General features: G+C 72.0%; 48 protein-coding genes (1 of these 48 cut by a window edge). 18 read left to right on the top strand and 30 right to left on the bottom strand.

All coding sequences use genetic code 11. From position 1 onward, the window contains the following. On the bottom strand, nt 1–752 hold the 5' portion of the coding sequence (locus tag OM076_RS36885; protein ID WP_270045186.1) for an MFS transporter. The gene continues 673 nt to the left of window position 1, outside the view; the window shows 752 of its 1,425 coding nt (coding positions 1–752); it begins with the start codon at nt 750–752; its stop codon lies beyond the left edge, outside the window. 88 nt (nt 753–840) lie between these two features. Here OM076_RS36885 and OM076_RS36880 point away from each other — a divergent pair, with 88 nt between their 5' ends. Further along, on the top strand, nt 841–1,263 hold the full coding sequence (locus tag OM076_RS36880; RefSeq protein ID WP_270045185.1) for a MarR family winged helix-turn-helix transcriptional regulator: 423 nt from the start codon (nt 841–843) through the stop codon (nt 1,261–1,263). Nucleotides 1,264–1,283: 20 nt separating this feature from the next. After that, the gene (locus OM076_RS36875) at nt 1,284–1,748 is read left to right on the top strand and encodes a VOC family protein (protein ID WP_270045184.1); all 465 of its coding nucleotides are present in this window, start codon (nt 1,284–1,286) and stop codon (nt 1,746–1,748) included. Here OM076_RS36875 and OM076_RS36870 read toward each other — a convergent pair. The 5 genes from OM076_RS36870 to OM076_RS36850 are packed head-to-tail and all read right to left on the bottom strand — an operon-like array spanning nt 1,745 to nt 6,219. Next, on the bottom strand, nt 1,745–2,962 hold the full coding sequence (locus OM076_RS36870) for a kynureninase (protein ID WP_270045183.1): 1,218 nt from the start codon (nt 2,960–2,962) through the stop codon (nt 1,745–1,747). The two genes, OM076_RS36875 and OM076_RS36870, sit on opposite strands and share 4 nt — an antisense overlap. Further along, nucleotides 2,953–3,618, bottom strand: a complete 666-nt coding sequence (locus OM076_RS36865) for an alpha/beta hydrolase family protein (RefSeq protein WP_270045182.1) — start codon at nt 3,616–3,618, stop codon at nt 2,953–2,955. Before OM076_RS36865 ends, OM076_RS36870 begins: the two co-directional genes overlap by 10 nt. Further along, nucleotides 3,602–4,690 carry an aminotransferase-like domain-containing protein gene (locus OM076_RS36860; RefSeq protein ID WP_270045181.1) on the bottom strand — a complete coding sequence of 363 codons (1,089 nt, stop codon included), beginning with the start codon at nt 4,688–4,690 and terminating at the stop codon, nt 3,602–3,604. Before OM076_RS36860 ends, OM076_RS36865 begins: the two co-directional genes overlap by 17 nt. A gap of 11 nt (nt 4,691–4,701) precedes the next feature. Next, nucleotides 4,702–5,934, bottom strand: coding sequence for an RNA polymerase sigma factor (locus OM076_RS36855; protein ID WP_270045180.1), 1,233 nt, complete (start codon nt 5,932–5,934; stop codon nt 4,702–4,704). Between the two features lie 9 nt (nt 5,935–5,943). Next, the gene (locus OM076_RS36850) at nt 5,944–6,219 is read right to left on the bottom strand and encodes a hypothetical protein (protein ID WP_270045179.1); all 276 of its coding nucleotides are present in this window, start codon (nt 6,217–6,219) and stop codon (nt 5,944–5,946) included. Nucleotides 6,220–6,279: 60 nt separating this feature from the next. Here OM076_RS36850 and OM076_RS36845 point away from each other — a divergent pair, with 60 nt between their 5' ends. Then, the gene (locus OM076_RS36845) at nt 6,280–7,569 is read left to right on the top strand and encodes a pyridoxal phosphate-dependent decarboxylase family protein (protein ID WP_270045178.1); all 1,290 of its coding nucleotides are present in this window, start codon (nt 6,280–6,282) and stop codon (nt 7,567–7,569) included. Here the strand turns inward: OM076_RS36845 and OM076_RS36840 are convergent. The 5 genes from OM076_RS36840 to OM076_RS36820 form a co-directional block, all read right to left on the bottom strand. After that, on the bottom strand, nt 7,547–8,860 hold the full coding sequence (locus OM076_RS36840; protein WP_270045177.1) for a hypothetical protein: 1,314 nt from the start codon (nt 8,858–8,860) through the stop codon (nt 7,547–7,549). The genes OM076_RS36845 and OM076_RS36840 overlap by 23 nt on opposite strands. Before the next feature lie 96 nt (nt 8,861–8,956). After that, nucleotides 8,957–9,847: a succinate--CoA ligase subunit alpha gene (sucD, locus tag OM076_RS36835; protein WP_270045176.1), complete on the bottom strand. Its 891-nt coding sequence runs from the start codon at nt 9,845–9,847 to the stop codon at nt 8,957–8,959. Continuing rightward, the gene (gene sucC, locus OM076_RS36830; RefSeq protein ID WP_270045175.1) at nt 9,847–10,986 is read right to left on the bottom strand and encodes an ADP-forming succinate--CoA ligase subunit beta; all 1,140 of its coding nucleotides are present in this window, start codon (nt 10,984–10,986) and stop codon (nt 9,847–9,849) included. Before sucC ends, sucD begins: the two co-directional genes overlap by 1 nt. A gap of 74 nt (nt 10,987–11,060) precedes the next feature. Next, a complete protein-coding gene (locus OM076_RS36825) occupies nt 11,061–11,897 on the bottom strand; it encodes a slipin family protein (protein ID WP_270045174.1) in 837 nt (278 codons plus the stop codon). Continuing rightward, nucleotides 11,894–12,343 carry an NfeD family protein gene (locus OM076_RS36820; RefSeq protein WP_270045173.1) on the bottom strand — a complete coding sequence of 150 codons (450 nt, stop codon included), beginning with the start codon at nt 12,341–12,343 and terminating at the stop codon, nt 11,894–11,896. The genes OM076_RS36825 and OM076_RS36820 overlap by 4 nt, the downstream gene beginning before the upstream one ends. A 67-nt stretch (nt 12,344–12,410) precedes the next feature. On the opposite strand from OM076_RS36820, the gene OM076_RS36815 reads away from it, so the two are divergent. After that, entirely contained in the window at nt 12,411–13,091 is a 681-nt protein-coding gene (locus OM076_RS36815; RefSeq protein WP_270045172.1) for an HAD family hydrolase, read from the top strand. 5 nt (nt 13,092–13,096) lie between these two features. Next, on the top strand, nt 13,097–13,867 hold the full coding sequence (locus OM076_RS36810) for an MBL fold metallo-hydrolase (protein WP_270045171.1): 771 nt from the start codon (nt 13,097–13,099) through the stop codon (nt 13,865–13,867). Here the strand turns inward: OM076_RS36810 and OM076_RS36805 are convergent. The 3 genes from OM076_RS36805 to OM076_RS36795 all read right to left on the bottom strand — a co-directional run bounded on the left by OM076_RS36805 (nt 13,854) and on the right by OM076_RS36795 (nt 16,223). Then, entirely contained in the window at nt 13,854–14,222 is a 369-nt protein-coding gene (locus OM076_RS36805) for an FHA domain-containing protein (RefSeq protein WP_270045170.1), read from the bottom strand. The two genes, OM076_RS36810 and OM076_RS36805, sit on opposite strands and share 14 nt — an antisense overlap. Before the next feature lie 229 nt (nt 14,223–14,451). Continuing rightward, nucleotides 14,452–15,261 (bottom strand): DMT family transporter, encoded by an 810-nt coding sequence (locus tag OM076_RS36800; protein WP_270045169.1) that lies wholly within the window; start codon nt 15,259–15,261, stop codon nt 14,452–14,454. Then, nucleotides 15,258–16,223 (bottom strand): phosphoheptose isomerase family protein, encoded by a 966-nt coding sequence (locus OM076_RS36795; protein ID WP_270045168.1) that lies wholly within the window; start codon nt 16,221–16,223, stop codon nt 15,258–15,260. The genes OM076_RS36800 and OM076_RS36795 overlap by 4 nt, the downstream gene beginning before the upstream one ends. 54 nt (nt 16,224–16,277) lie before the next feature. Between OM076_RS36795 and pdxR the strand changes: the two genes are divergently transcribed. Continuing rightward, complete coding sequence (pdxR, locus tag OM076_RS36790; protein WP_270045167.1) at nt 16,278–17,741, top strand: MocR-like pyridoxine biosynthesis transcription factor PdxR; 1,464 nt, start codon at nt 16,278–16,280, stop codon at nt 17,739–17,741. A gap of 18 nt (nt 17,742–17,759) precedes the next feature. Next, nucleotides 17,760–20,582, top strand: coding sequence for an ATP-binding protein (locus tag OM076_RS36785; RefSeq protein WP_270045166.1), 2,823 nt, complete (start codon nt 17,760–17,762; stop codon nt 20,580–20,582). 6 nt (nt 20,583–20,588) lie between these two features. On the opposite strand, the gene OM076_RS36780 is transcribed toward OM076_RS36785, so the two are convergent. Then, on the bottom strand, nt 20,589–21,248 hold the full coding sequence (locus OM076_RS36780) for a hypothetical protein (RefSeq protein ID WP_270045165.1): 660 nt from the start codon (nt 21,246–21,248) through the stop codon (nt 20,589–20,591). A gap of 162 nt (nt 21,249–21,410) precedes the next feature. On the opposite strand from OM076_RS36780, the gene OM076_RS36775 reads away from it, so the two are divergent. From OM076_RS36775 to OM076_RS36765, 3 genes are read left to right on the top strand one after another with little or no spacing between them, the layout of a single operon-like run. Continuing rightward, nucleotides 21,411–22,421, top strand: a complete 1,011-nt coding sequence (locus tag OM076_RS36775) for a substrate-binding domain-containing protein (protein ID WP_270045164.1) — start codon at nt 21,411–21,413, stop codon at nt 22,419–22,421. A gap of 49 nt (nt 22,422–22,470) precedes the next feature. Continuing rightward, nucleotides 22,471–22,650, top strand: a complete 180-nt coding sequence (locus OM076_RS36770) for a hypothetical protein (protein WP_270045163.1) — start codon at nt 22,471–22,473, stop codon at nt 22,648–22,650. 37 nt (nt 22,651–22,687) lie between these two features. Next, nucleotides 22,688–23,845 (top strand): MFS transporter, encoded by a 1,158-nt coding sequence (locus OM076_RS36765; protein WP_270045162.1) that lies wholly within the window; start codon nt 22,688–22,690, stop codon nt 23,843–23,845. On the opposite strand, the gene OM076_RS36760 is transcribed toward OM076_RS36765, so the two are convergent. From OM076_RS36760 to OM076_RS36745, 4 genes are all read right to left on the bottom strand, one after another. Next, on the bottom strand, nt 23,815–24,330 hold the full coding sequence (locus OM076_RS36760; RefSeq protein ID WP_270045161.1) for an RNA polymerase sigma factor: 516 nt from the start codon (nt 24,328–24,330) through the stop codon (nt 23,815–23,817). The two genes, OM076_RS36765 and OM076_RS36760, sit on opposite strands and share 31 nt — an antisense overlap. A gap of 235 nt (nt 24,331–24,565) precedes the next feature. Beyond that, nucleotides 24,566–27,583 carry an AAA family ATPase gene (locus tag OM076_RS36755; protein WP_270045160.1) on the bottom strand — a complete coding sequence of 1,006 codons (3,018 nt, stop codon included), beginning with the start codon at nt 27,581–27,583 and terminating at the stop codon, nt 24,566–24,568. A gap of 73 nt (nt 27,584–27,656) precedes the next feature. Further along, entirely contained in the window at nt 27,657–28,970 is a 1,314-nt protein-coding gene (locus OM076_RS36750) for a M20/M25/M40 family metallo-hydrolase (protein ID WP_270045159.1), read from the bottom strand. Next, the gene (locus OM076_RS36745) at nt 28,967–30,733 is read right to left on the bottom strand and encodes an acetyl-CoA carboxylase biotin carboxylase subunit (protein ID WP_270045158.1); all 1,767 of its coding nucleotides are present in this window, start codon (nt 30,731–30,733) and stop codon (nt 28,967–28,969) included. The genes OM076_RS36750 and OM076_RS36745 overlap by 4 nt, the downstream gene beginning before the upstream one ends. An 11-nt stretch (nt 30,734–30,744) precedes the next feature. Here OM076_RS36745 and OM076_RS36740 point away from each other — a divergent pair, with 11 nt between their 5' ends. Then, entirely contained in the window at nt 30,745–31,323 is a 579-nt protein-coding gene (locus tag OM076_RS36740) for a histidine phosphatase family protein (RefSeq protein ID WP_270045157.1), read from the top strand. A 143-nt stretch (nt 31,324–31,466) separates the two neighbouring features. Here the strand turns inward: OM076_RS36740 and OM076_RS36735 are convergent, their stop codons facing one another. Next, nucleotides 31,467–31,670 carry a hypothetical protein gene (locus OM076_RS36735; RefSeq protein WP_270045156.1) on the bottom strand — a complete coding sequence of 68 codons (204 nt, stop codon included), beginning with the start codon at nt 31,668–31,670 and terminating at the stop codon, nt 31,467–31,469. A gap of 38 nt (nt 31,671–31,708) precedes the next feature. On the opposite strand from OM076_RS36735, the gene OM076_RS36730 reads away from it, so the two are divergent. Then, entirely contained in the window at nt 31,709–33,364 is a 1,656-nt protein-coding gene (locus OM076_RS36730; RefSeq protein WP_270045155.1) for a virginiamycin B lyase family protein, read from the top strand. Here the strand turns inward: OM076_RS36730 and OM076_RS36725 are convergent, their stop codons facing one another. The 5 genes from OM076_RS36725 to OM076_RS36705 form a co-directional block, all read right to left on the bottom strand. After that, on the bottom strand, nt 33,365–34,960 hold the full coding sequence (locus tag OM076_RS36725; protein ID WP_270045154.1) for an alkaline phosphatase D family protein: 1,596 nt from the start codon (nt 34,958–34,960) through the stop codon (nt 33,365–33,367). 10 nt (nt 34,961–34,970) lie between these two features. Beyond that, complete coding sequence (locus OM076_RS36720; protein ID WP_270045153.1) at nt 34,971–36,299, bottom strand: pentapeptide repeat-containing protein; 1,329 nt, start codon at nt 36,297–36,299, stop codon at nt 34,971–34,973. An 8-nt stretch (nt 36,300–36,307) separates the two neighbouring features. Next, complete coding sequence (locus OM076_RS36715; RefSeq protein ID WP_270045152.1) at nt 36,308–37,615, bottom strand: hypothetical protein; 1,308 nt, start codon at nt 37,613–37,615, stop codon at nt 36,308–36,310. 5 nt (nt 37,616–37,620) lie between these two features. Further along, nucleotides 37,621–38,085 (bottom strand): hypothetical protein, encoded by a 465-nt coding sequence (locus OM076_RS36710; RefSeq protein ID WP_270045151.1) that lies wholly within the window; start codon nt 38,083–38,085, stop codon nt 37,621–37,623. An 84-nt stretch (nt 38,086–38,169) separates the two neighbouring features. Continuing rightward, a complete protein-coding gene (locus tag OM076_RS36705; RefSeq protein ID WP_272598877.1) occupies nt 38,170–39,174 on the bottom strand; it encodes a LacI family DNA-binding transcriptional regulator in 1,005 nt (334 codons plus the stop codon). A 121-nt stretch (nt 39,175–39,295) separates the two neighbouring features. On the opposite strand from OM076_RS36705, the gene OM076_RS36700 reads away from it, so the two are divergent. Next, a complete protein-coding gene (locus tag OM076_RS36700) occupies nt 39,296–40,639 on the top strand; it encodes a hypothetical protein (protein WP_270045149.1) in 1,344 nt (447 codons plus the stop codon). Here the strand turns inward: OM076_RS36700 and OM076_RS36695 are convergent. Beyond that, entirely contained in the window at nt 40,636–42,204 is a 1,569-nt protein-coding gene (locus OM076_RS36695; RefSeq protein ID WP_270045148.1) for an acyl-CoA carboxylase subunit beta, read from the bottom strand. The genes OM076_RS36700 and OM076_RS36695 overlap by 4 nt on opposite strands. Nucleotides 42,205–42,353: 149 nt before the next feature. Between OM076_RS36695 and OM076_RS46510 the strand changes: the two genes are divergently transcribed. After that, nucleotides 42,354–46,889, top strand: a complete 4,536-nt coding sequence (locus OM076_RS46510; protein ID WP_270045147.1) for a calcium-binding protein — start codon at nt 42,354–42,356, stop codon at nt 46,887–46,889. Here OM076_RS46510 and OM076_RS36685 read toward each other — a convergent pair. Together OM076_RS36685 and OM076_RS36680 are read right to left on the bottom strand one after the other, a co-directional pair. Beyond that, nucleotides 46,886–47,590 (bottom strand): GntR family transcriptional regulator, encoded by a 705-nt coding sequence (locus OM076_RS36685; protein ID WP_270045146.1) that lies wholly within the window; start codon nt 47,588–47,590, stop codon nt 46,886–46,888. The two genes, OM076_RS46510 and OM076_RS36685, sit on opposite strands and share 4 nt — an antisense overlap. Next, complete coding sequence (locus OM076_RS36680) at nt 47,591–48,754, bottom strand: NAD(P)/FAD-dependent oxidoreductase (protein ID WP_270045145.1); 1,164 nt, start codon at nt 48,752–48,754, stop codon at nt 47,591–47,593. It abuts the gene before it with no gap. 47 nt (nt 48,755–48,801) lie between these two features. On the opposite strand from OM076_RS36680, the gene OM076_RS36675 reads away from it, so the two are divergent. Next, a complete protein-coding gene (locus OM076_RS36675) occupies nt 48,802–49,836 on the top strand; it encodes a trans-sulfuration enzyme family protein (protein ID WP_270045144.1) in 1,035 nt (344 codons plus the stop codon). On the opposite strand, the gene OM076_RS36670 is transcribed toward OM076_RS36675, so the two are convergent. After that, the gene (locus OM076_RS36670; RefSeq protein ID WP_270045143.1) at nt 49,821–51,446 is read right to left on the bottom strand and encodes an acyl-CoA mutase large subunit family protein; all 1,626 of its coding nucleotides are present in this window, start codon (nt 51,444–51,446) and stop codon (nt 49,821–49,823) included. The two genes, OM076_RS36675 and OM076_RS36670, sit on opposite strands and share 16 nt — an antisense overlap. A gap of 32 nt (nt 51,447–51,478) precedes the next feature. Here OM076_RS36670 and OM076_RS36665 point away from each other — a divergent pair, with 32 nt between their 5' ends. Both OM076_RS36665 and selA read left to right on the top strand, forming a co-directional pair. Beyond that, entirely contained in the window at nt 51,479–53,050 is a 1,572-nt protein-coding gene (locus tag OM076_RS36665; protein WP_270045142.1) for a hypothetical protein, read from the top strand. After that, on the top strand, nt 53,047–54,342 hold the full coding sequence (gene selA / locus OM076_RS36660; RefSeq protein ID WP_270045141.1) for an L-seryl-tRNA(Sec) selenium transferase: 1,296 nt from the start codon (nt 53,047–53,049) through the stop codon (nt 54,340–54,342). Before OM076_RS36665 ends, selA begins: the two co-directional genes overlap by 4 nt. Before the next feature lie 94 nt (nt 54,343–54,436). Here the strand turns inward: selA and ilvB are convergent, their stop codons facing one another. Further along, nucleotides 54,437–56,110 (bottom strand): biosynthetic-type acetolactate synthase large subunit, encoded by a 1,674-nt coding sequence (gene ilvB / locus OM076_RS36655; protein ID WP_270045140.1) that lies wholly within the window; start codon nt 56,108–56,110, stop codon nt 54,437–54,439. Between the two features lie 148 nt (nt 56,111–56,258). Between ilvB and selB the strand changes: the two genes are divergently transcribed. After that, nucleotides 56,259–57,109, top strand: an 851-nt coding sequence (selB, locus tag OM076_RS36650; protein WP_270045139.1) for a selenocysteine-specific translation elongation factor, incomplete at its 3' end; no start/stop codon positions are given.

The following is a 57,109-nucleotide window of genomic DNA, read 5'->3' as shown; positions in this document are numbered from 1 at the left end:
GGGTCGGTCGCGCGCGACTCGACGTAGACGAACGCGGAGAGCAGGATCGCGGCGGCGCCGAACAGCCCGAGAACCTCGGCCGAGCCCCAGCCCACGGCGTCGGTGCGGATGACGCCGTAGACGAGCGCGAGCAGGCCGCCGGTGGCGAGCACGGCGCCGGTGAAGTCGAATGAGCGCGCGGTACCGCGGCTCTCGGACAGGAACATCGGCGCGGCGATGATGCCGCCGATCGCCACCGGGACGTTGACGAAGAAGATCCACTCCCAGCCGGCCGAGTCGACCAGCACGCCGCCGGCGACGACGCCCAGCGTTCCGCCGATGCCCGCCAGTGCGCCCCAGACGCCGAGCGCGATGTTGCGCTCACGACCGGCGGGGAAGGTGACCGTCAGCAGCGCGAGCGCGGCGGGCGAGAGCAGCGCCGCGCCGACGCCCTGGATGGCGCGGACGGCGATCAGCATCTCCGACGAGCCGGCGAAGCCGCCGGCGAGCGAAGCGGCGCCGAAGAGCCCGAGGCCGACGACGAAGAGCCGCCGTCTCCCGAGCAGGTCGCCGGCTCGGCCGCCGAGCAGCAGCAGGCCGCCGAAGGCGAGCGTGTACGCGTTGACGACCCATTGCAGGCTGTCGGCGGAGAACCCGAGGTCCGTCTGGATCGCCGGGAGGGCGACGTTCACGATCGTCACGTCCAGGACGACCATGAACTGCGCGACGGCGAGCACCGCAAGGGCAAGCCATCGTGATCGTGAATCATTCACCTCTTGAACGGTCATGGGGTGGCACCATACGCCTCGATGGTGAATGATTCAAGGCATGAATGATTTTTCGTGTCTATCCTCGGACGTCGTGATCGAGTTTCCGCAAGGCATCACCGACCGCCCCGCGCTGCTGCTGGTCAAGGTCGGCAACGCGATCGTGACCCAGTCCGAGGACCCGCTCGTCGCCATGGGGCTGAGCGGGCGCCAGTACATGGTCCTTGCGGTCCTCAGCTCGGACGCGCCGCCGTCACAGCTGGAGCTGGCCGGCCTCTGTGGACTCCTGCCCGCGCAGATCGTCCCGGTGATCGACGAGATGGAGCGCCGCGGCTTCGTGACCCGCCAGCGCTCGGAGACCGACCGCCGGCGCTCGATGGTCAACCTCACAGACCAGGGGCGCGAGATCCTGGCGCGGGCCGATGCGCTCGGCCAATCGCTCGTCGAGCAGCTCGATCCGGAGCTCCGCGAGACGGTCGTCAGCGCCCTGTCGCGTTCTTACAATACGTGGCCCTAGAGCGGGCGTAGCTTGGCCGTATGACCGCCAAGCCGATTCCCGAGGGCTACCACTCCCTCACCCCCAACCTCACCGTCGCACACGGCCTCGAGGCGCTCGACTTCTACGCCGACGCGTTCGGCGCCGAGGTCGTCCGCAAGCTCGTCATGGGCGGCAAGCTCATGCACTCCGAGCTGCGCATCGGCGACTCGATCTTCTCCGTCAGCGATCCGTTCGAGGAGTTCGGGCTCGCCGCGCCGCCGGCCGACGCGCCGCTCTCGAGCTCGATCCTGATCTACACCGAGGACGTCGACGCGCTCTATGACCGTGCGCTCGCGGCGGGCGCGACCGAGCTCAATCGCCCGAGCGACCAGTTCCATGGCGACCGCGCCGGCTCGCTGAAGGACCCGTACGGCCACCGCTGGATGCTCGCCACCCACACCGAGGACATGTCCGAGGAGGAGATGCAGCGGCGCACCGAGGAAGCCATGGCCGGTTCTTCCTAGGTCACGCGAGAGCGGGTCTGGTCGACCTCGCGGTGCACGCCGCGTTCGACCAGGTCCCGCAGGCGATCGATCGCGTCCCAGACGTCGACGAAGCGCGTGTAGAGCGGGGCGATGCCGAGCCGCACGCTGTCCGGGCCGCGGAAGTCGGGGACGACGTCGGCGCACTCGATCAGCGCGCGGCAGATCGGCCACGCGTCAGGGTGGTTGAGGGAGACGTGCGAGCCGCGGCGCGACGGGTCGCGCGGCGAGCCGAGCGTGAAGCCGAGCGGCGCGAGCCACTCGTCGTGCAGCCCGATCAGCAGCTCGGACTGGGCGATCGACTTCGCGCGCAGCGCCTCGATCCCCGCCTCGGCGGTGACCCGCACGCCCTCCTCGACCGCCGCGACCACGAGGATCGGGGGCGTGCCGGCCATGAAGCGCGTGATGCCGTCCGCGGGCGCGTACGGGCGCTCCATCGCGAACTGGTCGTCCTGGCCGAACCACCCTTGGATCGGCGTCCGCAGCCGGTCCTGCTCGGCCTGCGCGACATACAGGTAGCCGGCGGCGCCCGGGCCCGCGTTGAGGTACTTGTAGGTGCAGCCGACGGCGTAGCGGATGCCGCGGGCGTTGAGGTCGACCGGGACCGCGCCGGCGGAGTGGCTCAGGTCCCAGATCACCGTGCCGTCGAACGACTCCAGCTCGGCCAGCGCGCCCGATCGGTAGCCGACGTGGGAGAGCACGACCAGGCCGCCTTCAGGGAGGTCGGCGGGCTGCGGCCCGTTCAGCGGGTCGGCGTTCTCGAAGATCGTCAGCTCGAGCCCGCGGGCGCGGGCGATGCCCTCGAGCACGTAGCGGTCGGTCGGGAAGTTGTCGGTGTCGGTGGAGATCGAGCGCAGCGCCGGGTCCGCGTCGAGCAGCGCGTTGACGAGCTTGTAGAGGTTGACGGTGGTGCTGTCGGCGACGAGCACTTCGCCGGGGCTCGCGCCGAGCACCTCGGCCAGCGCGTCGCCGGTGCGGGTCGGCGCTTCGATCCACTCGGGCCAGCCGCTGACCAGCTCGTCGCCCCACTGGTCGATCACGCGGTGCAGCCGGTCGCGCGTGGCCTTCGGCAGGCGCCCGAGCGAGTTGCCGTCCAGGTAGAGCCGGTGCTCGTCGGCGATCACGAAGCGCTCGCGGAAGTCCGCCAGCGGGTCGGCGTTGTCCAGCCGCATCGCGTCGCCGCGCGTCAGAGCCACGCGCGCACCGCCTTCCACAGAGGATTCCCGGGATCGAGGTGGCCGAAGTGGTCCTCCTCGGGCTCCACGATCAGCGACGCGCCGGACGCGCGCGCGAACCGCTCGCTGATCTCGACCGGCACGATGTCGTCGCGCCCGCCGTGGGTGAGCAGGGCGGGAACGCCGAGCGGGAGCCGCTCGATCGGCGAGGCGACGTCGGTCGGCTGCCCGCGCAGGAAGCGCTCGACGACGCCGTTGGAGAGCCGCAGGTCCCACGCCCGCTGCAGATCCAGCACGCCCGCCTGTGAGACCACGCCGGTGACCGCCACGCGCGCATTCTCGCGGGTCGCGGCCCAGGCCGCGAGGTGGCCGCCCGCGCTGTGCCCGATCGTGACGACGCGCGAGAGGTCGACGCCCGGCAGCTCGCTGAGGTGATCGATCGCCGCGCCCACGTCGTCGAGCGTGAACGGGACCCCGCCGCCGTTGCCGAGGCGCCGGTACTCGATGTTCCACGCCGCCCACCCGCGCGAGGCGAGGTCGGCGCAGAGCGCATCCATCAGCTCGAGGCCGTACTCGGCCTTCCAGAAGCCGCCGTGGATGAGCACGGCAACGGGCCCCTCGCCGTACAGCACGCCGTACTGCGAGGGGTCACTGCCGTAGTTATGCCGCGACGCCAAGTGAGCGAACGGCTTCGGCCAGCTTCGTGATGCCCTCGTCGATCTGCTCGGGGGTCACGCCGGAAAACGCCAGGCGGAGCGTGTTGGAACCGCCTTCCAGCAAGAAGTCCGTGCCCTTGACGAAGAGCACGTCGCGTTCGGCCGCGGCCTTCTCGAGCTCGGCCACGTCGACCGCCTCGGGCAGCTCCACCCACATGAAGTAGCCGCCGGACGGAGCGGCGAACTTCGCCTCGGGCAGCTCGCGGGTGAGCGCGTTGACGACCGCGTCACGGCGGGCCTTCAGCGCGGTCTTGACCGTCGCGATCGCGCCGTCCATCCCGCCCGTGGAGGCGAACTGGTACACGATCGCCTGCGAGACCATGTTCGGCGAGATGTACGTGTTGGTCGCGATCGTCTGGATCTGCTTGATCAGCGCCTGCGGCCCGACCAGGTAGCCGACGCGGATGCCGGGGCAGACGGTCTTCGAGAACGAGCTCGCGTAGACGACCCGGCCCGCGGTGTCCTGCGAGAACATCGAGTCGATCGAGTCGCCCTCGAAGCGGATGTCGACGTACGGGTCGTCCTCGAAGATCGTGAAGTCGTGCTCGACCGCGAGCTCCAGGAGCCGCTTGCGCTTCTCGGCGGAGAGCGTGTACCCGGCGGGGTTCTGGAAGTTCGGGATGATGTGCGCGAGCTTCGGGCTGACCGTCTTCAGCGTCGTCTCGAGCGCGTCGGTCGAGATGCCGTCGGTCTCGAGGTCGACCATGTGGATGTCCGCGCCGCGGTTGCGCAGGTTCAGCAGCGTGCGGTCATACGTCGGCGACTCGACGATCACCGCGTCGCCGGCCTGGACCAGCAGCTCGAACAGGAACGCGTCCGCCTGCATCGACCCGTTGGTCACGAGCACCTGCTCGACCTCGACGCCGTGCTTCTCCGCGATCCACTTGCGCAGCGGGACGTAGCCGACGCTCGTGCCGTAGGCCGTCGCGCCCGCCGGGTCCTTCTCGAAGGCGAGATTGGCGGCCTTCTTCAGGCCCTCCACGTCGACGATGTCGAGAGACGGCGCCCCACGGGCGAAGGAGATCGTGGCCATAAGACTTGAGCCTAGCGGCGTTTGCACAAGGTCCCCACGCTGATCACGAGCGGCGCGGGGAGCTGCTTGGCCTTGTAGTCGATGACCGCCGTCCGGCGGCCGGTGCCGCGCTCGAGCAGATCGATGTCGCGATCGGAGAGGTTGTACATGCGGAGGTTGGCGGTGGCGACCTTGCCGTCCTGCGTGCGCGGCTGCGCGAGGCCGTTGGAGCGCATCCCCGGCGGGCAGGTCACCTTGGCGTGGTGGACCTGGCGGTCGCCGAGCTCGACGGTCAGGCTCGCGATCGCGACGGTCGACGGAAGCTTGGTGCCGGGCCGGATCGGCTTGCCGATCAGCACCTTGCCGCCCGCCTCGACCCCGGGCGAGGTGCCGCGCACGACGTGGTGCTCACCCGCCTGCCACGCCGCGACGCCGCCCGCGGCGAGCACGGCGACGGCTCCGCCCGCCGCGACCTTGGCGGCGACCCCGCCGCCGGTCGTCGCGCCGCCCACGAGGTGCAGCACGCCGGCCAGCGGGCCCATGCCGACCGGCGGGATCAGCGCGCGCAGCTTCGTCCGCGTGGCCTTCAACCCGTCGCGGAACTCGCGGCACGCCGCGCACCCGCGCACGTGGCGCAGCGCGTGCTCGGACGGGCGGCGGCGCTCGTCGTGGGCGGTCAGGAGGAGCTCGCGGATCTCTCCGCACTCGGCATCGCGCGCTTCGGCGGCGGCGACGAGCCCCGTGCGCGCACGCTTGACGAGCTGGCGCGACGCGGCCTCCGAGACGTCGAGCGCGCTCGCGACCTCCTCGTGGCTGAGCCCGTCGAGCTCGCGCAGCAGGAGCGCCGCGCGCTGCTGCTCGGGGAGGTCGGCCAGGTCCTCGATCAGGCGGCGCAGCTCATGCCGGCGGCTGAGCGTGCTGTAGACGTCCTCGCTGGACCCGGCCCGATCGCTGTCCTCCAGCGCCGTCGTCGGCAGCCGGTTGCGCCGCAGCTCGTCGATGCAGAGGTTGCGCACGACGCGGTGCAGCCAGGGCTTGACCTCCAGCGGGCGGCGATCCTCGCGCAGCGCTCGGTGGGCGCGCAGGAACGCCTCCTGGACGACGCCTTCCGCATCGCCGCCGGAGCTGCGCAGCGCGCGCGTGGCGGTGGCCTGCAGGCGCCGGCGATGGCGCTCGTGCAGGACGTCGAACGCGTCCTCCCGCCCAGAGCGGAAGAGCGAAACGAGGTGCTCATCCGAGCGCAGTCTGAGGTGGGCGGGAGGCACTTGGAAAGCCTAGTCGCAGAGGTCCGCGGTCTTGACCCACCCGTTCTTCTGCACGTGGCCATACGCGAACCCGTAGGCGTGCTTGCCGGACGTGTCGTAGCGGGTGACCTTGATCTTCTGGTGCTTGAACAGCGTCCCGATCATGGTCAGGTTGGGCGTGTGCCGGACGTACGAGCTATCAGCACAGACCTTGCGCATGCCGGTGGCGTGATCGGCGGCGAGCGCGGGCGTGGCGGCGGTCGCGGCGGCGGTGGCGATCAGGAGCGTGGGGAGGATTCGCTTCATGCCCGGGTCAACGCGGTCCCGGCTCACCGCGTGACGGACGTTCTGATAACTAGCGTCGGCATGGACTACCTCGCGCGTGCTCTCGAAGCCGTCGCGGCCTGGCGCGAGGCTGCCGGGCCGATGCCGACCCACCCGGCGCTCACACCCGACCCGGCGCGCTTCGAGGCGGCGTTCGCCGAGTTCAGCGAGCGGATGGCGACCAGCTACCCCTTCCACCACCCGCGCTATGCCGGGCAGATGCTCAAGCCGCCGCACCCGGTCGCGATCGCCGCCTATACCGCGGCGATGCACGTCAACGCGAACAACCACGCGCTCGACGGCGGCCCGGCGACCAGCGCGCTGGAGGTCGAGGTGGTGCGCGATCTGGCGAAGATGTTCGGCTTCCCGGACGACGCGCTCGGCCATCTGACGTCATCCGGGACGATCGCGAACCTCGAGGCGCTGTGGGTGGCGCGCGAGCTGCACCCGGGCAAGGGGGTCGCGTTCGGCACGAACGCCCACTACACGCACTCGCGCATGTGCGCCGTGCTCGGCATCGAGGGCGTCGCCACCGACGACTTCGAGGCGGCGGCGCGCAGCGGTCGCGTCGGCACGATCGTCGTCACCGCCGGCACGACCGGGCTCGGGACGGTCGACGCGGTCGAGGAGGCGGTGAAGCTGCGCGACGTGTACGGCGTCCGCATCCACGTCGATGCGGCGTACGGCGGCTTCTTCACGCTGCTCGACGAGCTCGTGCCGGTGGCGTCCTTCCGCGCGATCGCCGATGCCGACAGCGTCGTCGTCGACCCGCACAAGCACGGCCTGCAGCCCTACGGGTGCGGCGCGGTGCTGTTCCGCGACCCGAGCGTCGGCCGCCTGTACAAGCACGACTCGCCCTACACATACTTCACCAGCGGCGACCTGCATCTCGGCGAGATCTCGCTCGAGTGCTCACGCGCGGGGGCGGCCGCGGCCGCCCTGTGGCTGACGCTGCGCTCGCTCGACCTCGCGCCGATCCTCTCCGCCGGCGTCCGTGCCGCCCGCGCCTGGGCGGACCTCTTGCGGGAGTCCGACGACCTGCGCCTGCACGTCGAGCCGCAGCTCGACATCGTCAGCTACTTCCCGAACCGGGCGCGCGCGTCGGAGATCGACGCCGAGAGCGAGCGCATCCTCAACGCCGGGATGACCGACCCGGACCCGATCTTCCTCAGCACCTTGCGCATCGACGCCGCCGACTTCGCCGCCGCCCACCCGGACATCGAACTGGACACCGACGGCGTACGCGTCCTGCGCAGCGTCCTGATGAAGCCCGAGCACGAACCGCACGTGCCCTGGCTCCACGAACGCGTTACTTCAATTTCGAGACGGTGAACGCGAAGCGGCCCGTGTAGAGCGTGCCCGCGGGGTTGCCGCGGATCAGCTGCCCCGGGCCCGCGGCGGACCCGGCGATGATCGCGCGCGGGCCGTTGGCGTCGATGGCGTCGAGCGTCGTGTAGATCGGGTCGCCCCCGGGCGGGCGGCCCAGCAGCGGGTAGGTGATGCCGTTGTTGCCGAAGGTCTTGTCGCGCGCGCCGTTGGCCCGCAGGCGCAGGACCATGCCTTCCGGTGGCTGGCCGGAGCCGGAGAGCAGGATGCGGCCCGTGCTGTCGCGGACCATCGACTTGATCCGGATTTCGCGGCCGGCGCGCGCGATCCGGGCGACGCCGTGGCTGCCGAAGCGGGTGTCGAGTGCGCCGCTCACGGTCAAGCGGACCACCGCGCCGCGTGGGGTGCCGGCGGTCGTCAGATCGGTGCCGGCGACCAGCGTGGTGCCCTTCGGGCCCTGCCGGATCGCGGCGGCGCCGATTCCCGGCGCCGCGCCCGGGCCGAGCGGCACCTGCACGACGCCGGTCCCGTTCCACGTCGGGTCCGGCACGCCGTTGGGCAGGACGCGGATGACCGTGAACGTCGCGGCGTAGTTGGTCGACGGGAACCCGCCGACGGTGAAGGTCGTCGTCCCGTCCGCCTTGACCAGCAAGCCCGTGATGCGCCCGTTGACGCCGAGGTTGGCGCCGTCGACGGTCGCGTTGGCGCCGAACGACAGGTCCGGGCTGCCGTCGGCGAGCAGGCGGATGATGATCGGGATGTCGCCGGGGCGCGAGCCGCCCAGGGTCACGTTGCCGTTGGTGTCCATCACCATCGCGCCCAGCTCGGAGCCGGGAGGCCCGGCCAGCACGTAGCCGAAGCCCGCGCCGAAGCTCGGGTCGATCTCCCCGGTCGGGAGCAGCCGGAAGGCGACGAGCCGCGTCGTCCCGTCTGCCTGGCGCAGCGTGCCCGCGGCGACGATCCGCCCGTCACGGAACACCGAGATCGCGCGGACGCCGTCGAGCGTCGTGCCGGGCAGTGCGGGGACGACCTGGCCGCCGGTGCCGAACTTGGAGTCCAGCGTGCCGGTCGAGCGCAGCCGCACGACCACGAACTGCCCCGCGGCGGCGCCGCCCGCGAGCACGCGGTTGCCGGAGATCACCTTGACCGCGCCGCCGACCGCGTCGGCCGCGGTGGCCTTGAGCGTCACGGTGCCTTGACGCCCGAAGCGCTTATCCGGGTCACCCGCACGCGCCTGGGCGGCGGCGACGGGCAACAGCATGGTCAACAGGAGGGCGGAGGCGAGCAGACGCGTCATCGGACGATTCCAACCCGCGACCGGGACGATCGGTGCGCCATGCGGCGGGAGCATGCCACGCCGGGCGGCGGGGCATGCTCCACGTACGTCAGGTTTTTAGGCGGAGCGGGTGAGCGAGCCGGCGATCTCGGCCGCGATCTGGGCGACCTCGGTCGGCGTCCGGCCGACGCGCACGCCGTTGGCCTCGAGCGCTTCCTGCTTGGCCTTGGCGGTGCCCGCGCTGCCGGAGACGATCGCGCCGGCGTGGCCCATCGTCTTACCGGGAGGTGCGGTGAAACCGGCGATGTAGGCGACCACCGGCTTGGAGACGTTGGCCTTGATGTACTCGGCCGCCTCCTCCTCGGCGGAGCCGCCGATCTCGCCCGCCATGACGATCAGCTCGGTCTCCGGATCGGCCTCGAACTCGGCGATGATGTCGATGAAGGAGGAGCCCGGGACCGGGTCGCCGCCGATGCCGACGATGCTCGAGTTGCCGAAGCCGGCCTGGGCCAGCTCGTTGCCGATCTGGTAGGTCAGCGTGCCGGAGCGGCTGACGACGCCGACGTTGCCCTCGCTGAAGAACGACGCGGGGATGATGCCGACGTTGGCCTTGCCGGGGCTCAGGATGCCGGGGCAGTTCGGCCCGACCAGGCGGACGTTCGGGTTGCCCGCGAGGTGGTTGTAGACGCGCAGCTCGTCGTGGGCGGGGATGCCCTCGGTGATGCAGATGATCAGGCTGATGCCCGCGTCCTCGGCCTCGAGGATCGAGTCCGCCGCGAAGCGCGGCGGCACGAAGATCATCGCCGTGTTCGCGCCGGTCGTCTCGACGGCGTCGTGGAACGTGTTGAACACCGGGACGCCCTCGACGTCCTGACCGCCCTTGCCGGGCGTGACGCCCGAGACGACCTGCGTCCCGTAGCGGCGGTTGTTCATCGCGTGGAAGGTGCCCTCGCGGCCGGTGATGCCGGAGACGCAGAGCTTGGTGTCGTTCGTAACCAGGATCGCCATCAGCCAGCCAACTCCACGACCTTCTTCGCCGCACCGAGCATCGTCGCCTCGGTGTGGACGTTGGGCAGATTCGCCTCGGCGAGCAGGGCGCGCCCCTCGACGTCGTTCGTCCCGTCCAGACGGACCACGAACGGCACCGTCGGATTGATCTGGTTGAACGCCTCGATCAGGCCCTTCGCCACCTCGTCGCAGCGGGTGATGCCGCCGAAGATGTTGAAGAGGACCGCGGTGACGTTCTCGTTGGAGAGGATCACCTCGACCGCGCTGGTGATCGCATCGGCGCGGCTTCCGCCGCCGGCGTCGAGGAAGTTCGCCGGCGAGCCGCCCGCCTGGGCGACCACGTCGAGCGTGGACATCACGAGCCCGGCGCCGTTGCCGAGGATGCCGACGTTGCCGTCGAGCTTGACGAACGTCAAGCCGCGCTCGCGCGCCATCTGCTCCTGCGCGTCCTCGGCGGCGGTGTTGCGCAGCGCCGCGTTGTCCGGGTGGCGGAAGAGCGAGTTGTCGTCGAGCGTCACCTTCGCGTCGAGCGCCGCGACCTTGCGGTCAGGCGTCACGATCAGCGGGTTGACCTCGACGAGCATCGCCTCTTCTTTGACGAAGGCGTCATAGAGCTTGGCCAGCAGCGCGCCGAGCGGGCGGACGATGTCGGCGTCGACGCCGGCCTCGAACGCGAGCCGGCGGGCGTGGAAGTCCTGGAAGCCCAGCAGCGGGTCGACGTGGAGGCGGGCGATGGCGTCCGGGTTGGTGTCCGCCACCTCCTCGATGTCCATGCCGCCCTGCGTCGAGAGCATGATCAGCGGGCGCTTGGCGGAGCGATCGAACACGATCGACGCGTAGTACTCGGACGCGATCTCCGACGCCGCCTCGATCCACACCTCGTGGACCGTGTGCCCCTTGATGTCCATCCCGAGGATCGCCCTGCTGTGCTCCTCGGCCTCCGCGCGGTCCTTCGCGACCTTGATGCCGCCGGCCTTGCCTCGGCCACCGACCTGCACCTGCGCCTTGACGACACAGGGATACCCGATCTCGTCGGCCGCGGAGACGGCCTCCTCGACGGTAGTTGCCGGGGCGCCGCTGGGCACTGGCACCCCATGCCGGGCGAAGAGTTGCTTGCCCTGATATTCGAGTAGATCCATTGCGGACGGCCGAGCTTATCGCTGTCGTGCGGTAAGACCGGCCCTGCCAAACCTCAGGTTCGATGGATCGGACCTCAGGTCTCGGTGCGTGAGAAGCGTGGTCCGTTCACAACCGGAGGCGAGCCGTTGCCGGCCGGCAGCTCGGCCTGCTTGGTCGCCGCCGTGGTCGCCTCCAGCAGCGGCTTCACCAGGTCCAGCGGGAACACGATCGTCGAGTTCTGGTTGACGCCGATCTCGCTCAGCGTCTGCAGGTAGCGCAGCTGCAGCGTGGTCGGGTTCTGGGAGATGACGTCGGCGGCCTCGCTCAGCCGGGCGGCGGCCTGGAACTCGCCTTCGGCGTTGATGACCTTCGCGCGGCGCTCGCGCTCGGCCTGGGCCTGGCGGGCCATCGCGTGCTGCATCGCGGCCGGGATGCCGACGTCCTTGATCTCGACCGTCGAGACCTTGATCCCCCACGGCTCGGTCTGGTCGTCGATGATCTTCTGCAGCTCCTCGTTGAGCTCTTCGCGCTCGGAGAGCAGCGTGTCGAGGTCGGCCTTGCCGAGCACGCTGCGCAGCGTCGTCTGGGCGATCTGCGTCGTCGCCTTGAGGAAGCTCTCGACCTGGACGACGGCGGCGTTGGGGTCGACGACCCGGAAGTAGATGACGGCGTCCACGCGCGCCGTGACGTTGTCGCGGGTGATGACGTCCTGCGGCGGGACATTGAGCGTCACCGTCCGCAGGGACACGCGGACCATGCGGTCGATCGCGGGCACGAGCAACACGAGCCCGGGGCCTTTGACGTCGACCATCCGGCCGAGCCGGAAGACCACGGCGCGCTCGTACTCGCGCAGCACGCGCACCGACGCTGCGGCCAGGGCCACGCCCACGGCCAGGATCACGATGATCGCGACGAGCAGGGCCTCGATCATGGCGCCACCTCCCATTCATTCGCGGGCCGCACGGTCAGTGTCAGCCCGTTGACGCGCTCGACCACCACGGGATCGCCGCGGGCGAGCGGTGCTTCTCCTTCGAACTCCCACTGACGTGCGCGCCACAGTGCGCCGTCGACGAAGACGCTGTCGGCGCCACGCGCGACGCCCATGCGGCCGACCAGCGAGTTGTGCTGGCGCAGGCGGCGGGTGCCGAGCGCCTTGCGCGCCATCAGGGCCACCGTCGCTCCGCCCGCGAGCCCGATCCCCGCGCCGGCGAAGACGGCCACGAGCGCGGCGCTGCCGCCCGCGGAGAAGAGGAGCGCGACGCCCAAGGCGAGTGCGACGACCGCGCCGGCACCGAGCACTCCGTGGGTCGGCACGTGGGCCTCCGCCGCCACCAGAATGACGCCTAGAAGCACAAGCAGGAGGCCGAGCGCAAGCATTATTTTCTCCTGCTACCGATGCTACTCCAGGTATGCGCGCGCGGAAATGTCATCATGCACGGCCGCAATGCCGCTCCCTAAAGAAGTCACCTACGTCACCTTCGACGTCTACGGCACCCTGATCGACTGGGAGACCGGCGCGTACGAAGCCTTCTCCAAGGAAGCCGAGAAGGACGGCTACACCTTGTCGAAGGAAGAGCTCGTCCCGCTCTTCCTCGAGACGCAGCAGGAGATCAAGGGCGGCTCGTACGAGCTTTACGCCGAGGTCCTGCGCCGGACCGCCGTCCAGATCTCGCGCCAGCTGGGCTGGCCGCTCGAGCCGTCGCGCTCCGGTTTTCTCCCGAACTCGGTGGGGCGCTGGCCCGCCTTCAAGGAGACCAACACGCAGCTCGATCGCTTCCGCAAGAAGTTCGAGCTCGGCCTGGTCTCCAACATCGACGACAAGCTCCTCGGTGAGACCCGTCGCTGGTTCAAGACCGATTTCGATCTGGTCGTCACGGCCCAGCAGGTGCGCTCCTACAAGCCGGATCCCGCGCACTTCAAGGAGGCCGAGCGTCGCATCGGCACCAAGAAGGGGTGGGTGCACGTCGCGTCGAGCTACTACTACGACGTCGAGCCGTGCATCAAGGCCAAGATCCCCGTGATCTGGGTCAACCGCAACAAGGAGACGCTCGACGCTTCGCAGAAGAAGCCGACGGCCGAAGTGAAGACGCTGCTCGAAGCAGCGAAGTTGCTCGGCGCCGCTTAAGCGCCTTGCGGGCAGTAGCGCTCCACGCCGACGTCATCGCCGTCACCTCGCGCGCTTACGCGACGGGGTGTGTGCTCGTGCGCAGCGGCGGCGAGGCGTTCTGCATCGACTCGCCGGTCTTCCCCGACGAGCTCGACATCCTGCCGGGGATCGCCGAGCAGTCGAACTTCCCGATCGTCGGGCTGCTCGCGACGCACGCCGACTGGGATCACCTGCTCGGCGGCCTGGCGTTCCCGGAGGCGCCGCTCGGGCTGGGGGAGAACTCGGCGGCGCGCCTGATGAACGAGCCGGGCACGGCGCAGCGCGAGCTGCGCGACTTCGACGACGAGTTCTACGTGGCGCGGCCGAAGCCCCTGTCCTTGCCGGGCTCGCAGAAGCTCGACGTGCCGGGCTACATCGACATCGGCTCAGAGACCCTGCAGCTACATCCCGCCGACGGCCACACGGCGGACGGGATGGCGATCTGGATCCCGTGGGCGCGGGTGCTGGTCGTGGGCGACTATCTCTCGCCGGTCGAGATCCCGATGCTCTCGCCGGGCGGCAGCGTGTCGGCGTATCTGGCGACGCTGAACCGGCTGGAGCCGCTGGTCGCGGAGGCCGAGCACGTCGTGCCGGGCCACGGCGGGGCGATCGACGCCACGCAGGCGCTCGCGATCCTGCGCGAGGATCGCGCTTACCTGCAGGCGGTCGAGCGTGGCGAGGACCCGGCGTTGCCGATCGCCCGCCGGTCCAAGGCCCAGCGGGCGATCCACGCGACGAACCTCACGCGGCGATGAGCCGCAGGTCTTCGGTCTCGGTCTCGACCACCTCGACGTAGCTCAGGCGGGCGGTTCCGAGGTCGATCGTGTCGCCGTCGCTCAGGACGGCGCGGTCGACGCGGATCCCGTTGTGCCAGGTGCCGTTGCGGCTGCCATCGTCGAGCAGGTAGGTCTGGCCGTCCTGACGGACGATCAGCGCGTGCCGGCGCGAGACGGAGGGTTCGTCGATCTCGATGTCCGCACTCAGGCTGCGCCCGAGGCGGGTCACCGTGCCCATCACGGGCACGAGCGTGTCGTCTGCTTCCAGATAGCGGCCGGCGGCGGGGGCTCCGTCAACGACCGCGTGGCGTGTGGTCCGGGGGCTCAATCTCATGACTCCAACGGTTGCGCCGCAGCCTGTGGAGAGGTTTCACGGAGCCTGTGGGTTCCCTGAGGATTTGGGAGCCCACTGACGAATCCCGGTACGCCCGCTGCGGCGCATCCGCGGCGCCTCGCGCCACCCACGCTGCTCACGTGCCAGAGGCACGCATCGCGAGCGCGTGCGGCCCGAGGCACTGGCGGCTGCACCCCATCGGTCGGACCGACCATTCGCCAGCGGACTCCTACGTGCTGATCAGCGGAATGCCCGCCAGCGCGAGCAGCACGCCCGCGCGCTGGATCGGTTGCAGCCGCTCGTGGAGCAGGAAGTAGGCAAGCGCGACCGTGACGATCGGGAAGAGGCCGCCGAGCACGGCGACGAGGCTCAGCAGGCCGCTGGTCGTGGCGACGGCGAAGGCGCTGTTGGCGGCGGTGTCGAGCAGGCCGACGAGCGCGAAGGTCGGCCACGCGCTCACCGGCGCCTTGGCGCGCTGATAGAGGACGACGCCGAGCAGGATCGGCGCGGCGACGGCGCGGGCGGCGGCGACGCCCGTGAGGGCATCGTGCTCGGCCGCCCGGTCGAGCGAGACGAGCGAGAGCCCGATGCCGAGCGCGGCGACGACGGCGAGCTTCAGCGCCAGCTTCGAGTTCGCCGGCTTGCCGCCGGGCTCGTTGGAGGCCAGGATCACGCCCGCCAGCGCCGCGACGATCCCGATCCACTGCAGCGTGCCCGGACGCTCTCCGTGCAGCACGCCCCAGAGCACCGGGACGGTCGCGCTGGTGGCGACGATCGGCGCGATGATGCTCATCGTCCCGACCGCGAGCGCGCGGTAGAAGCACAGCACCGCGACCGCGCCGAGCAGGCCGGTGACGATGCCCGGGACGATCGCCTTCGCGTCCACGCCGTGGAAGACGAGGACCAGCGCGAGCGCGACGAAGCCGATCGCCTGGCCGATGAACGCGACCATCGCGGCGGGATGCTTGCGGCTGGCCTGGCCGCCGAGGAAGTCCGCGGTGCCCCACAGCAGCGAGGCCAGGAGCGCCGCGCCGATCATGTGTTGGCGGCCGCCGCGGCGGCTCTGTAGGCGGGTTGCTCTCGGCGGATCAGGTCGGGGTTGGTGCCGGCGGCGAGCACGAGCTCGTACGTCAGCAGCTGGAGCGCGATCGCGCCCGCCAGCAGCGGGTGGCCTTCGGGGAGGCCGTCGATCGTGACGGTCGGCATGCCGAGCTCGGCGACGGCGGCGAGCACGTCGCGCGCGCGTTTGTCGCGCTGGGGCGCGCTGGTCGGGTCGATGCGGATCACGACGATGCCGGTGCGCTGGTCGGCGGCCGGAAGGTGGCCGTGCAGCACCTTCTCAAGACCCAGCGGGGTGACCGGCATGTGCAGGCCCTCTTCGATCTTGAGCGCCAGTTCGCGCGCGGTGATCTCGTCGACGCCGGAGCCGGTGACGATCAGGCGCTCGCAGCCGACGAGCGTCTGCGCCGCGTCCTTGAAGCGCGGGCGGAGGGCGAGCGTGCCGTCGATCACATTGCGGCACGTCGTCGCGTCGGCCGTGCCGGCGATCGCCGTCAGCGCGAGCAGTGGCGAGACGTAGCCGACGGTGTGGCACCAGCTGGTGTCCTGCAGCGGCGTGGAGATGACGAGGTTCGCGCCCGTCTCCTCCTCCGGCTTGGCCGTGATCAGGATCGTGCGCGCGTTGGTGGCGTGCATCGCGGCGAGCGTCGCGGCGGTGCCGGCCTCGTGCGAGACCGCGATCAGGACGCCCTCGGACTGCGGGTCCAGGCTCGCCTCGAACGCGTCGCGGGCGCGCGCTCCGAGCATTGCTGCGCCAGCCATCGCCGCGTGCTCGCTGGTCCCGCAGCCGGTGACCACGACCGTCTCGGTCTCGCGGATCCACTCCGCCGCCTCCAGCGCCGCCGAGGAGGCGAAGATCGGTGCGACGAGCCCCGGCTCGGCCAGGATCATCTCCTCCATCGCCCACGGCGGGCCGTCACGCAGCTCCGGTTCGTCGCTCATGCCGCAGCACGGTACCGTCTCAGTGGTCCTTCCAACAGAGCCACTTCGAGGCCGATGAACCGAGCCACTTTGGAGCTGTTCGCCACGCTCGACCGCACCGCGCCCGAGCCCCTGCGCGCCCAGCTCGAAGACGCCATCTGCGCCGCGATCACCGGCGGCGGCGCCCCACCCGGCACCCGCCTACCCGCCTCGCGCGTCCTCGCCGAGGCCCTCCACGTCTCCCGCGGCGTCGTCAGCGAGGCCTACGCCCAGATCGCCGCCGAAGGCTGGATCGAGATCCGCCACGGCAGCGCCCCGATCGTCCGCGCCGTCCCCACCGCGGGCCTCGGGCCCCACGGCGGCCCGCAGCCCGGCGCCGGCCCGCCGCCCAAAGAGGGGTCAGACCCCTCAACACTGCGTTCGTATGAAAACCCCTGCTCAGAGCAAAACGGGATTGTTAAGGGGTCTGACCCCCGAACGGGTGTTCGTTGGGACTTGACGGCGACCGCGCCGGATCTGAGCGCGTTTCCGCGGCGGGCGTGGTCGGCGGTGTTGCGGAAGGTGCTGGCGGAGATGCCGGACGCCGCGCTGGACTACGGCGACCCGCGCGGGGACGAGGAGTTGCGGGCCGAGCTCGCCGCCTATCTCGTGCGGGTGCGGGGCGTGGTGGCCGCGCCCGAGGACGTCGTCGTCACCAGCGGGTACACGCAGGGGCTGTGGCTCGCGTGCCGGGCGCTGAAGGCGCGCGGGGCGAAGCGGGTGGCGGTCGAGGATCCGTCGCTGGACGACTCGTGGGCGACGATCCGGTCCGCCGGGTTGGAGGTCGTCGGGCTGCCGGTGGACGAACAGGGCGTGCGGGTCGACGCGCTGGACGCCGACGCGGTGCTCGTCACACCCGCCCACCAGTTCCCCACCGGCGCGGTGCTCGCGCCCGAGCGGCGGCGGGCGCTGCTGGCGTGGGGCGGGATCGTGCTCGAGGACGACTACGACTCCGAGTACCGCTACGACCGCGCGCCCGTCGGGACGTTGCAGCGGCTCGCTCCGGACCGCGTGATCTACCTCGGGACGACGTCGAAGACGCTCGCGCCGGCCCTGCGGCTCGGCTGGCTGGTCGGGCCGCCGCAGCTGACGGAGGCGATCGCGCGGGAGCGCTGGGCGGTCGACTCAGGCGGCCCCGCGATCAACGCCCGCGCCTACGCCCGCCTGCTCGTGACCGGCGAGGTGGACCGGCATCTGCGCCGGACCCGCCGCGACTACCGCGAGCGGCGTGACGCGCTGGTCGCGGCGCTCGAGGAGCGGCTCCCACAGTGCCGCGTGACCGGGGTCGCCGCCGGCCTGCACTTCCTGCTGCGCCTCCCGCCCGGAACTGACGAGGCAGCCGTCGTCGCGCGTCTGGCCGAGCGCCGCGTGCGGGTCCGCGGGCTCGGTGGCTACCGGCTCGCCCCGAACCCGGGCGACCCCGCGCTCGTCGTCGGGTACGGCCGGCTCCCACTCGCGTCGATCGACGCGCTGATTGATCAGCTGGCGGCTTGCGTCTGACCGTAGGATGAGCGCTGCGTGCAAGGGATCCTCGATCTGCTCGAGCGCGAGGAGGAGCTCCTGGCGCTCGACGCCGCGCTGGCCAATGCCCGCGCCGGGCAGGGCCAGGTGCTCGCCGTGGAAGGGCCGGGCGGGATCGGCAAGACCCGCCTGCTCGCCGCGACGCGCGCCGCCGCTCGCGAGGCGGGGATGCGCACGCTGCACGCGCGCGCGTCCGAGCTCGAACGCTCATTCACGTTCGGCGTCGTCCGTCAGCTGTTCGAGCCGGCGCTCTTCGCCGCCGCCGAAGAGGAGCGCGACCGCTGGCTCTCCGGCGCCGCCGGCCTCACCCGGTCGATGTTCGACGCCGCCGGCGCCGGCCTCGACGAATCCTCCTACGCTCGCCTGCACGGCCTCTATTGGCTGTGCGCGAACCTCGCCGCGGACGGGTCGCTGCTGGTCTGCGTCGACGACGCCCAGTGGGCCGACGAGCCCAGCCTGAGCTTCCTCGGCTTCCTCGCGCGGCGGCTCGAGGACCTGCCGGTCGCGCTCGTGCTCGGCACCCGCCCACGCGCCGAGCAGGAGAGCGAGGTGCTGCGCGGCCTCGTCACCGACCCCGGCACCCGCGTCCTGCGGCCGCCCGCGCTGACCGGCGCCGCCGTCGGCCAGTGGGTGCGCTCGGCGATCGATCCCGCCGCCGGGGCGGGGTTCTGCGAGGCCTGTCACGAGACCACGGGCGGCAACCCGTTCCTCGTACGCGAGCTCCTGCACGACGTGTTGGACAAGCAGCTAAGTGCGACAGACGCCGAGGCCGCAGCCGTCCGGGAGCTGGGGCCTGAGGCGATCTCCACCGTGGTCCTGCAGCGGCTGCACCGCCTGCCGCCGACCGCGCCGGAGATGGCGCGCGCGGTCGCGCTGCTCGGCGAGGGCGCCAACCCGACGCTCGCCGCCGAGCTCGCAGGCCTGGACGCGCCCACCGCCGAGGAGGCGCTCGAAGCGCTCTGCCGGGCGGACGTCCTGACCCGCGACGGTGACCGGCTCGCCTTCGTGCACCCGATCGTCCTCTCGGCGATCTACCACGACCTGCCGGTCCGCGCGCGCACCGAGGGCCACGGCCGCGCCGCCCGGCTGCTGCACACGCGCGGCGGTGCGCCGGAGGAGGTCGCCTCGCAGCTCGCGCTGACGGCGCCGCGCGGGGACGAGTGGGTGGTCGAGGCACTGCGGCTGGCCGCGGCCCGGGCGTTCTCGCTCGGCGACCCGCTCGCCGCCGCCGCGCACCTGCGGCGCGCGCTGGCCGAGCCGCCGGCCGACCTCGCGACGGTCTACAGCGAGCTGGCGAACGCGGAGGGCCGGGCCGGTGTGCCCGCGGCCGCTGAGAGCTATCGCGAGGCGATGCGGCTGGCCGAGGGGCCGCAAGCGCGAGCCGGCGCCGCGCTCGGCCTCGCCCGCTGCTTGAAGCTCGCCGGTGACTCACCGGCGGCGATCGCCGTCCTGAAGAGCGCCTTGACCGAGCTGTCGGACGCGGACGCCGACCTCGCCGAGGCGCTCCACATCGAGGTCATCTCCTCGGCGTACATCTCGCTCGTCGCCCGACCGCTCGTCGCCGCTGAGCTCGCGGAGATCTCCGCGCCCGCAGTCGCGCGTACCCCGCTGGACCGTCTGCACCTGATCGCCTGCGCGGTCGAGGGCGTCATCCAGGGACACCCGGCCGAGCGCTACGCCGACCTGGCGCGGCGCGGTCTCTCCGGGGCGGAGAGCACGACGGAAGGTCACGTCCTCATCACCGGGGCGACGGCGCTCCAGTTCGCCGAGCGCTTCGACGAGGCTGAGCGCCTGTACAGCCGGGCGGTCGACGAGACCCGCAGGCTCGGCGCCTACGCTCGCCTCGCGGCGGCCTCCAGCGCTCGCGCCCTGCTGCTCTACCGGCTAGGGCGGCTGAGCGCCGCCGAGGCCGACGCCGTCGCGGCGCTGGACCTGCGCAGCGTGGTCCATGGCACGCAGGGCTATCTCGCGCTGGCGCTCAACGCGTTCGTCTTCGCGTCGCTCGATCGCGGCACGGCCGGCCCGGAGATGCTGTCAGTGGCGGACGACTTCGTGGCGACGCAGCGGTCCGACGATCTGCCGTTCAGCCATGCGTTGTACGCCCGGGGCTGGCTGCGGGCCGAGCTGGGCGATCTCGAGGGCGGGCTCGCCGAGCTGCTGGCCTGTGGTGCGCGCGAGCTGGAAATGGGAGTCGGGTCGCCGCAGATCATCGCTTGGCGGTCGGCGGCGGCGGAGGTGTGCCTGCGGCTCGGCCGGCTCGAGCAGGCGCGCGAGCTGGCCGGCGCCGAGGTCGTGCTGGCGCGGGCGATCGGGATGCCGCGGGCGATCGGGGTCGCGCTGCGCGCCGCCGCGCTGGCGGAGACGGGAACGCGGCGGTTGTCGCTGCTGCGCGAGACGGTCGCGGTGCTGGAGACCTCGCGGGGCGCGCTGGAGCTCGCTCGCGCCCGGATCGACCTCGGCGCTGCGCTGCTGCGCTCCGGCAAGCGCGACGAGGCCCGCGAGCACCTGCGCGACGGGCAGGAGGGCGCCGCCGCGGCGGGTGCGACGCCGCTGGTCGAGCGGGCCCACCGCGAGCTGGTGGCGTCCGGGGCCCGGCCGCGGCGGACCGCCGCGGCGGGGCGTGACGGGCTGACGCCCAGCGAGCTGCGGGTGGCGGAGATGGCCGCCGGCGGCCAGACCAACCGCGAGATCGCCCAGGCGCTGTTCGTGACCGAGAAGACCGTCGAGACGCACCTCGGGCGGGCGTTCATGAAGCTCGGCGTCCGCTCGCGCAAGCACCTCGCGCAGGCGCTCGATCAAGCGCCTGCCGAGGTGGCGTGACCCGGGTCAGTTGATGGCCAGCGTGTAGCCCCCGACCTGCTGCGCCATCACCTTGAGGTTGTTGAGCTCGTTCATCTCGCCGCCGATGCCGCCGTCGTCCTTGCACTGCAGCATCAGCTTGTCGGTCCCGTCGGGCACGTCGGCGAACGCCATCACGGACAGCGTCGCGCGCTCGCTGCCGTCGTCGGAGACCTCCGTGTGCGAGGTGTCCAGGACCGTCTCCGCGCCCGCCGCGGACTTCTGCAGCAGGCGGCAGCTGACCATCGCGTACCACGTCGTCCCGAGGATCTCCTTCTGGTAGGTGCTGGCCTTGCCGTTGACGACGTAGAGGCCCTTGGGCATGTCGACGGTCGCCATCGTCACGTACGAGGTGCCGGCGGTGTGGGTGCCGGAGCGGAAGTGCCCGCGGGCGAACGACGGTCCGGCGGGGCCCGCGGGGCCGGCCGGGCCCGTCGCACCCGTGGCGCCCTTCGGGCCGCTCGGTCCGGTCAGGCCGATCATGCCCTTGGGGCCGAGGGGACCCATCGGACCGGCCGGGCCCATCGGACCGACAGGCCCGATCGGGCCCATGGGACCCGCGGGGCCCGTCTGCTGAGCGGAGGCGACGCCCGTGAGGCCGAGCGTGAGAGCAGTGGCGAGGGCGAGGAAACCGGCGGTGATGCGCATTGGGAGACTCCTGAGTGGGGAGGGGGTTGACGCTCCGCATGCTGTCGCCTGGCGAGCCGCGCAGCGTCGGGTGCGACCCCTGATCTGCGTCCCCGACGTTTGCCACCTGCGACGCCCCGACCGTACCCGTCAGGGTGCGGGTAACTCCTAGGATCACTCCCCGTGGGAGGCGCACGGGTCACGCTCGCGACCGTCGCCGAGGCGCTCGGCGTCTCGGCGATGACGGTGTCGAACGCGTACAACCGGCCGGAGAAGCTCTCGCCCGAGCTGCGCGAGCGCATCCTCGCCAAGGCCGACGAGCTCGGCTACTCGGGGCCGAACGTGCTCGCCCGCTCGCTCCGGCGCGGCAAGACGGGTGTGCTCGGCGTCGTGCTCGGCGAGGCGCTGTCCTACGCGTTCGACGACCCCGCGGCGATCGAGTTCCTGCGCGGGCTGGCGCGCGGGGGCATCGCGCTGCATCTCGTCCCGGCGACCGGCGGCGAGGGCGACGCGGCGCTCGTGATGGATGCCGCGGTCGACGCCTTCGTGCTCTATTCGCTGCCCGACGGGCATCCGCTCGTCACCGCCGCGCTGCGCCGGCGGCTGCCCGTGATCGTCCAGAGCGGGCCGGCGCTCGAGGGGTATCCGCTCGTGGCGATCGACGAGCGCGCGGCCGCTGCCGCGGCGTCGGCGCACCTGCGCGCGCTCGGCCACACCCGCCTGGCGGTGGTCAGCCTGCCGTTCTCGCTTGCCGATCGCGCGGACAGGCCGCTGCGCGACGAAGTGCCGGCGCACCGCGTGACCCGCGGGCGGCTCGAGGGCTATGGCGTGACGGTCGGGCGTGAGGTCGAGCTCAACGACCGCGCGCACGGCGAGGCTGCCGCCGGAGCCTTGCTCGACGGCGCCGAGCCGCCGACCGGGCTGCTGTGCATGAGCGACGAGCTCGCCATCGGCGCGCTGCGAGCGGCCGCCGCGCGCGGGCTGGACGTGCCGCGCGAGCTGTCGATCGTCGGCTGGGACGACACGCGCGACGGCGAGCGGGCGGGGCTGACGACGGTGCGCCAGTCGCTGCGCGAGCAGGGCCGCCGCTGCGCCGAGCTGATCGCCCGCGGGGCGACAGGACCGGTCGAGCCGCAGCCCTGGGAACTAGTCGTCAGGGATACGACCGAAGGCTTTCGCGTTTCCGTGCGTTAAAGCCCGCGTGGGTACCCCCGCCTCAGCTGATATTGACGTCGGCAGCCGTGTGATCACGACCCAGCCGCTGCCCGAGGGGATCGCGGCGGGCGTGGCCGGGACGGTCGTCGGCATGGCCGGGTGGATCCAGCGGCGCTGGCGGGTGCAGTTCGACGACGGCCGCTGTGTCTCGGTGCCCGAGTACGCGCTCGACGCGGACTCCACTCCACGCCGATTCGCGAGAGGTTGAACATCGTGTGGTTTATCGATATACCGTGTAACTGGTCATGGCGTTCACACGCGATCGAGTCACCTGGATCGCCTACGCGCTCCTCGCGTGGTTTGCGTATCTTCAGGCGGCGCCGGGGCTCGTCGTCTCCCACCTCCGCGACGAGTTCCACCTGAGCTACAGCGTCGGTGGGCTGCACGTCGCGGCGTTCGCCGCGGGTGCGCTCTTCGCGGGTCTGAGTTGCGGCCCGATCGAGCGGGCGATCGGCCGGCGGGCGCTGTTCTGGCTCTCGGCCGCCGTGATGGGCGTGGCCGCGATCGGGCTCACCGCCGGCCGCTCGGCGGAGGCGACGATCGGCTCGCTGCTGCTGATGGGCGTCGCCGGCGGGTTGCTGCTGGTGACGATCCAGGCGCTGCTGTCCGACCATCACGGTGAGCGGCGCGCGATCGCGCTGACCGAGGCCAACGTCGCGGCGAGCGTCGCCTACGTGGTGCTGATCGGGGCGTTGTCGCTGACGTCGGCGATCGGCGTGGGCTGGCGTGCGGCGCTGCTCGCCTCGCTCGTCGTGCCCGCGCTGGCCTGGTGGTCGGGCCGCCGCGCGGCGATCGAGACGCCCCCGGTCGCCGGCGCTTCGGGCGGTCGCGCGCTCCCGGCGGCCTTCTGGGTCGCCGCGGCGATGCTCTTCTGCACCACCGCCGCGGAGTGGTGCATCGCCGCGTGGGGCGCGAGCTTCGTCGAGGACGCCGCGGATGTCTCGGCCGACGCGTCGGTGACGTTGATGGTCGGCTATTTCGGCGGCGTGGTCGTGGGGCGGATCGCCGGCAGCGCGCTCGCCCGCCGCCATACGCCGCATCGCCTGCTCGCGATCGCGCTCGTCATCACCGCGTTCGGGTTCGCGATCCTGTGGCCGGCCGCGTCGTCTCTGCAGGCGCTGGTCGGGCTCTCGCTGCTCGGCCTCGGCCTCGGGAACCTGTTCCCGCTCGGCCTGTCGGTGACCGTCGCGCTGGCCCCGGATCGGGCGCAGCTGGCGAGCGGGCGGGCGGTCTTCATGACCTCCTTCGCGGTGCTGCTCGCTCCTTTGACGGTCGGCGCGCTGGCCGACGCCACCTCCTTGACCGCCGCGCTGGCGGTCGTCCCGGTCGCGCTGGCGTGCGCGGCGACGGGGCTGACGCTGGTGACGCGCGCTCAGGCGCGGGTGGTCGCCAGCGTCGACTGAAGGTTGCGGCGGGCGCGGAAGAGCAGCTGCCCGATCGCGTTCTCGGTCAGCCCGAACTCCTTGGCGATCTCGTCGCGGGGCAGCTCCTCGAAGTCGGCGCGGAAGATCACGCGGCGCTGGCGCTCGGGGAGCTCGCGGATCGCGTCGCGCACGCGGCGCTGCAGCTCCTCGCGCTCGAGCCCGGCGAGCGGGTCCTCGTCGGAGATCTCCTCCACCGGCTCGGCGATCACGCGGCGGCGCTTGAACGCGTGGTGGCGGGCGGCGGTGGTCGCGTAGGCGCCGAACTGCAGCGCGTCGGCGTCGAGCTGGGGCAGGCGATCGAACGTCGCCAGCAGCGCGTCCTGGGCGGCGTCGGCGGCGTCCTCGGGACATCCGGTGATCGCGAGCGCGCGCCGGCGGAGCGGGTCGAAGTGGGTGCGGTAGAGCACGGTCATGGCCTGGGGGTCACGGGCAGCAGCGGCACGGACGAGCTCGGTCTCGGTCATGGGACGACTTTCTCGCCCACCGGCCCCTACCGCGTCAGGGCCGTCCCTGAACATCGCCCCGCATCTTTCCCCCATACGGCCACCCGCACCCCGTCCGGGTGCGGCCAACCGTACTTAAACCCCACCTAAGGGGTCTGGCCCCTTATCTCGCGCTTAGGTTTCGCGCGGCCCGGCGTAGAGCCGTTTCGACCTAAAGGCCACCTAAGGGGTCTGGCCCCTTAGATGGGCGTTAAGGTCATTCGAGGAGGTCGAAGCCGCCCGCGAGGACCGTGTCGAGGCGGCCGGTGCGCCAGCCGCGGACGGCGTCGCGGACGAGTGGGGTTGGGCGTTCGCGGTAGCGGCGGACGATCTGGGTGCGGGACGCGGGCGGGCCGATCTCGGGGGTGACGGTGACGCGGACGCGGCGGCGGTCGTAGCCGCCGCGGCCGTCGGGGACCTCGAGGACGTGCAGGCCGGATTCGGGGCGGAGGGTCTGGAGCGCGCCGAAGCCGGTGACCGTCGCCTGCCAGCGGTAGCGGCGGTTGGCGGGTTCTTCCGCGCCTTCGAGGCGCATGCCGCGCTCGCGGGCCCAGGCGTGGTACATCGCCGCGAGCCGGGGTGCGAACTCGGGGTCGCCGTCGACGCGGAGGGTCGCGTCGGCCGGCTCACCCGCTTCCAAAGCGTCGAGCGCCGAACCCAGCAGCAGCACCCGCTGGGCCGCGCGGCGGACCAGCTCGGCCGGTGGGCGGCGGGCGGAGCGGATCCGGTGCATCAGGGAGTTCGCGCTGCGCAGGCCGGACTCGATCCGGTCGCGCAGCTCGATCCCGCCGAGCACCGCGGCGCGGCCCTCGTCCTCCCAGAAGCCCGCGTCGCCCATCCGCGCCAGCAGCTCGCCCTTGACCGCCTGCCAGTCGGGGTCGGCGACACGACCGGAGACCTCGCCGAACGCCTCCTCCAGCGGCTCGAGCGACCCCTTGCCCTCGCGAGCCAGCGCGCGCAGCGTGACCGGCTCCGTGCTCGCCGGCGTAGCGGGGCCGGCCGACGCGTCCGGGTCGACGAACGTGACCTTCAGCGCCGTCCCACCCGCGCGCACGAACAGGAACTGGTCCCCGCCCGGGTAGTCGTGCCCGGCGATCGCGAGCGCCAGCGGCGTCAGGAAGTGCCGCTCGACCGCCCGCTTCAGCGGCCGCGCGCCGAGGTCCGGAGTGAAGCCTTCGGCCAGGAGGAACTCGAGCGCCGAGTCGTCGAACTCGACCGCCCACTGGCGTCCGCGCAGCCCGCGCCGGGCCAGCACGCTCTCCAGCTCACCCGCCAGGATCTCCCGCATGACCGGCCGCGACAGCGGGCGGAAGACGACCGTGCGATCGATCCGGTTCAGGAACTCCGGCCGAAACGCCCGCGTGACCGCGGAGCTGACCGTCGCCTCGGCGAAGCCCGTCGCCGGTGAGAAGCCCAGCCCGCCGGTGACCACCTTCGCCCCCAGGTTCGAGGTCATGACGATCACGGCGTGGCGGAAGTCCGCGGGCTCGCCACGGGGGTCGCTCAGCCGGCCGTCGTCGAACACCTGGAGGAAGAGGTCGAAGACCCCCGGCTCGGCCTTCTCGAACTCGTCGAGCAGCACGACGCTGAACGGCTGGCGCCGGATCCGGGCGACCAGGGACGCATCGTCGAGCTCCCCGTCGCCCAGCATCCGCCGCGCGGCGCCGGGATTCTGGTACTCGCTCATGTCGAGCCGGATCATGCGGTCCGGGGACCCGAACAGGTACTCCGCGAGCGCCTTGGCGATCTCGGTCTTGCCCGTCCCCGTCGGCCCGACGAACAGCAGCACGGCCTGCGGGCGCGTGGGGTCGGTCAGCCCCGCCTTCAGCAGCGCCACCCGCTCGATCATGCACTCGACCGCCTCGGGCTGCCCGATCACCCGCGCGTTGAAGAACGTCCGCAGCCCGCCCACGTCGAGCCGCTCGCGCTCGTCCAACAGCGACGCGGGCAGCCCGGAGCGCTCCGTGATCGTCGACAAGACGTCGCTCATCGTCAGCGGGTCGTCGCCGGGCCGGCGCCGGCGCGTCGCCTCCAGCAGCCCGAGCAGCGCGCCCGGCAGCGCCGCGTCGCCGAGGAAGTGCCGGCCGAGTGCGAGCGCCTCGCGCAGCACGGCGCGATCGGTGCCGGGCGCGGCCCGGGCGGCGAGGGCGAGCGTGCGCGGCTCGTCCATCGGCTCGACCCGCACGACGTCGAACGCCTCGCGCAACTGCGGCCGCGCGCGGATCAGGCGCTCGTACGGGCCGGGAGCGAGGATGCCCGCCACGTGCACCTTCGCGTCGGCCATCCCGGCGAGCAGCAGGTCGAGCGCGCCGCCCTGCGGGTTCTGGCGCGTGACGCCCGCGTACAACAGCGCCTCGAACGACGGCGCGATCCACAGCACCCGCGCGTCGTCGAGCGTGCGCACGAGGTGCCGGATGCGCCCCTCCAGCTCACCCACGTAGGTCATGCCCGCGTTGATCTCGGCCGCGCCCGCCTCGAACGCCATCCACCCCTCGGCGGCCAGCAGCGCCGCCGCGCCTCGCAGCCGGCTCAGCCGCCCGCTCCCGCGCTCGCCGACGATCAGCAGCGGCTTGTCGCCGCGGATGCTCTCGGCCAGCGCCGCGACGTCGCGGTCGAACGCCTCGTCGGGCAGGAGCCGCGCACCCGCCTCCAGGATCTCGCCCGCGCGCCGGACCCGGGCGATCGACCGGAGCTGGTTGGCGACGCTGCGCTGTGCGGCGAGGGCCTTGACGGCCTCGATGGCACTGTCGGCGAGCGTCCCGCGGAGGGATTCCGCCAGCGCCCCAGCGGCGTCGATGTGGTCCTCCGGGATGCCGGCGACCGCGACCGGCTCGTCGCGCCGGCGGTACGCGATCTCGCGCAGCGCCGTCAAAGCCGCGCCGCGCCACGGGACCCCGACGCGGCTGAACACGAGCGTCATGAACGCGTCGTCTGAGTGCGCATCCAGCGCCCGCAGGAGGAAGACCCCGCGCTGCCCGCGCACCCGCTCGAGCTGCTCGAACAGCCGCCGCCCGATCGTGTCGGGGCTCGACGGCCGGCGGCGCAGCGCCTCGAGCGCCGCCGCGGCCACGAGCCCGTCGTCGCCGCCGGCGCTGACCAGCAGCGCGTCCTCGTCCTGCTCGGCGAGCAGGTCGATGACGCGCTGAAAGGCCTCGTTGGCGAGCAGCGCAGCGGCTCGGCGCTCCGGTTTCGGCAGCGCCCGCAGACCGTCGAGCAGCTGCTCGAGGGTCAGCACCCTGCGCCGCCTCGGTACGCCCGAGGCCCGCGGTCGGGGTGGCGGGCCCGGGGTTGGCGGGGTCCGGGCTCCGTCACCGCAGCCCGGCCAGCTCCTCGTAGAGCGCGCGAGCGGCCTGCTCGCCCTGTTCGAGCGCGACGAGCCGGTAGGACTCGTTGGGCGCGTGCAGCGCGTCGTCGGGGAGCGAGAAGCCCGAGACGATCGCCGGGATGCCACGCTCGGCGAACGCGGCCAGGATCGGGAGCGTCCCGCCGGTGCGGCACAGCGTCGCGTCCTTGCCGCCGACGCTCGCCAGCGCCCGCCGCGCGGCGAGCAGCGCGGGCGTCTCGGGATCGAACGCCGAGGCCTCGGCGCGGTCGGCGCTGAAGAGCAGCTCGGCGCCGTCGGGCAGCGCGTCGCGCAGCAGCGTCTCGAGGTTGGCCGCGACCACCTCCGAGCGCTGCCCGCCGACGATCCGCACCGACAGATCGGCGGAGACGACCGGTACGACGATCGTCCGCGCCTGGCCGCCCTCGACCTTGTGCACGTCCAGCGACGGCTCGGCGGTGGTGCGGACGTAGAACTCCTCGACCGCGTTGGCGTCGGAAGGCCGCGCACCGACCTGCGCCAGCTCGCCGTCACCGCCCGGCAGGGTCTTCCAGCTCTCGAGCTCCGCCTCCGAGGGCGCGATCACGCCCTCGCGCAGCGGTTCAGGCAGTCGCCCGTCGGGGCCGGGGAGGACGGCGCTCAGCACGCGATGGAGGACATGGAACGCGTTCAGCGCGGCGCCGCCGTACATGCCGGAGTGCGCCGGCTGCGTCCCGGTGCGGATCTCGATGTGGGCGAAGACCATGCCCCGCGTCGCGAGCGTGAGCGCGGGCGTCGCGGCGTCGATCATGCCGCTGTCGAAGACGATCACCGCGTCGGCGCCGCGGTCGTCGGCGCGCACCCACTCGCCGACGTCGTCGGAACCGGTCTCCTCGGCGCCCTCGATCAGCACGCGGATATGCACCGGGAGCGTCCCCTCGGCGGCCATCGCGCAGGCGACGTGCAGCAGCGGGAGGAAGTTGCCCTTGTCGTCGGTCGCGCCGCGGGCATACAGACGGCCGTCGCGGACCGTCGGCTCGAAGGCGGGCGAGGTCCAGTCGGCGGGATCGCCGGGATCCTGGACGTCGTAGTGCCCGTAGATCATCACCGTCGGCGCGTCGTCACGCGAGGACGCGCGCAGCTCGCCCACGACCAGCGGGGCGCCGCCGGCGGTCTCCACCAGCTCGCACGTCCCGCCCGCGTCGAGCACGCGCTTCAACGCCCACTCGGCCGCCTTGCGCAGCCCCGCGTCGTTGCGCTCGCCCGCCGAGATCGACGGGATCTTCAACCAGTCGACGGCCTCGTCGAACAGCGAACTCACTTGATCACCGCCAGCGTGTCTCCAGCGGTCACCGAGTCACCCTCGGAGATCGGAAGCTCGGCGATCTTGCCCGCCTTGTGCGCGGTGATCTCGTTCTCCATCTTCATGGCCTCGATGATGCAGACCAGCGCGCCCTCTTCGACGTCTGCGCCCTTCTCGACCAGCACCTTGAACACGTTGCCCTGCATCGGGGAGGCGAGCGTGTCGCCGCCGCTGCCACCGCCGCCGGACGACTTGCGCTCGCGCTTGGGCTTCGGCTTCGCGGCGGCGGAGGATGGCGCGCCGCCGTTCGCGGAGCCCGCGAGCGCCTCGCCGTGCACGGTCACGCTGAAGCGCTTGCCGGAGACCTCGACGACGTAGTCGCGCGCGACGACCTCCGAGTTGTCCTCGGCCTTCTCCGGCGCCGGCGTCGCGAGGCCCTTGAGCCACTTGCGGTCCTCGATCAGGTCGCGGCAGGTCTCCCCGTTGGCCCACTGCGAGCTGGCCATGATCGCCTTGTGGAACGGGATCAGGGTCTTGACGCCCTCGATCTCGAACTCCTTCAGCGCCCGCGCCATCCGCCGGGTCGCCTTCTCGCGATCGGCGTCCCAGACGATCAGCTTGGCCACCATCGGGTCATACAGCGGGGAGATCTCCGAGCCCGCCAGCACACCCGAGTCGACGCGGACACCCGGGCCTGACGGCTCGCGATAGGCCGCGATCGTTCCGGGGGCGGGCGCGAAGTTCTTCGACGCGTCCTCGGCGTTGATCCGGCACTCGATCGCGTGCCCGTGCCAGCGGATGTCCTCCTGCCCGAAGGACAGCGGCTCGCCGGCGGCGATCAGGATCTGCTCGCGCACGATGTCCACGCCGGTGACCGCCTCGGTCACGCAGTGCTCGACCTGCACGCGGGTGTTCATCTCCAAGAAGAAGTACTCGCCGTCCTCGGACAGCAGACCCTCGATCGTGCCCGCCCCGCGGTAGTCGACGGCCAGCGCGGCATCGACGGCGATCTTGCCGATCCGCGCCCGCAACTCCTCATCCACCAACGGCGCCGGCGACTCCTCGATCAGCTTCTGATGACGGCGCTGGATCGAGCAGTCGCGCTCGCCCAGATGGACGACGGTGCCGTGGGCGTCGGCCAGCACCTGCACCTCGACGTGGCGCGGGTCGGGCAGATAGCGCTCGAGATAGACCGTCGCGTCAGAGAAGAACTTCTCCCCCTCGCGCGCCGCGCCCTCGAAGGCGTCGGCCAGCTTGTCCGCCGTCAGCGCGACGCGGAAGCCCTTGCCCCCGCCGCCGCCCGCCGCCTTGACCGCGACCGGGTAGCCGATCTCCTCGGCGATCTTCGACGCGGCCTCGATCGACTCGACCGGCTCGGTCGTGCCCGGCACGATCGGCACGCCGGCGCCCTGCATCAGCTCGCGCGCCTTGGTCTTCGATCCCATCGCGTCGATCGCCGAGGCGGGCGGGCCGATGAACGTCACCCCGGCCTCCTCGAGCCGCCGCGCGAACGCCGCGTTCTCGGCCAAAAAGCCGTAGCCCGGATGCACCGCTTCTGCGCCGGAGCGCTCGATCACCTCGAGCAGCTTGTCGACGTTCAGGTACGACTCGGCAGCCGGACCAGGACCGAGCAGATACGCCTCGGTGGCACGCTTGACATGTTGCGCGTCACGGTCGGCCTCGGAGTAGACGGCGACCGACTCGATCCCGAGCTCGTCGAGCGCTCGGATGACACGAACGGCGATCTCGCCGCGGTTGGCGACCAGGACCCTTGTAAACATCAGGGCGCGCCATGCTATCCGCCCGCCTCTTCCTGGTCCGCCACGGACAATCGACATACAACGCTCAGGCCCGTCTCCAGGGCCAGGCCGACCCGCCGCTCTCGGACGCCGGACGCGCCGAAGCGCAGCGGTTGAAGCCCGCTCTGCCGCCGTTCGACGAAGGGCGCGTGGTCACGAGCGACCTCAAGCGCGCCCGCGAGACCGCGGAGCTGCTCGGCTATCCCGGCGCCCGCCTCGACGCCCGGTTCCGGGAGATCAACGCCGGAGCGTGGGCCGGTCGCTCGCTCTCCGACTTCCCGTCCGGCTCGGAGACGGCGTGGCGGGGAGGAGCACTGAAGGCCCCCGACGGCGAGTCGTGGGAGGAGCTGCAGGCGCGGGTCGGCGGAGCGCTCGACGAGCTGATCGCGGCCGGCGGGACGTGGCTCGTGGTCTGCCACGGCGGGGTCGTCCGCGCGGCACTCTCGCACGTCACCGGCGCCGATCCGCAGCGGGTCGCCGGACCCGCGAACGCCAGCTTGACGGTGTTCAAGGCGCAGTCTCCGCCGCAGGTGGAGGCCTACGGGTGGGTGCCCGCGTTGTCAGTGGGCTGACAGGGAGCGAAATCACCGCAAGTTCCCGCAAGCGGGCGCGTTTGAAGGCTCAACGCCGCTCCCTCGCACCTGGGGCCTTTTGCAGGGAGCGGCGCAAAGGTGGGAACCGGCCGGCCGGCACATGGGGCCGCCGAGCCGGTCGGTTACCCCATCCAAGCTTCGCGTGACGGAAAGCGCTCGACGCCCTCCAGCCGCGCGGCGGCCACCCACGGGTTCGGCGGCGGCGGCTCAGAGGCGACCGCCGGCGCGGTGTCGCGCAGGAACTGCTCGATCGCCGCCATCACGGCCGCGGCCTCCTCGGGCGAGGTGCTGCTGCCATGCAGCTCGAGGCGCGGGCGGCGGTTCATACGGCGAGCGTATCGCCCGCTTCCAGTACGGTCGCCCGATGCTCGGACGGACCCTGGCGGCACTCGGCCTGATGGCCGCGCTCTTCACCTCGTCGGCCCAGGCGGCCGTGTTCCAGGACCGGGGCCCGTTGCTCTCGGGCACCAACGGCATCGTGCTCGGGCCGGACGGGAACTTCTGGGTCGCGGAGGAGTTCAATGACTCCGTGGTGCGGATGACGCCGGGTGGCGCCGTCCTCAATCGTTACGCCGTGGGCGACGACCCGACGTCGGTCGCGACCGGTCCGGACAATCGCGTCTGGGTGTCCGTCACGGGCGCGAGCCAGCTCGTGTGGTTCGACGCGATCGCGGCGACGCCGAGCGCGCACACGGTCAACGGGCTTCCCTGCGGTCCGGTCGGTCTCGTCGGCAGCGCCAACCGCGTGTTCTTCTCGCTCCCCACGTGCGGGCGCCTCGGCACGGTCGCCGCGGACGGCACGGACCTTCACACCGCCCCGGGGTTCGGCACGGTCTACGACCTCGAGTTCGCCGGCGGGAAGCTCTTCGCCCCCGACACCGGCAATGACGCGATCCGGCGCGTCGCGCCCACTGCGGGGCTGACGGTCGAGACCGCCGTCAACGCTCCCGCGGGCAGCGCTCCGGACGGTATCGCCGCCGACGGTGCCGGGAACCTCTGGGTGACGCTCTACAACACGGGCCACGTCGGGCGCTTCCCGGCGACCCAGACCGGCGGCGCGCTGACCGAGCTGGCCCCCGCGGGCGCCGACAAGCTCACCGAGGCGTTCGGGATCGCGGCCGGAGCCGACGGGCGCATCTACGTGACAGGCAAGGCCAGCGCCAACCTCGCCCGCATCGACGCCGGCGGCACCTTCCGTTTCTACCCCACGACGGGTCAGCCGTGGCAGATCGTCAACGGCCCCGACGGCGACCTCTACTTCACCGACCAGTCGAGCACGCGAATCGTCCGCTTCCTCAGCGGTGCGCCGAAGCCGGCGACCCTCGCTCCCGTGTGGGCGGCGACGACCGAGGCCTTCGTTTCCGCCACCGTCGATCCGCGCGGCAACGAGACGCAGGTCGTCATCGACTACGGGCCGACCACGGCCTATGGCTCCACGTCAGCCCCGGTGACGCTGCCCGCGGGCGTGGGGCCGGCGGCCGTCCAGGCCACGCTCACGGGTCTTGCGCCCGGCTCGAACTACCACATGCGGGTCCGCGCGACCAATGAAGAGGGCAGCGCGACCGGCGATGACACGACCTTTGTGTCGCAGGGGCCGGCGATCTGTCTTAGAGCGCTGCGTCTTGCCGCGATCAGCGCCAAGCAGTGCGGCCCAGCGCCCCCTCGCATGCTGGCCGCGCGCACGACGTTCAGCTGGGCCTTCGTCGGCTCGCGGACGGCGCTGCGCAAGGTCGACATCTCCGGTCTCACCGGCGGTGAAACGGCCAAGGTCTCCTGCTCGGGCAAGGGCTGCCCGTTCAAGAGCAAGACCTACAAGAACCTCAAGAAGGGCAAGAAGGCGCTGGGCTCGCGCTTCGGCCTGAAGCGCAAGCTGTCCAAGGGCGCCAAGCTCGAGGTCCGGGTGACCAAGCCGGGCACGATCGGCTCCTCCGCGCTGCTGACCGTGCGCGGTCGCAAGCAAGACCCGAAGATCGTCCGGTCCTGCCTGCGGCCGGGGGCGAAGCAGACGTCGCGCTGCTGATCAGGCGGGTGGGCCGTTGACGCCCTTGATCGACGTCTGGCCGCGGGCGACCGTGTAACGGAACCCCGTGGCCGGCAGCGTCGCGTTCGACTGCTTCTTGATCGTCTGCACCCGCTTGAGCGTGACGTCGAAGGTCTTGTCGGTCGCTTCGACCACGCCGTAGCCGTGGTGGTCGAAGTCGGCCTGGTCGACCCACGGGTTGACCGCGCGCAGCGCGTCGATGATCGCCGGCGCGGTGTTCGGGTTGGCGTCATTGCCCTTAAGCACCTGGCCGCCGCCGATCGGCAGATCGGTCTCGCCGAAGGACTGCGACGTGATCGAGCCGCCCACGAACTCCAGCGCGACCGACTCGCCGCGGCTCTTCGCCGTGCGCACATCGCCCGCGATGAACGTGTGGATGTCACCGGTGACGAAGACGACGTCCTTGATGCCGGCGGTCTTGATGTGGGCGAGCAGTTCCTCGCGCTCGGTCACGTAGCCCTGCCAGGAATCGAAGCCGTAGTACGCGCCGCCGGGCAGCTCGGCGTTCATCATCATCACCTCGTTGCCGACGACCTTCCAGGCGGCGCCGGAGCTCGCGAGGCGCTGCTTGGCCCAGTCCATCTGCGGGCGGCCGAGGAAGGCGCGCGGGGCGTCGAGGTCGGCGCACGGCGCGACGGTCGCGTCGCCGCAGGGCTGGTCGTCGCGGTACTGGCGCTGATCGAGCATGATCATGTCGACGTTCTTGCCGAAGCGCAGCGCGCGGTAGACGCGGCTCTTGCCGGTCTGGAAGAACGGCATCGCCTCGAAGAACGCCTTGTAGCCCGCGGCCTTGCGAGCGGCGGTGTAGTGCTTGGCCGGGTCCAGGCCGCCGCCGGGCGCGTGGCCGGCGTAGTTGTCCTGCACCTCGTGGTCGTCCCACGTCGCGATCATCGGGAACTTGGCGTGCACGTCGCGCAGCGCCTTGTCGGAGCGATAGAGCGCGTACTTGTCGCGGTAGTCGGCGAGCGAGACCGCCTCGCGCACGATCGACGGGTTGTCGCGGTTGGCCTTGCCGATCTTGTCGTCGCGCACGCCGGTCTTGCCCTTGGCGTGGTAGCTCTCGGCGTAGATGTAGTCCCCGAGGCAGACGACGAAGTCCAGGTCGTCGCGCTGCAGCTGCTCGTAGGCGTTGTAGTAGCCGTGCGTGTAGTCGGCGCAGGAGAAGAAGCCGAAGCGGACCGTCTCGTTGGAGTCGTCCGGGAGCGCGGTCTGGAAGCGCCCGACGGGCGAGTGCGAGGTCTTGCTCTCGAAGCGGTAGTAGTAGCGCTCGTGCGCCTTCAGGCCCTTGACGCGGGCCTTGACGGAGTGACCCTTGGCGGCGCTGGTGGCGATCGAGCGCGAGGCGACGACCTTGCGGAACGCGGCGTCGGTCGCGACCTCCAGGCGCACGCTGCCGGACCCTTCGGCGTCGATCACCGTCAGCAGCGTGATCCCGTCGGGGGTCGGGTCTCCCGAAAGCACGCCCTGGCGGAACTTCGCGTCGCGCAGCGCGGCGGCGCGCGCGGTGGCCTCGGGCAACAGCAGGACGGCGGTCGCCGCAGCGGAGCGGCGGAGCATCGCTCGGCGGGTCAGCATGCGCGCGAGCCTACACGTCGTCAGGCGACGCGGATGCGGTCTGCTGGTGAACCAGCCACGCGCGCGCGGCGTCGCCTTCGAGGAGCTCGGGCGCGCCGGGCGGACCGACGTCGATCGACTCGATCGACGCGTGCTCGAGGTGGCGCAGACCGCTGAGGCTTGCGCCATAGAGGCGGACGCCCCGCAGCCCGGCGTTGTAGAGCCCTGCGTCGTCGAGGCGGGCGTGGGTGAGGTCGGTGTGCAGGAATTCGGCGCCGGTGAGCTCCACCCGCCTCAGGTCGGCGCCGGACGCGTCCGTCCAATGGAATTTCGCCGCGTCGCAGTGCGCATCACGCAGCACGGCCGAGCGCAGGTTCGCCTCGTCGAGGGTCGCATGCCCGAGGTCGGCACCCGTGAGGTCAGCCCCCTCGAGGTTGGCGCGGCGCAGGTCCGCGTATTCCAGTTGGACTGCGATCAGGTCCGCGCCGGCCAGGTCGGCGTTCACCAGCGTGTCGCGGGTCATGTCGCGTGGGCGGACTCGCGCCTCGAGCCAGGCCGACGCAGCTGCTCCGGTGAGCACGGTGTCGCCGGTGTCGATCGAGACGATCCGCGGAGTGCCCTTGAGTCCTTTGAGTCCAGTACCGGCGAGCCGGGTTTCGTCCAGCAGCGCTCCGTCGAGGTCGGTGCCATAGAGCCACGCGCGGGTGAAGTCGGCGCGCGTGAGGTTCGCCCCGCGGAGGTCGGCTTCGAGCAGGAGCGCCTCGGAGAGATCACGGCCGGTGAGGTCCGCACCGCCGAGCCCGGCGCCGGAGAGATCGATCTTCTGATTGATCCAGACGACCGCGGGGGCGAGCGGACGGGCGAGCTTGCGTTCGAGCTCCTCGAGTGGGAGGCCGTCGCCGGCCGCCTCGTTCAGCCAGGCTCGCGCAGCGTCGCCTTCGAGCCGCTGCTCGCCGACGATGATCGAGTACACGTGCGCCGCATCGAGCCGCCTCAGCCCACGCAGGCTTGCGCCGTCCAGGCGCACATCCTCGATCGCCGCCTTACTGACGTACACGCCGTCGAGGCGAGCGCCCCGAAGGTCGACGTCGACCAGGTATGCGGCGGCGAGGTCGGCACCGCGAAGATCGGCGCCGCGCAGGTCGGCGCCGTGGAAGTTCGCGCTCTCGGCGCGGACGTCGCGCAGCACGGCGCCGCGCATCACGGCGTCGCTGAAGTCCGTCTTCTTCAGGTAGGCGTTGGAGAAGTCGGCGCGGGTGAGTTGTGCGCGGATGAAGTGGGCGCGGTCCACCTCCGAGCCGGCGAAGCTCACGCCTCGGAGGTCGGCACCGACGTAAGCGGCGTCGGCCAGGTGGCTCATGGCGGTCGTCATAGATCCGGGTAGAAGATGAACTGGTCGCGCAGCCCGCGGGCGTCGATCTCCTGCAGTAGCGAGCGCAAGCCGGCGTCGTCGAGGCCGTCGCGGTTGAGGATGATCTTCTCACCGTTGCGGATGTCGTCGCGTTCGACCTCCCGCGTGAACGTCTTCGCGTCGAACGGCTTGAACTCGGAAGTCGCGACCTTGTGATCGTACTTCTGGCCCTTGGCGTCCACGAAGTCCGCGCCGCGTTCGTTGTCGGACCTAGGGTTGGCGCGACGCATCGTGGGGACCCTTCCCGCCTTCTCGAGCGCGATCGCGTCGTCGGCCTCACGGATCGAGTTCGCGGTGATCGTGCCGCCCTTGTCCGGGTCCGTGCTCAACACGCGTCGTCGCAGATCGTCGTGCAGCCGTTGCAGCAGCTTCTGGCGCTCGGGGTCGACGCTGGAAGGCGGCGGCGTGGCCGCCGGCGCCGGTGAGCCTTCCTTCTTGAAGCGATCGCGCCAGACGGCGAGGATCTGGCGCCGCGCCTTCGCCGCCTCCTCGAGCGTCTTCGCTTCGCGCAGCGCCTTGTAGGCGCCCTTCATCGCGACCGCGAAGCGCTCGAAGCCCTTGCCGAGCGCCTTCGCGACCGGGCCGGTCGGGAGCAGCAGGCTGACCGGGTCGTCGAGCACGAACGCGTCGAACGCCTTCGAGTACAGCGGCCGGCCGTCCTTGGTGGGATCGTCGCCGCGCTCGACCTCGTAGCCGTCCGGGTTGCCGTCGCCGTCGGAGTCGAAGTGGTTCGGATCGGTGCCGAGCGCCACCTCCTGCGCGTCGGTCAGCCCGTCGCCGATCGTGTCGAAGCCGTCGGAGTCCTTCGACGCCGGGTTGGTGCCGAGCGCCAGTTCCTCGCCGTCGCTCAGGCCGTCTCCGTCGCTGTCGGCGCTGGTCGGGTCGAGCTTGCCGCCTGAGTTGGCCTCGCGCCGGTCGGGGACGCCGTCGCCGTCGCTGTCGGCGTTCGCCGGGTCGGTGCCGAGCTCGATCTCCCGGCCGTCCGGGATGCCGTCGCGGTCGCTGTCGGTGCTCGCGGGGTCGGTGCCGAGGCGGCGCTCGTCGGCGTCGGACATGCCGTCGCCGTCGGCGTCGCCGGGCGTCTTCGCCGCGGCCTTCGGCGAGGAGTCGCAGTCGCCGCCGATGATCTGGCAGACCGCGGCGTCGACCTCGTGCCGCAGCTTGCCCGGCAGGTCGAGGGTGAAGATCGCGGCGATCATCGCCGCCACCAGCAGCAGGATCCCCATGTACTCCGCGGCGGTCTGGCCGCGCTGGCCGCGGAGCATCTGCGTCAGCCGCGGGAGAGGCCGAGCTCGTCGATCAGCCACTGCGAGCCGACGCGTCGCAGCAGCGTCCGCTTGACGCTGAGCCCGCCGCTCGGGGACTTCACCGACGCCTGGGCCGTATCGCCCTCCTGCAGCACGACCACCCGCTCGGGCTTGGCGGCGTCCGCGGCAAAGCGCTTGGGCATCCCGGTCGACACCGTCTGGCCGTAGGCCGAGAGGACTTCGGCGCAGTCGCCGATGCCGGCGTCCTTCGCCCGTGCATCAAGATCGCGGCGGTACGCGGGCGTGAACTGCGCGCATGCGCGGGCACCGTCGCCCGCGAGCATGTACTTCACGTACGCCGCGACGCGGGCCTGGATCGCGGCGTGGTCCTGCTGCGCGTCGGGCTTGGCGCGCTTCGGCGCGGCCGCGGGCTCGGTGCCGCAGCCGGCGAGGAGGACGAGGAGGAGCAGGAGCGCGCGCCGTGACACGCGCGCAACGCTAAGGGTGTCCTGTGCGGCCGGCCAGGGTCTGAAGGCCCATCTTCGTCGTGGGACCGGTCCCGACCGACAGGGTCACGTGGAACCGCGGACCATCAGTTCCGACGCGGTGATCAGCGGCGCGTCGCGCTCCGCCCCCGCGAGGCGCTCGAGCAGCAGGGCGATCGCGGCCTCACCCTGTGCATCGGGCCGCAGGTCGATCGCGGTGACGTCCGCGTCGCGCGCCTGGTGGCTGTCGAGCGCGGCCGCGACCCGCAGGTCCTGCGGGATGCGCAGGCCGAGGTCGAGCGCCGCGCACAGCACGCCGTTGGTGAAGCGCTCCGCCTGGGAGAGGATCGCGTCCGGGCGTTCGCGCGTGAGCAGACGCTTCGCCGGCTCGTGGCCGCCGCGCTCGCCGGTGCGCGGGTCGACGAGCTCCACGAGCGGCTCGCGCCCGTGCTCGGCGCTCCACGCCTCGTACGCCGCCGTCGTCTCCTCGGCCCAGCCCCACCCGCCGCTCGCGGCGAGCAGCGCGATCCGCTCGGAGCCGGCTTGCGCCAGGTGATCGAGGACCGCGCGCGTGTTGCCCTCGTTGTCGGCGCGCACCACCCACGGGCGTTCAGGCCGCGCCGGGTCGCGCTCGATCGTCACGACCGGCAGCTCGAGGGTCTCGAAGAGCTCGACGCGGCGGTCGTCGCTCAGCGGGTCGCAGACCACGCCGCCGTCGACGCCGAGGTCGCGCAGGTCCTCGACCGTGCTCAACGGCGGCGTCAGGAGCACCGGGTGGCCGGACGCGAACGCGGCGCGGGTCGCGGCTCCGGCCAGGTGCAGGTAGTAGTCCAGCGCACCCAGCTCGTCGTCATCGGTCCCCAGCCCGAACGACGGGAGCACCAGGCCGAGCGTGCCGCTGCGACCGGTGCGCAGCCGCCGCGCCGTGCGGTCGGCGCGGTAGCCCAGCTGCTCGGCCGCGCCGGCGATGCGCTCGCGCGTCGCGGCGTCGACCCGGCCCTTGCCGTTGAGCGCGTGCGAGACCGTGGTGACCGACATCCCGACGGCGCCGGCGACGTCACGAATGGTCGGACGTCGCGTCACTCGGGGCATCGTACTCGACCGGAAAATCGATTTTGCGCCGGTTGCGCGCCAGCTTCATGTGGGCGGGTGGACGTGCGTTCACACCTTGGTGGATCCGCCGTCACAGCGTCGAGCACCAGCCTGGATGACGATGGACAGATTGCGCAAGCTCGCCTCGGCGGCGACCGTCGTCGCCGCCCTGGCGGCGCCCACGGCCGCGCACGCCGCCTGGACGCCCCCCGCCACGCTCGGCAGTTCGACCGGCGCCAACCCGACCGCGCAAGGCGCGTTCGACGGAAGCGTGGAGACCGGCTTCCTCGACCCGACCGTCTCGCTCGCCAAGCGCAGCGGCGACGGCTTCACCGCACCCACCCCGATCACCGCCGCGGATCCGTTCGAGAAGGTCTGGGCGGCGCAACTGGACGCCAAAGGTGACGCGGTCGTCCTGACCGTTCGCAGGCACAAGCCCTTCCAGCGGGTCCGGGCGACGTTCGTCGCGGCCGACGGCACCCGCAGCGCCACCCGCACGATCTCCACCACCCCGCGCTCGTCGGCCGGGCCGCAGCTGTCGGTCGCTCCGGACGGCACCGCGGTCGCGGCCTGGTCGTGGCACGACGTCGCGGGCTGGCGCGCCCAGGCCTCGATCCGGCGCCCCGGCCAAGCCGCCTTCGACCCGCCCCAGACGCTCTCCCCGCCCGCGCCGGTGACCGGGAAGGCGCAGTCGCGGCCGATCCTCAACGTCGCCGCGGGCGACGGCGGCCGCGCCGTGCTGACCTGGCAGTTCGGCGGCAACGCGGACATCCCCGAGTCACCGCTGCACGTCCTGACCGCCGGTACGGACTCGAAGTTCGGCGCCGACCAGACGCTCGACGGCGCCGGCGGGTACGCCGACGTCGGCCTCGCCGTGGGCGCCGGCGGCGCCGTGCAGGTCGCGTACCTCGACGAGCACTTCGTCGGCCACGAGACCGGCTCGAGCCTGCGCGTCGCCCAGGGCACGGTGGGTGCGCCGCTCTCCGCGCCGGCGGTCCTTTCGAGCGGCGGCAAGGGGACGAGCTCGGGCAACCAGGTCGCCGCGGCCTTCTCGGCCGACGGCACCGCGACCGTCGCGTGGGCCAAGCCGGGCAACAGGTACGAGGAGGGTGGCGCGCTGGAAGTCTTCACCCGCGCGGCCGACGGCGCGTTCGGTGCCGCGCAGACGCTGGCGCAGAACGCCGAGGGCCTCTCGCTGGCCGGCGGCCCGGCCGGCGCGGCGGCGTTGACCTGGATGGTCGAGACCCAGCAGCCGAAGTCGGTCAGCTATGCGGTCCACGCCGCCACCCGTCCGCAGGCCGGCGGACCGTTCGGCGCCGACGAGACGATCTCGGACACGTCACGCAACGGCCTCTGGCCGAGCGTCGCGATGACGCCCGCGGGCGACGCGATCGCCGCGTGGGTCTCCAACACCGACGGCAGCGGCGGCGGTTCGAACACCGCCGCGATCTCGCACGTCGGCTAAAGCGGGATGTTCCCGTGCTTGCGCCTCGGGCCCGGCTCACGCTTGGTGAGCAGGGCCTCGAGCGCGGCGATCAGCTTCGGGCGCGTCTCGTGGGGGATGATCACGTCGTCCACGTAGCCGCGCTCGGCCGCGGTGTAGGGGTTGGCGAAGCGGGCCTTGTAGTCGTCGATCAGCTTCTCGCGCCGGTTCTCGGGGGTGGGTGAGGCGGCGATGTCGCGGCGGTGGATGATGTTCACCGCTCCCTCCGGCCCCATCACCGCGATCTCGGCGGTCGGCCAGGCGAAGTTGAAGTCCGACATCAGGTGCTTGGAGGACATGACGTCGTAGGCGCCGCCGTAGGCCTTGCGGGTGATCACCGTGAGCTTGGGCACCGTCGCCTCGGCGTACGCGTAGAGCAGCTTGGCGCCGTGGCGGATGATCCCGCCCCACTCCTGCGACGTGCCCGGGAGAAAGCCCGGCACGTCGACGAGCGTGAGGATCGGGATGTTGAACGCGTCGCAGTAGCGCACGAAGCGCGCGGCCTTGGCGCTGGCGTCGATGTCCAGCACGCCCGCCATCGCCTTCGGCTGGTTGCCGACGACGCCGATCGCGTAGCCGTTCAGGCGCGAGAACCCGACCACGATGTTCTGCGCGTAGTGCTCGTGGACCTCGAGGAACTCGCCGTCGTCGACGATGTAGCGCACGACGTCGCGGATGTCGTAGGGCTTGTTGGCGGCGTCCGGGACGATCGCGTCGAGCTCGGGGTCCATCCGGTCCGGGTCGTCGGTGGGCTGGACCCGCGGCGCCGTCTCGAGGTTGTTGGAGGGCAGGAAGCTGAAGAGGTAGCGGGCGTCCTCGAGGCAGGCGTCCTCGTCGTCGGCGACGAAGTGGGCGACGCCGGACTTGGTGGCGTGGCTCATCGCCCCGCCGAGCTCCTCGAAGCCGACCTCCTCGCCCGTGACCGTCTTGATCACCTCGGGGCCGGTGATGAACATGTGCGAGGTCTCCTTGACCATGAACACGAAGTCCGTGATCGCGGGGGAGTAGACCGCGCCGCCCGCGCACGGGCCCATGATCAGCGAGATCTGCGGGATCACGCCGGAGGAGCGGACGTTGCGCAGGAAGACGTCCCCGTACGCGCCGAGCGAGACCACGCCCTCCTGGATGCGCGCGCCGCCGGAGTCGTTGATGCCGATCACGGGGCAGCCGATCTTGGCCGCCATGTCCATGATCTTGCACATCTTCTCGGCCATGACCTCGCCCAGCGAGCCGCCGAAGACCGTGAAGTCCTGGCTGAAGACGCACACGCGGCGCCCGTCGATCGTCCCGTGCCCGGTGACGACGGCGTCGCCCCAGGGCCGGTTCTTCTGCATCTCGAAGTCGGTGGTCCGATGCCGGACATAGGTGTCCAGCTCTTGGAAGGAGCCGGGATCGAGCAGCTTCTCGATCCGCTCACGGGCCGTGTACTTGCCCTTCGCGTGCTGCTTCTCGACCGCTTTTTCCGACGCGTGGTCCACGACCGCGGCCCGCAGCTCCTCGAGCTGCTCCAGCCGCTCCGCGAACGTCTCGGGAGCCTTCTGGCGCATAGACGACGCGACGATATCGCTTGCCCGAAAGACTGTCCGAACGTAGGGTCGGCCTCCGCATAGGGTGCGCACGGAGGGCGACGGAGGGATCACGGATGGGGGCTCGGAACGGATGGAGGGATGCCGGCGACCGACGTGCGCACGCGCGGGTGCTCGCCGTGCTGCTCGCGGCGCTGGTCGTCGTGGCGATCCTGCCGTCCGCCGCGGGCGCGCTGCGCGGCGCGTTCTCCGACGTCAATCGCCCTGAGAACCTCGTCCCGCCCACGGTCAGCGGCGACCCGCGGGTCGGCGGAACGCTCTCCTGCGACCGCGGCAAGTGGGACGACACCGCCGACGCCCGCTACGACTACGACTTCTTCTGGATCCGCGACTACGGCGAGGAGATCGACGGCGCGTACTCCTCCACCTACGTCGTCACCGGCGCGGATACCGATGTCGACCTGCAGTGCATCGTGCACGCCGTCAACGGCCAGATCGACTCCTATCAGGAGTCCAACCCCGTCGCCGGGCGCGCCCCCGAGGCGCGCACCGCGCCGCTGTTGAGTGGCCCGGCGCGCCTGGGCGGCGAGCTGCGCTGCTCGCGCGGCGTCTGGGATGACCGCGACCTGCCGGCGTACGCCACGCGCTTCAACTGGCTGCGCGACGACGAGACGATCGACGGGGCGGAGACCGACCGCTACACGGTCACGGCCGCCGATCTCGGCCATGCGCTGGTCTGCGAGGTGACCGCGGCGGACGCTTCGAGTGCCGACAGCGCCGTGAGCGTCCCGCAGCCGCCGGTCAACCGCGTGCTCCCGGGCGTGTCCGGCGCGCCGCGGATCGGTGGCGCGGTGAGCTGCTCGCGCGGTGGCTGGGACGACGCGGGCGTCCCCGCGTACACGGTCGCCTACCAGTGGCTGCGCGACGGCGACGACATCGCGCTCGCCACTGCGGCGAGCTACACCGTGGCTTTGGCGGATGCCGGCCACGCGCTCTCCTGCCGCGTCACCGCCGCGGGGCTCACCGAGGCCGAGAGCGCGACCGTCGCCGTGACCGATCCTTTGAACCGCTCGGTGCCGCGCATCGGCGGCGACCCGCGGCTCGGGCGCGCGCTGAGCTGCGCACCGGGCACCTGGGACGCCGGCGACTACGCCTTCACCTACGCCTGGCTGCGCGACGACGCGCCGATCGCGACGGGCGCGTCGTACACGGTGCTCGCCGCCGACATCGGCAAGCCCTTGCGCTGCCGCGTGAGCGCCCACGGCCGGACGACGGCGACGAGCGCGGCCGTGATCCCGACGCCGCCGCAGGTGCTCGCCCTGCCGGCGATTGTGGGCGACGTCCGCGTCGGGCGGCTCCTGACGTGCTCGAGCGGGGACTGGGACGGCGACTACGCGTACACGTTCGAGTGGCTGCGCGACGGCGCGCTCCTCGCCACCGGCCAGACGCTGACGCTGACGGGGGACGAGGTGGCGCACGAGCTGCGCTGCCGGGTTCGCGTCGCCGGCGGGCTGGTCGGCGCCGACTCGCCCGCGGTCCACCCGCCGCTGCCGCGCTCGCTCGGCGGCCCCGTGATCTCCGGCGACCCGCGGCCGGGCCAGCAGCTGACCTGCGGCTCCGGCGCCTGGGATGGCACCTACTCGTTGACCTACGCGTGGTTCCGCGGCGACGGCACCCAGCTCGCGACCGGATCGACCTACACCGTTGCCGGCGGCGACACCGTCCTGTTCTGCAAGGCGACCGCGGCGGGCGTGGCCACCGCGAGCTCGGCGACGGTGACCGTCTCCCAGCCGGCGGGCGGCGCGCAGCCGGAGAACCGGACGCTGCCGGCGATCACCGGCGACCCGCACCTGCGCGGGACCGCCGGCTGCGCACCCGGCACGTGGCTCAACGCGGGCGCGTTCACGCATCGCTGGCTGCGCGACGGCGCGGCGATCGCGGGCGCGACGCAGGCGACGTACGTGCTCGTCGCCGCCGACGTGGGCAAGCAACTGCGCTGCGAGGTCACGACCGGCGGCGTGTCGGCGTCCAGCGCGGGAATCGTCGTCGCCGCTCCGGTGTTGACCGCGGCGCCCGCGATCAGCGGCGACCCGCGCGCGAAGGGCACGCTGCATTGCTCCTCGGGCAGCTGGGACGGGCAGTACGACTTCACGTACCAGTGGCTGCGCGACGGTGTCGCCGTGGGTGGGGCGACGGCCGTGACCCGCGTGCTCGACGCCGCCGACATCGGCCACGCCGTCACGTGCGAGGTCCGGGCTGACGGTCTCGTGCCGACGGTCTCGGGGGCGGTGACCGTCCGCGCGCCGAAGAACCTCGTCGCGCCCAGTGTCGAGGGCGACCCGCACCTCGGGCGGGTCCTGACGTGCGATCCGGGCGGGTGGGACGACGCGGCCGGCAGCCGCTATGCGTTCACGTACCGCTGGCTGCGCGGCCCCGCGGCGATCGCGGGTGAGACCGCCGCCACGCACACGGTCGTCGTCGCCGACCTCGCCGCGGCGTTGAGCTGCGAGGTGCGCGCCGAGGCGCTCTCCCCGGTCGCGTCGCCGGCCGTGACCCCCAAGGCACCCGAGAACCTCGTCGCACCCACGCTGACCGGGACGCCGCGGATCGGCGGCACGCTCACCTGCGGCGACGGCACGTGGGACGCGACCTATCCGATCACGGCACATCGCTGGCTGCGCGCCGGCGTCGCCATCGCGGGCGAGACGGGCGCGAGCTATCGCGTCGTCGCCGCCGACGTCGGCAAGGCGATCACCTGCGAGGCGACCGCCGCCGGGCTCACCGCGGCCGTGTCGTCCTCGCTCTCACCGGCGGCACCGTCGGTGCTCCATGCCCCGCAAATCGAGGGCGACCGCCGGATCGGCACGACGTTGACGTGCACGCCCGGCGAGTGGGACGGGACCTACGCGCTCACGTACCGCTGGCTGCGCGACGGCGTCGCGGCCGGCACGGCGAGCTCGCTCGCGGTCGGCACGACCGACGCCGGCAAGGACTTCGTGTGCGAGGTCACGGCCGAAGGGCTGACCGTCGCCGCCTCCGAGACGGCGGCCGTCGATCCGCCTGGGGCGCTCACGCCGCCGCAGATCGGCGGCACGCCGCAGCTGCGCGGCACGCTCACCTGCTCGCGAGGCGTCTGGGACGACACCGCCGCGGCCCGCTACGCGGTCACCTACCAGTGGTTCAAGGACGACGTCGCGATCGCGGGCGCGACCGCGCCGCAGCTCGGCCCGCTCACCCGCACCGACTTCGAAGGCCGGTTCACGTGCGAGGTCACCGCCGAAGGCCTGACCGCCGAGCGCACCGACGAGCTGCTCGTCTCCGCGCCGAAGATCGTCGGCAACAGCCCAGGGCCCGACGGCCGCGCCTACGTCGGCCGTGCGATCACGTGCGACCCCGGCCAGTGGAACGACAGCGAAGGCCTGCGGTACTCCTTCACCTACCGCTGGGAGCGGGAGGGATTCGAGCGTCCCTGGACGCGGATTCCCGGCGCCGACGACGACACGTACGTGGTTCAGGCCGCAGACGTCGACTGGGAGCTGCGCTGCATCGTGACCGCCGAGGGCGAGTGGTCCGAGGAGAGCTACGGCACCTACGGCGAGTGGCCGCCGGTCGAGTCGACGCTGACCGCACTCGACGACTCGGTCACCCCGGGCGCCGCCGACGGCTACCGGCTCACCCTCCGCAACCCGAACCCGATCAACGTCTTCATGCAGTACGCCTGGATCGACCTGCCCGACGGGTTCGCGTACAAGCCCGGCAGCACCACGGGCTCCTTCACCGACGACCCGGAGATCTCCAGCGGCAACTTCCTGCGCTGGCGCAACGGGCTCTCGATCGAGGCCAACGGGCAGCTGACGATCGACGTCGCGGTCACGACCAGTGCGACGACCGGGCACTACTTCGCCTCCGGCGGCGGCTACGCGAACAACTACACGCCGTGGATCAACTCCTCGTCGGGGGCGATCGTCTCCGTCGCGGCGCCGTTCGACGAGGCCGCGTGCACGATCCGCGGAACCGCGGGCGACGACGTCCTGACCGGCACGGACGGCAATGACGTGTTGTGCGGGCTGGGCGGCAACGACGTGCTGCGCGGTGGGCTGGGCAACGACGTCGTCTACGGCGGCGACGGCGACGACCGGCTCGACGGCGGCGAAGGCGACGACACCCTCCTCGGCGGCGACGGGTCAGACATCCTGCTCGCGGGCGCCGGCGCTGACGTCATGCGCGGCGGTGGCGGGCTGGACACCGTCAACTACGCCGACCGCCGCACGCCGGTGCGGATCACGCTCGGCGACGACGACAACGTCGACAAGGACTACGACCACACGGTCGCCGACGACGGCACCTACGCGCACGTGGACTCAGACGACGACGGGGACATCGACGACGACGATCCGTGGCAGCTGATCGAGCGCGACGATGTCGACGCCGACATCGAGATCGCCCGCGGCGGGCGCGGCGACGACTCCATCATCGGCTCCGACAACGACGAGGAGCTCTACGGCGGCGCCGGCAGCGACGTGATCGACGCCCGCGGCGGCGCGAACCTTGCCGACGCGGGCGACGGCGACGACACCGTCTTCGCCGGCTACAGCGCGCACGAGCGCGTGTTCTGCGGCTCGGGCTTCGACCGCTACCGCGCCGACCAGGACGACGATCTGCTCGTCGGCTGCGAGTTCTACATGCCCAGCGAGGGCGCCAGCTAGCGGGGACGGCCCGAGGTCAGGGCCGTCCACAGTGCTTCGTCGAACGTCTCGGGCAGCAGCTCGACGAGGTTGCGCACCCAGCGCTCGTACTTCTCCCGCCACAGCGCCTCCGCTTCGATCGCTTTGCGGGCGACGATGGCCGCGTGCAGTGCCTCGACCTCGGCGAGGATGCGTGGCAGCTTGTCCTCGTAACCGATCTCGAGCGCGGTCATGAAGGCGCGGACCTGCCAGGTGAGACGCTCGAACTCGCGGGTGACGCGGTTCAGGCCGGACGCGGCGATGATCGTCGACTGGTACGCGAGGTCCGCGTCTCCGGCCTTGCGCACGTTGCCCCGCTCGACCGCGCCGCGGAGGCGGCGCAGCTCGCGGTCCAGCGCTTCGGCGGGGAAGCGCTCCTCGAGCATCAGCTTCTGCAGCGCGAGCGAGCCGAACGCGGCGCGCAGCGCGTAGACCTCGAGCACGTCAAGGGCGTGCACCTCGGGGACCACGGCGCCGCGGTTCGGGATCACGTCGATCAGGCCGTCGCGTTCGAGCAGCCGCAGCGCGTCGCGGATCGGCCCGCGTGAGACCCCGAGCTGCTCGGCGAGCGGGATCTCCTTCAGGCGCTGGCCGGGCTTGAGCTGGCCGTCGACGATCGCGTCGCGCAGCGCCTCGACCGCCACGTCGACGTTGGAGGGCGCCGGTGCGGCTTTGAGTTGCATCTAGACGATGTTGTGCTCCGGCCGGATGTCGGCGTTCTGGAAACGCTCGACGCGCAGCGGCGTGATGTCGGCGAACGTCGGGCGGCGCAGCACGAGGTCGCGCAGCAGCTCGCCGGTCGCCGGGCCCTGGAGGAAGCCGTGGCCGGAGAAGCCCGTGGCGTAGAGGAAGCGGCTGACGCCCGTGGCCTCGCCGATGATCGCGTTGTGGTCCGGGCTCATGTCGTACAGGCCCGCCCACCCGCCGCGGATGCCGGTGGTGGCGATCCGGGGCGCGCGGCGCTGGGCGATGTCGAGCAGCGCCGGGATCCAGTCGTCGGTCGTCTCGATGTTGAAGCCCGGGGTCTCGGTCGGGTCCGACATGCCCATCAACAGGCCCGGGCCTTCGCGGTGGTAGTAGAAGGTCGTCGAGAAGTCGATCGTCAGCGGGAGCGTCGGCGGCAGGTCTGCCATCGGCTCGGTGAACAGCACCTGTCGGCGCAGGCCGGAGACCGGGAGCTCGACGCCCGCGAGCTCCCCGCAGCGCCGCGACCATGCGCCCGCCGCGCAGATCACGGTGTCGGTCTTGACCGTGGTCCCGTTGGCGTGGACGGCTTCGATCCGGTCGCCGCGCATGGTGATCCGGTCGACCTCGCAGCTCGTCTGCAGGTGGGCGCCGAAGCCGCGGGCGGCGGAGGCGTAACCCTGGACGACGGCCTCGGGCGTCGCGTGGCCGTCCTGCGGCGAGTAGCTGGCGGCGAGGACGCCGTCGACCTCGAGCAGCGGGCTCAGCTCCCGCGCCTCCTCCGGCGTGACCATGCGGGTGGGGATGCCGAGCTCGTTCTGCAGCGCGACGCTGCGGGTGAACGCGTCGACGTCCTCCTCGCGGGTGAGCAGGAACAGGTAGCCGACCTCGTGCAGGTCGATCTCCCAGCCCGGCCGGCGGTCGAACGCCTTGAAGGCCTCGGCGCTGCGGCGCGCGATCTCGATGTTCAGCGGGTCGCTGAACTGCGTGCGGAAGCCGCCGGCGGCCTTCGACGTCGAGCCGCTGCCCAGCTGGTCGCGCTCGAGCAGGACGACCTGGGCGCCGGCCTCTGCGAGGTGGAACGCGGCGCTGACGCCGACGACGCCGCCGCCGACGATCACGACGTCCGCGGATTCAGGAACGGGTGCGTGACGGGCTGCCATGCGAGCGGAGGTTGCCGATTCGATTGCAGATTGTCAACAATATGCACATGGACCGCTCGACGATCGCCATCCACGCCGGGCGCGGACCGCGCACCTCCGGCTCGCCGCTGAACGCGCCGCTCGTGCTCGCTTCGAGCTTCCATGGCGACACGTACGCGCGCGAAGAGGGCTCCCCGAGCTGGGAGGCCTTCGAGGAGGCGATCGGGGCGCTGGAGGGCGGCTCGGCCGTGGCCTTCAGCTCGGGCACGGCGGGCGCGGCCGCGATCCTCGAGACGCTACCGGCGGGCGCGCGGGTGGTCGGGCCGGTGGCCGGCTATGCGTGGACGCGCTCACTGCTCGCCGAGCGTGCGGCGGTCGGGCGAATCGTTCTCGAGACCGTCGACACGACCGATACGGAGGCGACGCTGCGGGCGTGCGCGGGGGCGGATCTGCTGTGGCTGGAGACGCCGAGCAATCCGCTGCTGGAGGTCTGCGAGCTCGACCGGCTGTGCGCCGCGAGCGTGCCGGTCGCGGTCGACTCGACGTTCGCGACGCCGCTGCTGCAGCGGCCGCTCGAGCTGGGCGCGACGTTCGCGATGCACAGTGCGACGAAGTTCATCGGCGGGCACTCGGACCTGCTGCTGGGCGTGATCAGCACCCGCGACCCTGCGGCGCTCCGCCACGCCCGGGCGCAGGTCGGCGCCACGCCGGGCGCGCTCGAGGCGTTCCTCGCGCTGCGCGGCCTGCGCACGCTGCCGGTGCGGCTGGAGCTGGCCCAGCGCAGTGCTTCGACGCTCGCCTCGCGGCTCCTCGAGCACCCTGCCGTGAGCGCGGTGCACTACCCCGGCCTGCCGGGCGACCGCTTCCACGAGCGGGCGGCGCGCTTCATGGACGGGTTCGGCGCGATGCTCTCGTTCGAGCTGCAGGGCGACCCGGACGCGGTGTGCGGCGCCGTCGAGGTCTTCACCCACGCCAAGTCGCTCGGCGGGGTCGAGTCGCTGATCGACCGGCGCGGGCCGTCGCTGATCCGCCTCAGCGTCGGCTGCGAGCACGTCGAGGATCTCTGGAGCGACCTCGACCGCGCGCTTCAGATCTCCGGCTGATACTCGCCGAAGACTTCCCTGAGGGCGCCGCAGACCTCGCCGACGGAGGCGCGGTCCTTGAGCGCCTGGCGGATCGGCGGCAGCAGGTTGTCGCTGCCCTTGGCCGCCGCCTGCAGCTCCTGCAGGCGTTTGGTCGTGAGCTCGCTGTCGCGGTCGGCCTTGAAGGCCTTCAGGCGCTCGAGCTGCTGGCGCTCGGACTCGGGGTCGACACTCAAGATCTCCTCGACCTCGGCGGCGTCCTCGACGTACTTGTTGACGCCGACCACGATGTCCTGCGCGGTCCGGTAGCGCTCGTGGTAGCCGAAGGCCGATTCCTCGATCTCGGTCTTGATGAACGTGATCGCCTCGACCGAGCCGCCCTGCTCGTCGACCTTCTCGATCAGCGCCCAGGCGCGCTGCTCGATCTCGGCGGTCAGCGCCTCGACGTAGTAGGAGCCGGCGAACGGGTCGACGGTGTCGGTGGCGCCGGACTCGTGGGCGATCACCTGCTGGGTGCGCAGCGCGAGCTTGGCGGCTCTTTCGCTTGGCAGCGCGAGCGCCTCGTCGAAGCCGTTCGTATGGAGGCTTTGCGTTCCGCCGCAGACCGCCGCGAAGCCCTGCAGCGCGACGCGGACGATGTTGTTCATCGGCTGCTGCGCGGTCAGCGTGACGCCGCCCGTCTGCGTGTGGAAGCGCAGCATCAGCGACTTCGGGTCCTTCGCGCCGAAGCGGTCGGCCATCGCGTGCGCCCACATGTTCCGGGCGGCGCGGAACTTCGCGACCTCCTGGAAGACGTTGTTGTGGCCGTTGAAGAAGAACGCGAGGCGGGGCGCGAAGTCGTCGACCGCGAGGCCCGCGTCGATCGCCGCCTGCACGTAGGCCATGCCGCTCGCGAGCGTGAACGCGACCTCCTGGACGGCGGAGGCGCCCTTCTCGCGAAAGTGGTACCCGGAGATCGAGACCGTGTTCCAGCGCGGGATGTTCTCCTTGCAGTACGCGAACAGGTCGGTGGTGAGCCGCATGCTCGGCGCGGGCGGGTAGATGAAGTTCCCGCGCGCGATGTACTCCTTGAGGATGTCGTTCTGCACAGTGCCCTTGAGCACCTTGGATTCGACGCCCTGCTCCTCGGCGACGAGTTCATAGAGCAGCAACAGCACCGCGGCGGGCGCGTTGATGGTCATCGAGACGCTGACCTCGTCGAGCGGGATGCCGTCGAAGGCGGTCCGCATGTCGTCCAGCGTGTCGATCGCCACGCCGGTCCGGCCGACCTCGCCGAGGCTGCGCGGATCGTCGGAGTCCAGGCCGAGTTGCGTGGGCAGGTCGAAGGCCATGCTCAGGCCGGTGCTGCCGTTCTTGAGCAGGTACTTGTAGCGCTCGTTGGACTCCTTCGCCGACGCGTAGCCCGCGTACTGGCGCATCGTCCACGTGCGCTTGCGGTACATGTCCGCGTGCACGCCGCGGGTGTACGGGAACTCCCCGGGCTTGCCCAGATCGAGGTTCTCCGGCAGGTCCGCGCTCGTGTACAGCGTCTTGACCTCGATGCCCGAATCCGTGAACCGGCGCGGATCATCGGGGCCGACGACGGGTGCCACGGACAGATCGGTGGCGGCGTCCTTGTCCTCGATGGCCATGGGCAAAGGGTACGCCGCTAGCCTTCGCCGCGATGCGCCGTTTGCTGGTCGTGGCCGTCGCCACGCTGTTGTCCGTCGCCATGCCGGCTCACGCCGATGACGTCTACACGACCTCCACGTGCCAAGCGCCCAACGGGACGCCCGCAGCGACGGCGGGGTGGCTTCCAGGGGGCACGGCGCCCATGACCAAGCAGGACAAGTGCGCAAGCGGCGGAGCGCTGACGGCCGGTCCCGCGAGCGGCACCGCATCGCAGCAGCAGAGTGTGACTTGGACATTCACGGCGCCGGCGGCAACGCGGATCCTCGGGTACTCGCTGTTTCGCACCGTCAAGACGGAAGCCCGAGACGGCTGGGCCTGGAACTGGTCGCTGTTCCGGGACGCCGCCGACGGTCTGAACGAGCACTACGTAGAGACCTGCTGGGCGATCTCCGGGTGCCCAGGCCTCGGCAACGGCACCGTGTCCGAGGCGACGCGCGTGACACAGTCCGGTCTCGACATCGGCGCGCTGGTGGCGTTCGCGGATTGCAACCCGGGTGGCTGCACCGCCGGGAGCGGCGCTCAGCTCATGTCGATTCCCCGCGCGGACTTCACACTGCGCGACCTCGCCGACCCGGTGCTCGTCGGCACGCCGTCCGGAGACCTGTTCGACACCGCGCAGCCGCTCACCGGCGTCCGGTCCGCGAGTTTCTCGGCCGCGGACCAGGGTGGTGGCGTCTATCAGGCCATCCTCGAGGTCGACGGGGCGACCGTGACGTCGGCGATCATCGACGACAACGACGGCGACTGCGTGCCGCCGTTCAAGGGCGCGGTGCCGTGCAAGCCGAGCGCGAGCGGGACGCTCTCGTACAACACCGCCGGGCTGCGGGACGGCGCGCACTCGATCCGGCTCGTGATCACCGACGCGACCGCGACCAACAGCGCGTCGTTCGGCCCGGTGCAGGTGCGCACGCAGAACCAGATCGCAGAGTGCGATCCGAACGTGAGCTCGGGTTCGACACCCGTGCTCGCCGGTCTGAAGGGCACGCGCAAGAGCACGGTCACGCGCGCGTCCGGCCGGACGACGGTGACCGGAACGGTGGCGGGCGCGGGGGCGGGCGTCGTCGTGAACCTGCTGAGCAAGGAACGGCGCAGCGGTGCGCCGTCGGTGGTGAGCGGGACCGCGGTGACGGGTGCGGACGGGTCGTTCTCGCTCGCGGTGCCGGCCGGGCCGTCGCGGCGGTTGCGGGCGGCGCGGCGGATCAACGCCACGGACCGCTACTTCGTCTGCTCGAAGGCGCTCGACGTGCGGGTGCCGGCACGGGCGACGCTGACCGCGTCACCGCGAACGCTGCTGGCCGGGTCGCGGGTGCGGCTCGCCGGACGGCTCCTAGGCGGGCGGGTGCCGTCGCGCGGGAAGCTGATCGACGTCCAGGCGCGCGAGCAGGGCCATTGGCGCACGTTCGCCACGGTGCGGACACGCGCGTCGGGGAGGTTCACGACGCAGTACCGGTTCCGCGCCGGCGCGCGGCGCAAGACGTACCCGATGCGGGTGCGGGTGCGGCCCGACGCGGCCTACCCGTTCGCGGTCGGCTACTCGAAGTCGGTGAAGGTCCGCGTGCGGTGAGCGCGCTGCGCGGCCTCCCTCCGGTCGACACGCTGGCCGCGGAGGTCGACGCGCCGCGGGCGCTCGCGGTCGCGGCCGCGCGGGCGGTGCTGGCGGAGCGGCGGGCGGAGCTGCTGGGCGGCGCGCTTGGGGAGACGGATCTCGGCGCGCGGGCGCGAGCTTGGGCTGCGGATGTGACCCGGCCGTCGCTGCGGCGGGTGCTCAACGCGACCGGCGTGATCATCCACACCAACCTGGGCCGCGCGCCGCTGGCGGCGGCGGCGCGGGAGGCGGTCGCGCGAGCGGCGGAGGGCTACGGGAACCTCGAGCTCGACCTCGTGACCGGGGAGCGCGGGTCGCGGCATATCCATGTCGAGGCGCTGCTGTGCGCTTTGACCGGCGCCGAGGCGGGGTTCGCGGTCAACAACGGGGCGGGTGCGGCGCTGCTGGCCACGGCGGCGCTGGCGGGCGTTGGCCGCGAGGTGATCGTCTCGCGCGGGCAGCTCGTCGAGATCGGCGGCGGGTTCCGCGTGCCGGACGTGATCGCGCAGGCGGGTGCGCGGCTGGTCGAGGTCGGCACCACCAACCGGACCCGCGTCGACGACTATTCGCGGGCGGTGACAGCTGACACCGCGGCGATCCTGCGCGTGCATCAGTCGAACTTCCGCCAGCTCGGGTTCGTCGAGGATGTGGGTGTCGAGGCGCTGTGCGAGCTCGGCGTGCCGGTGATCGACGATGTCGGCTCGGGAGCGCTCGACGCGCTGTATGACGAGCCGGCGGTCCGGCGCTCGGTCGCGGCGGGTGCGGCGCTGGTCTGCTTCTCGGGCGACAAGCTGCTCGGCGGCCCGCAGGCGGGGCTGCTGGTCGGCCGCGCCGAGGCGGTCGAGCGCGCGAAGCGCCACCCGCTCGCCCGTGCCCTGCGTATCGACAAGCTCTCGCTCGCCGCGTTGGAGGCGACACTGCGGTTGCACCGCGACGCACCGGACGAGATCCCGGTGCTCGCGATGCTGCATGCCTCGCGGGAGGTTCTGTTGACGCGCGCGGAGCGTCTCGCCGCCGCCTTGCCGGGGGCCGAGATCATCGAATCCGTCGCCCGCGTGGGCGGCGGCGCGCTCCCACTCCTCGAGCTCCCGGGCCCGGTCGTCGCGCTCCCGGACGCCTCGCTGGCGCCCGCATTGCGCGCCGGCGACCCGCCGCTCATCGGCCGCGTCGAGCACGCCCGCCTCCTGCTCGACCCCCGCACACTGGCGGACGACGAGCTGGAGGCAACCATCGCCGCAGTTAAACCCCACCTAAGGGGCCAGACCCCTTAGGTTCCCTTTAGGTGGCCGATCGCGGCGCAGAGCCAATCAACGCCGCGATCCGAACCTAAACCGCGGATAAGGGGTCTGGCCCTTTAGCGGGGGTTTAGCCGATCATCTCGCGCGCGGCTCCTCCCGGCCTGAACATCGGGAGGCAGTTGGCCTCGGGGGCGATGCGGACGTGCAGGAGCGCGGGTCCGGGCTCGGCGAGCGTTTCGGCGAGGGCGTCCTCGACCTCGTCGCCGTCGCCGATCGACCGCACGCTCCAGCCGAAGGCGCGGCACAGCAGCTCCCAGTCGGGGCTCGAACCGAGGTCGACGGCCGTGCGGCGGCCGCCCCAGAAGAGGTCCTGCTGCTGGCGCACCATGCCGAGCGACGCGTTGTCGAGCAGGAGCACCTTGACCGGGAGCTGCTCCTCGACCGCGGTCGCCAGCTCCTGCACGTTCATCAGGAACGAGCCCTCGCCGGAGACGCACACGACGGTCGCATCGGGGGACGCGGCCTGGGCGCCGAGCGCGGCCGGCAGGCCGAAGCCCATCGTCCCCAACCCGCCGCTCGTGATCCAGCGCCGCGGCGCCTCGAAGCCCAGCCGGCCGGCCGCCCACATCTGGTGCTGGCCGACGTCGGTGGTCACGATCGCGTCCCCGAGCACGCTCGCGAGCTGGTCGAGCGCGAACTCGGGCGCGACGCAGCCGGGCTCGGCCGGCTCCGGCTCGCGCAGCGGGTGCGCCGCCTGCCAGCCGCGGATGCGATGCCACCACTCGGCGAGCCGCGTCGCGTCCGCGTCGCACTTGCCGTAGGCCTCGATCAGGGCCTCCAGGGCGAGCTTCGCGTCCCCCACCACCGGCACGTGAGCCGTGACGATCTTGCCGATCTCGGACGGATCGACGTCGATGTGCACGATCTTCGCGCTCGGGGCGAACTCGTCCAGCGCGCCGGTGACGCGGTCGTCGAAGCGGGCGCCGATGGCGACAATCAGGTCCGCCTCGTCCATCGCCCAGTTGGCGACCTTAGTGCCGTGCATGCCGAGCATCCCGAGCCACTGGGGATCGGAAGCCGGGAACGCGCCGAGCGCCATCAGCGTCGTCGTCACGGGCGCGCCGGAGAGCGCCGCGAGGGTGCGCAGCTCCGTTGACGCATCGGCATTGGTCACCCCGCCGCCCGCGTAGAGCACCGGTCGCCGCGCGGTCGCCAGCGCCTGCGCGGCACGCCGCACCTGGCGGCCGTTGGGCCGCTCACGCGGGCGGTAGCCGGGGAGGTACGGCTCGTGGGTGTCGTCGCGCGCGGGGGCGTTGGCGATGTCGACCGGAAGGTCGATCAGCACCGGCCCGGGCCGCCCGCTGGTGGCGATCCGGATGGCGTCGACCACCGCTTGGGCGACGTCGTCGGCACGCTCGATCGCGATCGAGTGCTTCACCAGCGGCTGCGTGATGCCGATCACGTCCGCCTCCTGGAAGGCGTTCGTGCCACGCAGGGTGGTCTTGACCTGGCCGGTGATGAACAGCGTCGGGGTCGAGTCCATCTGGGCGTCGGCGATCGCGGTGACGAGGTTCGTCGCGCCCGGGCCGGACGTGCCGATCGCGACGCCGATCCGTCCCGACGCTCGCGCGTACCCCTCGGCGGCGTGGCCGGCGGCCGCCTCGTGGCGCATCAGGACGTGGCGGATCGGGCTCTCATGCAGGGCGTCATAGATCGGCAGGCACGCCCCACCGGGGATGCCGAAGACCGTGTCGACGCCGGCGCGCTCGAGCGCGCGGATCAGGGCGTCGGCGCCGCGCATTTGCGCTGAGGATGAGTCGTGAGGGTGCGGACAGGGATGAGTACGACGAGCGTGGCAAGCACGGTGGAGCTCCTTTGGATCGATCAGGTCTGCGCGAAGGCGCGGATCAGCGGACGGCGGAGTGCACGCGGGGGGATACTCGTAAGGCGTGCAGGCCGGTCACCCTTTGAATGATGCCACACCGCTGACCCTTGGAACAGCGGGCCACATCGATCACGGGAAGACCGCATTGGTGTTCGCGCTCACCGGTGAGGACACCGACCGGCTGCCGGAGGAGAAGGCGCGCGGGATCTCGATCGCGCTCGGCTACGCGCCGCTGGACCTGCCTTCGCGCCGCCTGAGCGTCGTCGACGTCCCCGGCCACGAGCGCTTCGTGCGCACGATGGTCGCGGGCGCGACCGGCATCGACCTGTTCCTGATGGTCGTCGCCGCCGACGACGGCGTGATGCCGCAGACCCGCGAGCACGCGGCGGTCCTGGCGGCGTTGGGCGTGGAGGTCGGCGTGGTCGCGGTGACGAAGTGCGATCTCGCAGACCCGGCCCGGGCGGTGGGCGAGGCAGCCGAGCTGCTGCCGGGAGCCGAGATCGTGGTCGTGTCGGCGCGGACGGGCGCGGGGCTCGACGCGCTGCGCGAGGCCCTGTCGCGGGCGGCGGAGCGGGTGGTCGGGCGTGCTGGAGAAGGCCCGCTGCGCCTGCACGTCGACCGCGTCTTCACGATCCACGGCGCGGGCACCGTCGTCACGGGCACGCTGTGGTCGGGTGTGGCGGAGCGAGGCGCGCACGTGACCGTCCTGCCCTCGGGCCGCGAAGCGCGGATCCGCGGCGTCGAGGTGCACGACGTCGCCGTCGAGATCGCGCAGGCGGGCCAGCGGGTCGCCATGAACCTCGCCGGCGTCGCGCGCGACGAGGTCGTGCGGGGAGACGTGATCGTGGACCGCGAAGGTGCGGTGGGCGGCGGCGCGACGCGCGGCGGCGGGGCGGCGGGCGGCGGCGGGGCGGC

The sequence above is a fragment of the Solirubrobacter ginsenosidimutans genome, from assembly GCF_027587205.1.
This window is presented reverse-complemented; position numbering and strand designations above follow the sequence as displayed.

What these genes read in the sequence shown, in the direction of transcription:
- OM076_RS36780 (WP_270045165.1), bottom strand. Translation starts at nt 21,248, where the DNA reads ATGCGCATCACCGCCGGTTTCCTCGCCCTCGCCACTGCTCTCACGCTC.
- OM076_RS36840 (WP_270045177.1), bottom strand. Translation starts at nt 8,860, where the DNA reads ATGACGCGTCTGCTCGCCTCCGCCCTCCTGTTGACCATGCTGTTGCCC.
- OM076_RS36715 (WP_270045152.1), bottom strand. Translation starts at nt 37,615, where the DNA reads ATGCTCCGCGGCCAGCGCGGCCAGACCGCCGCGGAGTACATGGGGATC.
- OM076_RS36805 (WP_270045170.1), bottom strand. Translation starts at nt 14,222, where the DNA reads ATGAGATTGAGCCCCCGGACCACACGCCACGCGGTCGTTGACGGAGCC.
- OM076_RS36725 (WP_270045154.1), bottom strand. Translation starts at nt 34,960, where the DNA reads ATGCTGACCCGCCGAGCGATGCTCCGCCGCTCCGCTGCGGCGACCGCC.
- ilvB (WP_270045140.1), bottom strand. Translation starts at nt 56,110, where the DNA reads ATGCGCGGCGCCGACGCCCTGATCCGCGCGCTCGAGCGCGCCGGCGTC.
- OM076_RS36820 (WP_270045173.1), bottom strand. Translation starts at nt 12,343, where the DNA reads ATGCTTGCGCTCGGCCTCCTGCTTGTGCTTCTAGGCGTCATTCTGGTG.
- OM076_RS36760 (WP_270045161.1), bottom strand. Translation starts at nt 24,330, where the DNA reads ATGACCGAGACCGAGCTCGTCCGTGCCGCTGCTGCCCGTGACCCCCAG.
- OM076_RS36740 (WP_270045157.1), top strand. Translation starts at nt 30,745, where the DNA reads ATGCTATCCGCCCGCCTCTTCCTGGTCCGCCACGGACAATCGACATAC.
- OM076_RS36765 (WP_270045162.1), top strand. Translation starts at nt 22,688, where the DNA reads ATGGCGTTCACACGCGATCGAGTCACCTGGATCGCCTACGCGCTCCTC.
- OM076_RS36800 (WP_270045169.1), bottom strand. Translation starts at nt 15,261, where the DNA reads ATGATCGGCGCGGCGCTCCTGGCCTCGCTGCTGTGGGGCACCGCGGAC.
- OM076_RS36700 (WP_270045149.1), top strand. Translation starts at nt 39,296, where the DNA reads ATGGACAGATTGCGCAAGCTCGCCTCGGCGGCGACCGTCGTCGCCGCC.
- OM076_RS36735 (WP_270045156.1), bottom strand. Translation starts at nt 31,670, where the DNA reads ATGAACCGCCGCCCGCGCCTCGAGCTGCATGGCAGCAGCACCTCGCCC.
- OM076_RS36680 (WP_270045145.1), bottom strand. Translation starts at nt 48,754, where the DNA reads ATGGCAGCCCGTCACGCACCCGTTCCTGAATCCGCGGACGTCGTGATC.
- OM076_RS36795 (WP_270045168.1), bottom strand. Translation starts at nt 16,223, where the DNA reads ATGAGCGACGAACCGGAGCTGCGTGACGGCCCGCCGTGGGCGATGGAG.
- sucD (WP_270045176.1), bottom strand. Translation starts at nt 9,847, where the DNA reads ATGGCGATCCTGGTTACGAACGACACCAAGCTCTGCGTCTCCGGCATC.
- OM076_RS36695 (WP_270045148.1), bottom strand. Translation starts at nt 42,204, where the DNA reads ATGCGCCAGAAGGCTCCCGAGACGTTCGCGGAGCGGCTGGAGCAGCTC.
- OM076_RS36860 (WP_270045181.1), bottom strand. Translation starts at nt 4,690, where the DNA reads ATGGCCACGATCTCCTTCGCCCGTGGGGCGCCGTCTCTCGACATCGTC.
- OM076_RS36685 (WP_270045146.1), bottom strand. Translation starts at nt 47,590, where the DNA reads ATGCAACTCAAAGCCGCACCGGCGCCCTCCAACGTCGACGTGGCGGTC.
- OM076_RS36665 (WP_270045142.1), top strand. Translation starts at nt 51,479, where the DNA reads ATGCGCCGTTTGCTGGTCGTGGCCGTCGCCACGCTGTTGTCCGTCGCC.
- OM076_RS36675 (WP_270045144.1), top strand. Translation starts at nt 48,802, where the DNA reads ATGGACCGCTCGACGATCGCCATCCACGCCGGGCGCGGACCGCGCACC.
- OM076_RS36825 (WP_270045174.1), bottom strand. Translation starts at nt 11,897, where the DNA reads ATGATCGAGGCCCTGCTCGTCGCGATCATCGTGATCCTGGCCGTGGGC.
- OM076_RS36845 (WP_270045178.1), top strand. Translation starts at nt 6,280, where the DNA reads ATGGACTACCTCGCGCGTGCTCTCGAAGCCGTCGCGGCCTGGCGCGAG.
- OM076_RS36850 (WP_270045179.1), bottom strand. Translation starts at nt 6,219, where the DNA reads ATGAAGCGAATCCTCCCCACGCTCCTGATCGCCACCGCCGCCGCGACC.
- OM076_RS36730 (WP_270045155.1), top strand. Translation starts at nt 31,709, where the DNA reads ATGCTCGGACGGACCCTGGCGGCACTCGGCCTGATGGCCGCGCTCTTC.
- OM076_RS36670 (WP_270045143.1), bottom strand. Translation starts at nt 51,446, where the DNA reads ATGGCCATCGAGGACAAGGACGCCGCCACCGATCTGTCCGTGGCACCC.
- OM076_RS36875 (WP_270045184.1), top strand. Translation starts at nt 1,284, where the DNA reads ATGACCGCCAAGCCGATTCCCGAGGGCTACCACTCCCTCACCCCCAAC.
- OM076_RS36815 (WP_270045172.1), top strand. Translation starts at nt 12,411, where the DNA reads ATGCCGCTCCCTAAAGAAGTCACCTACGTCACCTTCGACGTCTACGGC.
- OM076_RS36720 (WP_270045153.1), bottom strand. Translation starts at nt 36,299, where the DNA reads ATGAGCCACCTGGCCGACGCCGCTTACGTCGGTGCCGACCTCCGAGGC.
- OM076_RS36705 (WP_272598877.1), bottom strand. Translation starts at nt 39,174, where the DNA reads ATGCCCCGAGTGACGCGACGTCCGACCATTCGTGACGTCGCCGGCGCC.
- sucC (WP_270045175.1), bottom strand. Translation starts at nt 10,986, where the DNA reads ATGGATCTACTCGAATATCAGGGCAAGCAACTCTTCGCCCGGCATGGG.
- OM076_RS36745 (WP_270045158.1), bottom strand. Translation starts at nt 30,733, where the DNA reads ATGTTTACAAGGGTCCTGGTCGCCAACCGCGGCGAGATCGCCGTTCGT.
- pdxR (WP_270045167.1), top strand. Translation starts at nt 16,278, where the DNA reads ATGAACCGAGCCACTTTGGAGCTGTTCGCCACGCTCGACCGCACCGCG.